Origin of the sequence: Lihuaxuella thermophila (genome assembly GCF_900110165.1) — a bacterium.
Classification (GTDB): domain Bacteria; phylum Bacillota; class Bacilli; order Thermoactinomycetales; family Thermoactinomycetaceae; genus Lihuaxuella; species Lihuaxuella thermophila.
This window is the reverse complement of record NZ_FOCQ01000007.1, coordinates 173015-230685: the sequence shown is the minus strand read 5'-3', so window position 1 is coordinate 230685 and position 57671 is coordinate 173015. Positions and strand designations below refer to the sequence as shown.

At 48.4% G+C, this 57671-nt stretch carries 56 protein-coding genes (2 of these 56 running past the window's edge); 47 read left to right on the top strand and 9 right to left on the bottom strand.

Annotation, left to right across the window (positions count from 1 at the left end; all coding sequences use genetic code 11):
• Positions 1–129 carry the end of a beta-N-acetylhexosaminidase gene (nagZ, locus tag BMW55_RS09995; RefSeq protein WP_089968177.1) on the top strand. 1584 nt of this gene lie to the left of the window's left edge, so the window shows 129 of its 1713 coding nt (coding positions 1585–1713); its start codon lies beyond the left edge, outside the window; its stop codon occupies positions 127–129.
• Positions 130–296: 167 nt separating this feature from the next.
• Here the strand turns inward: nagZ and BMW55_RS09990 are convergent, their stop codons facing one another.
• On the bottom strand, positions 297–4652 hold the full coding sequence (locus BMW55_RS09990) for a S8 family peptidase (RefSeq protein ID WP_089968174.1): 4356 nt from the start codon (positions 4650–4652) through the stop codon (positions 297–299).
• A gap of 405 nt (positions 4653–5057) precedes the next feature.
• Between BMW55_RS09990 and BMW55_RS09985 the strand changes: the two genes are divergently transcribed.
• The 5 genes from BMW55_RS09985 (at position 5058) to BMW55_RS09965 (ending at position 13782) form a co-directional block, all read left to right on the top strand.
• Positions 5058–5873, top strand: coding sequence for a lipoate--protein ligase family protein (locus BMW55_RS09985; RefSeq protein WP_170839856.1), 816 nt, complete (start codon positions 5058–5060; stop codon positions 5871–5873).
• Between the two features lie 54 nt (positions 5874–5927).
• On the top strand, positions 5928–8171 hold the full coding sequence (locus BMW55_RS09980) for a DEAD/DEAH box helicase (protein ID WP_089968171.1): 2244 nt from the start codon (positions 5928–5930) through the stop codon (positions 8169–8171).
• Between the two features lie 339 nt (positions 8172–8510).
• Complete coding sequence (locus BMW55_RS09975) at positions 8511–10313, top strand: serine/threonine-protein kinase (protein ID WP_089968169.1); 1803 nt, start codon at positions 8511–8513, stop codon at positions 10311–10313.
• Between the two features lie 167 nt (positions 10314–10480).
• A complete protein-coding gene (locus tag BMW55_RS09970) occupies positions 10481–12316 on the top strand; it encodes a serine/threonine-protein kinase (protein WP_089968166.1) in 1836 nt (611 codons plus the stop codon).
• A 206-nt stretch (positions 12317–12522) separates the two neighbouring features.
• Complete coding sequence (locus BMW55_RS09965; protein WP_089968163.1) at positions 12523–13782, top strand: ribonuclease H-like domain-containing protein; 1260 nt, start codon at positions 12523–12525, stop codon at positions 13780–13782.
• Here BMW55_RS09965 and dat read toward each other — a convergent pair.
• Positions 13752–14615, bottom strand: a complete 864-nt coding sequence (gene dat / locus BMW55_RS09960) for a D-amino-acid transaminase (RefSeq protein ID WP_089968160.1) — start codon at positions 14613–14615, stop codon at positions 13752–13754. The genes BMW55_RS09965 and dat overlap by 31 nt on opposite strands.
• Positions 14616–14907: 292 nt before the next feature.
• Between dat and BMW55_RS09955 the strand changes: the two genes are divergently transcribed.
• The 7 genes from BMW55_RS09955 to BMW55_RS09925 all read left to right on the top strand — a co-directional run bounded on the left by BMW55_RS09955 (position 14908) and on the right by BMW55_RS09925 (position 23228).
• Positions 14908–18180 carry a vitamin B12-dependent ribonucleotide reductase gene (locus BMW55_RS09955; RefSeq protein ID WP_244527524.1) on the top strand — a complete coding sequence of 1091 codons (3273 nt, stop codon included), beginning with the start codon at positions 14908–14910 and terminating at the stop codon, positions 18178–18180.
• Positions 18181–18335: 155 nt separating this feature from the next.
• Complete coding sequence (locus tag BMW55_RS09950) at positions 18336–19064, top strand: metallophosphoesterase (protein ID WP_089968154.1); 729 nt, start codon at positions 18336–18338, stop codon at positions 19062–19064.
• Between the two features lie 200 nt (positions 19065–19264).
• Positions 19265–19723, top strand: coding sequence for a hypothetical protein (locus BMW55_RS09945; RefSeq protein WP_089968151.1), 459 nt, complete (start codon positions 19265–19267; stop codon positions 19721–19723).
• 1003 nt (positions 19724–20726) lie between these two features.
• Complete coding sequence (locus BMW55_RS09940) at positions 20727–21287, top strand: NADPH-dependent FMN reductase (RefSeq protein WP_089968148.1); 561 nt, start codon at positions 20727–20729, stop codon at positions 21285–21287.
• An 85-nt stretch (positions 21288–21372) separates the two neighbouring features.
• A complete protein-coding gene (gene mntR, locus BMW55_RS09935) occupies positions 21373–21813 on the top strand; it encodes a transcriptional regulator MntR (RefSeq protein ID WP_089968145.1) in 441 nt (146 codons plus the stop codon).
• Between the two features lie 79 nt (positions 21814–21892).
• Positions 21893–22849, top strand: a complete 957-nt coding sequence (locus tag BMW55_RS09930; RefSeq protein WP_089968143.1) for a patatin-like phospholipase family protein — start codon at positions 21893–21895, stop codon at positions 22847–22849.
• Positions 22850–22856: 7 nt separating this feature from the next.
• Positions 22857–23228, top strand: coding sequence for a protease complex subunit PrcB family protein (locus BMW55_RS09925; RefSeq protein WP_089968140.1), 372 nt, complete (start codon positions 22857–22859; stop codon positions 23226–23228).
• 42 nt (positions 23229–23270) lie between these two features.
• Here BMW55_RS09925 and BMW55_RS09920 read toward each other — a convergent pair whose 3' ends face one another.
• Together BMW55_RS09920 and BMW55_RS09915 are read right to left on the bottom strand one after the other, a co-directional pair.
• A complete protein-coding gene (locus BMW55_RS09920; protein ID WP_089968138.1) occupies positions 23271–23555 on the bottom strand; it encodes a hypothetical protein in 285 nt (94 codons plus the stop codon).
• 36 nt (positions 23556–23591) lie between these two features.
• A complete protein-coding gene (locus BMW55_RS09915) occupies positions 23592–24524 on the bottom strand; it encodes a DUF1385 domain-containing protein (RefSeq protein ID WP_089968267.1) in 933 nt (310 codons plus the stop codon).
• Between the two features lie 266 nt (positions 24525–24790).
• Here BMW55_RS09915 and aroQ point away from each other — a divergent pair, with 266 nt between their 5' ends.
• The 21 genes from aroQ to BMW55_RS09805 all read left to right on the top strand — a co-directional run bounded on the left by aroQ (position 24791) and on the right by BMW55_RS09805 (position 43295).
• Positions 24791–25249, top strand: coding sequence for a type II 3-dehydroquinate dehydratase (aroQ, locus tag BMW55_RS09910; RefSeq protein WP_089968135.1), 459 nt, complete (start codon positions 24791–24793; stop codon positions 25247–25249).
• 1 nt (position 25250) lies between these two features.
• Entirely contained in the window at positions 25251–26324 is a 1074-nt protein-coding gene (locus BMW55_RS09905) for a M24 family metallopeptidase (RefSeq protein ID WP_089968132.1), read from the top strand.
• An 18-nt stretch (positions 26325–26342) separates the two neighbouring features.
• Positions 26343–26900, top strand: a complete 558-nt coding sequence (efp, locus tag BMW55_RS09900; RefSeq protein WP_089968129.1) for an elongation factor P — start codon at positions 26343–26345, stop codon at positions 26898–26900.
• A gap of 143 nt (positions 26901–27043) precedes the next feature.
• A complete protein-coding gene (locus BMW55_RS09895) occupies positions 27044–28207 on the top strand; it encodes a conserved virulence factor C family protein (protein WP_089968128.1) in 1164 nt (387 codons plus the stop codon).
• Positions 28208–28351: 144 nt separating this feature from the next.
• On the top strand, positions 28352–29884 hold the full coding sequence (locus BMW55_RS09890) for a spore germination protein (RefSeq protein ID WP_089968125.1): 1533 nt from the start codon (positions 28352–28354) through the stop codon (positions 29882–29884).
• Between the two features lie 39 nt (positions 29885–29923).
• On the top strand, positions 29924–31123 hold the full coding sequence (locus tag BMW55_RS09885; protein ID WP_089968122.1) for a Ger(x)C family spore germination protein: 1200 nt from the start codon (positions 29924–29926) through the stop codon (positions 31121–31123).
• A 6-nt stretch (positions 31124–31129) separates the two neighbouring features.
• A complete protein-coding gene (locus BMW55_RS09880; protein WP_089968120.1) occupies positions 31130–31360 on the top strand; it encodes a hypothetical protein in 231 nt (76 codons plus the stop codon).
• A 17-nt stretch (positions 31361–31377) separates the two neighbouring features.
• A complete protein-coding gene (locus tag BMW55_RS09875; RefSeq protein WP_089968117.1) occupies positions 31378–31836 on the top strand; it encodes a GerAB/ArcD/ProY family transporter in 459 nt (152 codons plus the stop codon).
• Positions 31833–32462, top strand: a complete 630-nt coding sequence (locus BMW55_RS09870) for a GerAB/ArcD/ProY family transporter (RefSeq protein WP_244527523.1) — start codon at positions 31833–31835, stop codon at positions 32460–32462. Before BMW55_RS09875 ends, BMW55_RS09870 begins: the two co-directional genes overlap by 4 nt.
• A 243-nt stretch (positions 32463–32705) precedes the next feature.
• A complete protein-coding gene (locus tag BMW55_RS09865) occupies positions 32706–33407 on the top strand; it encodes a FadR/GntR family transcriptional regulator (protein ID WP_170839854.1) in 702 nt (233 codons plus the stop codon).
• Positions 33408–33570: 163 nt separating this feature from the next.
• Positions 33571–35196, top strand: coding sequence for a lactate permease LctP family transporter (locus BMW55_RS09860; RefSeq protein ID WP_089968106.1), 1626 nt, complete (start codon positions 33571–33573; stop codon positions 35194–35196).
• Between the two features lie 110 nt (positions 35197–35306).
• Positions 35307–36041 (top strand): (Fe-S)-binding protein, encoded by a 735-nt coding sequence (locus tag BMW55_RS09855; RefSeq protein ID WP_089968103.1) that lies wholly within the window; start codon positions 35307–35309, stop codon positions 36039–36041.
• Positions 36038–37540 (top strand): LutB/LldF family L-lactate oxidation iron-sulfur protein, encoded by a 1503-nt coding sequence (locus BMW55_RS09850; RefSeq protein WP_089968100.1) that lies wholly within the window; start codon positions 36038–36040, stop codon positions 37538–37540. Before BMW55_RS09855 ends, BMW55_RS09850 begins: the two co-directional genes overlap by 4 nt.
• Positions 37530–38252 (top strand): LutC/YkgG family protein, encoded by a 723-nt coding sequence (locus BMW55_RS09845; RefSeq protein ID WP_089968097.1) that lies wholly within the window; start codon positions 37530–37532, stop codon positions 38250–38252. The genes BMW55_RS09850 and BMW55_RS09845 overlap by 11 nt, the downstream gene beginning before the upstream one ends.
• A 569-nt stretch (positions 38253–38821) precedes the next feature.
• Positions 38822–39532 (top strand): DUF421 domain-containing protein, encoded by a 711-nt coding sequence (locus BMW55_RS09835; RefSeq protein ID WP_089968090.1) that lies wholly within the window; start codon positions 38822–38824, stop codon positions 39530–39532.
• A 107-nt stretch (positions 39533–39639) separates the two neighbouring features.
• Positions 39640–39846: a DUF1657 domain-containing protein gene (locus tag BMW55_RS09830; RefSeq protein ID WP_170839853.1), complete on the top strand. Its 207-nt coding sequence runs from the start codon at positions 39640–39642 to the stop codon at positions 39844–39846.
• Positions 39847–39864: 18 nt separating this feature from the next.
• The gene (locus BMW55_RS09825) at positions 39865–40719 is read left to right on the top strand and encodes a DUF421 domain-containing protein (protein WP_089968084.1); all 855 of its coding nucleotides are present in this window, start codon (positions 39865–39867) and stop codon (positions 40717–40719) included.
• Positions 40720–40735: 16 nt separating this feature from the next.
• Positions 40736–41218 carry a stage V sporulation protein AC gene (spoVAC, locus tag BMW55_RS09820; RefSeq protein ID WP_089968081.1) on the top strand — a complete coding sequence of 161 codons (483 nt, stop codon included), beginning with the start codon at positions 40736–40738 and terminating at the stop codon, positions 41216–41218.
• Positions 41219–42235, top strand: coding sequence for a stage V sporulation protein AD (gene spoVAD / locus BMW55_RS09815; protein WP_089968078.1), 1017 nt, complete (start codon positions 41219–41221; stop codon positions 42233–42235).
• A complete protein-coding gene (spoVAE, locus tag BMW55_RS09810; protein WP_089968076.1) occupies positions 42235–42585 on the top strand; it encodes a stage V sporulation protein AE in 351 nt (116 codons plus the stop codon). Before spoVAD ends, spoVAE begins: the two co-directional genes overlap by 1 nt.
• A 35-nt stretch (positions 42586–42620) precedes the next feature.
• The gene (locus BMW55_RS09805; protein ID WP_089968073.1) at positions 42621–43295 is read left to right on the top strand and encodes a DUF421 domain-containing protein; all 675 of its coding nucleotides are present in this window, start codon (positions 42621–42623) and stop codon (positions 43293–43295) included.
• 5 nt (positions 43296–43300) lie between these two features.
• On the opposite strand, the gene BMW55_RS09800 is transcribed toward BMW55_RS09805, so the two are convergent.
• Positions 43301–43528, bottom strand: a complete 228-nt coding sequence (locus BMW55_RS09800; protein ID WP_089968070.1) for a hypothetical protein — start codon at positions 43526–43528, stop codon at positions 43301–43303.
• Positions 43529–43904: 376 nt separating this feature from the next.
• Between BMW55_RS09800 and BMW55_RS09795 the strand changes: the two genes are divergently transcribed.
• The 4 genes from BMW55_RS09795 (at position 43905) to BMW55_RS09780 (ending at position 48352) form a co-directional block, all read left to right on the top strand.
• A complete protein-coding gene (locus BMW55_RS09795) occupies positions 43905–45296 on the top strand; it encodes an ABC transporter substrate-binding protein (RefSeq protein WP_139179479.1) in 1392 nt (463 codons plus the stop codon).
• 77 nt (positions 45297–45373) lie between these two features.
• Positions 45374–46270, top strand: coding sequence for a carbohydrate ABC transporter permease (locus BMW55_RS09790; RefSeq protein WP_089968064.1), 897 nt, complete (start codon positions 45374–45376; stop codon positions 46268–46270).
• A 28-nt stretch (positions 46271–46298) separates the two neighbouring features.
• Positions 46299–47150: a carbohydrate ABC transporter permease gene (locus tag BMW55_RS09785; RefSeq protein WP_244527522.1), complete on the top strand. Its 852-nt coding sequence runs from the start codon at positions 46299–46301 to the stop codon at positions 47148–47150.
• A 188-nt stretch (positions 47151–47338) separates the two neighbouring features.
• Positions 47339–48352 (top strand): substrate-binding domain-containing protein, encoded by a 1014-nt coding sequence (locus BMW55_RS09780; RefSeq protein WP_089968061.1) that lies wholly within the window; start codon positions 47339–47341, stop codon positions 48350–48352.
• Between the two features lie 196 nt (positions 48353–48548).
• Here BMW55_RS09780 and BMW55_RS09775 read toward each other — a convergent pair whose 3' ends face one another.
• Positions 48549–48755: a DUF1657 domain-containing protein gene (locus BMW55_RS09775; protein WP_089968059.1), complete on the bottom strand. Its 207-nt coding sequence runs from the start codon at positions 48753–48755 to the stop codon at positions 48549–48551.
• A gap of 247 nt (positions 48756–49002) precedes the next feature.
• Between BMW55_RS09775 and BMW55_RS09770 the strand changes: the two genes are divergently transcribed.
• From BMW55_RS09770 to BMW55_RS09760, 3 genes are all read left to right on the top strand, one after another.
• The gene (locus BMW55_RS09770; RefSeq protein WP_089968055.1) at positions 49003–50091 is read left to right on the top strand and encodes a class II aldolase/adducin family protein; all 1089 of its coding nucleotides are present in this window, start codon (positions 49003–49005) and stop codon (positions 50089–50091) included.
• Between the two features lie 13 nt (positions 50092–50104).
• Positions 50105–50929 carry an SDR family NAD(P)-dependent oxidoreductase gene (locus tag BMW55_RS09765; protein ID WP_089968052.1) on the top strand — a complete coding sequence of 275 codons (825 nt, stop codon included), beginning with the start codon at positions 50105–50107 and terminating at the stop codon, positions 50927–50929.
• Positions 50930–51043: 114 nt separating this feature from the next.
• Positions 51044–51913: a diacylglycerol/lipid kinase family protein gene (locus tag BMW55_RS09760; RefSeq protein ID WP_089968048.1), complete on the top strand. Its 870-nt coding sequence runs from the start codon at positions 51044–51046 to the stop codon at positions 51911–51913.
• 38 nt (positions 51914–51951) lie between these two features.
• Here BMW55_RS09760 and BMW55_RS09755 read toward each other — a convergent pair whose 3' ends face one another.
• The 3 genes from BMW55_RS09755 to BMW55_RS09745 all read right to left on the bottom strand — a co-directional run bounded on the left by BMW55_RS09755 (position 51952) and on the right by BMW55_RS09745 (position 54638).
• Positions 51952–52407: a DUF441 domain-containing protein gene (locus tag BMW55_RS09755; RefSeq protein ID WP_089968045.1), complete on the bottom strand. Its 456-nt coding sequence runs from the start codon at positions 52405–52407 to the stop codon at positions 51952–51954.
• Between the two features lie 89 nt (positions 52408–52496).
• Positions 52497–53294, bottom strand: a complete 798-nt coding sequence (comA, locus tag BMW55_RS09750; protein ID WP_089968042.1) for a phosphosulfolactate synthase — start codon at positions 53292–53294, stop codon at positions 52497–52499.
• A gap of 66 nt (positions 53295–53360) precedes the next feature.
• Positions 53361–54638: an MFS transporter gene (locus BMW55_RS09745; protein ID WP_089968041.1), complete on the bottom strand. Its 1278-nt coding sequence runs from the start codon at positions 54636–54638 to the stop codon at positions 53361–53363.
• A gap of 145 nt (positions 54639–54783) precedes the next feature.
• Here BMW55_RS09745 and BMW55_RS09740 point away from each other — a divergent pair, with 145 nt between their 5' ends.
• The 6 genes from BMW55_RS09740 to spoIIIAE all read left to right on the top strand — a co-directional run.
• On the top strand, positions 54784–55188 hold the full coding sequence (locus BMW55_RS09740; RefSeq protein WP_089968038.1) for a CD1247 N-terminal domain-containing protein: 405 nt from the start codon (positions 54784–54786) through the stop codon (positions 55186–55188).
• A 205-nt stretch (positions 55189–55393) separates the two neighbouring features.
• Positions 55394–56374 (top strand): stage III sporulation protein AA, encoded by a 981-nt coding sequence (gene spoIIIAA, locus BMW55_RS09735; protein WP_425283840.1) that lies wholly within the window; start codon positions 55394–55396, stop codon positions 56372–56374.
• Complete coding sequence (gene spoIIIAB / locus BMW55_RS09730; protein ID WP_089968032.1) at positions 56371–56889, top strand: stage III sporulation protein SpoIIIAB; 519 nt, start codon at positions 56371–56373, stop codon at positions 56887–56889. Before spoIIIAA ends, spoIIIAB begins: the two co-directional genes overlap by 4 nt.
• Positions 56890–56935: 46 nt before the next feature.
• Positions 56936–57142 carry a stage III sporulation protein AC gene (gene spoIIIAC, locus BMW55_RS09725; RefSeq protein WP_089968029.1) on the top strand — a complete coding sequence of 69 codons (207 nt, stop codon included), beginning with the start codon at positions 56936–56938 and terminating at the stop codon, positions 57140–57142.
• A 15-nt stretch (positions 57143–57157) separates the two neighbouring features.
• Positions 57158–57547, top strand: a complete 390-nt coding sequence (gene spoIIIAD / locus BMW55_RS09720) for a stage III sporulation protein AD (RefSeq protein ID WP_089968026.1) — start codon at positions 57158–57160, stop codon at positions 57545–57547.
• Positions 57548–57558: 11 nt separating this feature from the next.
• On the top strand, positions 57559–57671 hold the 5' portion of the coding sequence (gene spoIIIAE / locus BMW55_RS09715; RefSeq protein WP_170839852.1) for a stage III sporulation protein AE. Its footprint extends 1081 nt past the window's final position; the window shows 113 of its 1194 coding nt (coding positions 1–113); its start codon is at positions 57559–57561; its stop codon lies off the right edge, out of view.

Here is a 57671-nt window from a genome sequence, read left to right as displayed (position 1 = left end):
GCTTACGGTTTCCGGTCCGTCTCTCTTCAAGCAGCGGTCGATACCCTGTTTGGAACCAACCATCCAAGCGGAAAACTGCCGGTTACGATTCCAAACTTATATCCATACGGGCACGGGTTAAGTTACTAATCAATGGAAATCGCGTGACCGAAAAAGGCTGGTTCAAAGATGCCAGCCTTTTTTCGTACCCTGTGCCTGACATTCATGCGCCAGGCACATCAAGCTGAATGAAAGGTTTTACTAACCTGAACGAAAAAATGAGAGGGCGTTCCCCTCTCAATCTGGTGAATGGAGCATTATTGTGGTTTTGTATTGATAAACAGTTTTCCGGCCGCTGTTTGTCTGGATTCATTCCCGTAATCATCTTTCAAGATCACTTCGATTCGTGCACCGGCCGCTTTGATTTTCGTAGCAGTGTAATATCCGACATAGTGGCCGTTCCCTTGTTCCATGAGCGGGAACTCTGTCGCGTTGGCAGGTGCGTTTTTATTGAGATCCGTTAACGGCATGTGAATCACAAATGTGCCCCGGAGTCCCGGTTCGCTGTCCAGCTCGATTTTCACGCTTTGACCGGTTTTGAGTACCACATCTTGATCCGGTTTCAGGTGTTCGATCTTTGGAGCATTCCACTTTGCATAGACGGTGATCTGCTTGCTTGTCGCATTCCCCGCGCGGTCGGAGGCGGTGACCGTGATTTTGTTTTCTCCTTCATTCAGAAGCAGGCGAAGGGAGTAAGAGCCGTCATCAGCCAGTGTGGCCGGTTGGTCGTTTACTTTTACCGTAGCCAGATGGGTATCGGTGGCTTTGCCTGTCACGGTGACTGCTTCCCGGTTGGTTTTTAAACCGTCAGCCGGACCGGAGATGGTCAGTTCCGGTTTGGTCTGGTCCAGAACGACTTTGACCGGTTCAGAAGGATCTGTGGTTCCGTTACTGGAAGAGGAGATCGCTGTCAGTACGTTTTCACCGTTGCGGAGAGTTACCTCAGCAGAGAATGTGCCGTCATTTCTTGCAGGTACGGCCGTTACTTCCTCACCATGGTTCATGATATGAACCCGAGTGGTAGGGGCCGCCTTCCCTTCCACGGTGATGGCAGACTGATTGGTGTGGTTTCCATCCTTCGGTAATGTAATGACTGGCGGACCGGCTTCTAAGTCTACCCGTGCACGGATCATCAAGTTGCCATAATCATTTTCGGGAAACAGTGACCAGCTTCCGTCGACCAGTTGCCAGTTGCGTCCGGATTTTGGTCCGTTTCGGTCAATTCCCAATCCGGGTGAGTACGGGAAGGGATCGGTTTGCATACAGACCATGTAGAAATCCTGTTCGACAAGGATTCCTTTTGCCGACAGATCCACAACCGTCCATTCCCCGTTGCGCAGAGCGGTGGCATCAACCGGGCCGGCTAATTTCCGACCGGGCGCCCCGTCTGGACCACTGGCATCATAGATGGCAACCTGAAAGCGGGTTCCCCCCGGATCGGGAAAATCAGTTCCCCAGAAGCGGAACAGACCCGCGGTGACCATCGCTTTCTCTTTTCCCTCGGGGAGGGACATCTTGACGGCAAACCCGTTTCCAGGTTGATAGAAAGCGAGAGCATCTTCGGCGGTACCGTCATCATAACCCGTCTCGCCCGGATAACCGATGAATGGTCTGAGCTCGACGTTCTGTTCTGTATTTCCATTCCCGGCAATGGTGATCGGCATCTCCTGGCTGTAATAGCGAGGCCCTGATACATGCAGGGTGTAGGATCCTTCGTAAGCCGTCAGGGTGTAACGCCCGTTTTCGTCGGTTTGAACAGGTTGAACAACGGCATCTTCCATTAAGAGCAGGGTAGCACCCGCCACCGGTTGGCCTGTTTGTTTGTTCGTGACCACACCGCTCACCGTTCCTTGCGGGATCGGGTTCAGTGTGAAGTTGGCTTCCGCGGTGCCATCGCGCGGAATAGTTACCCGCTGGTCTGCCGAACGGAATCCGTAAGATTCTGCCCGCAGTGTATACTCACCGGCGGCGTGGGAGAAGGAATAGCTTCCGTCTGCAGGGTTCGTCGGGACAGAGCGGCCCGTTTCCACTACGCTCACACGAGCATCCAGTGGGAGGGACAGAGGCTGGGCGGACGGGCTGCCGGCGGCAGCGGAAGGAGACTGGATGTTTGTAACTTTGAATGGTTTGATGTTGTCGGGGTTTACCTTCTTCTTATCTGTTGCAGGTTTTGAGCCGGGTTTTTCCATATCGGGACCGGAAGCGGCGGACGGGTTCAACGGGGTGTTGCTTAAGCTGACGTCATCGAGATACCAGCCGGCCAGGGTTACACTGGGATCGGTCGTGACATTAAAAGCTACATAGATCCGTTGCCCGGCATACGGAGACAAGTCGATTTGACCGTCGATCCAGTCCCCCGATGACCCGTTGAATCTGGCCAACTGGGTCCAGTTTTCCTGATCTGAGGAGACCAATACATGACCATAATCAAAAGACTCCTCCAAAGCGTACCAGTGTTTAAACTGCAGATACGCATTGCCCTGCGGCAGATCGATCGGAGGCATCAACAGGGTCATGTTGGCTTGGTCGTCGTAGTTGCCTTCCAAGTTGGTGGCGTAAACTTTTTCCCCGGAAAAGGCGTGTCCGGGTCCGGAGGTGGGGATCCCCCATTCCCAGCTGTTTTTCATTCCGTAAGAATACCATCCGGCAGGCAGGGATTCAAAATCTTGCGTGTAACCGACCGTAATTCCGGAACGGACGTTGATTTGATAGTCGTCGGAAGTAACGCTGTTTTGCCCGTAATCGGTCACGCGCCAGCGATAGATGATTTGAGGCTCCCGGACGGCCTCGCCGGGAATCACCCCCTGGTAAGTCCCGTTTTTATGGTTGCCCGCCGTCCGCGCCGCTTTGACCGTTTGCCATTGAGCATTCGCATCGGCCCGGTACTGAAGCTCCACTCCGGATATGCTCACGTTATCCTGAACGCTCACGGAGAGAGGCAAATTCATCTTGTCATAGGCTTCATTTGGCGGAGTATGCTGGAAGGTGGGATTTTCCGTATCCCGGCCTTCCCGGACCACTTGCCCTTGAACGCGCCCGAGGCCGGTGACAATAGAGGAAACAGCGTCAAATGCGTTAACAAGGCCGTGACCGTACCCGTTGTTGGGCGATTCGGGGAAAGCGGAGTCCGTAAGCGGTGTAGCGGTTTCCAGCAAAATTTGTTCTATCCGGTCAACTGTGAGCGAGGAATCGACCTGTTTTAAAAGGGCGACAACACCCGATACATGGGGTCCGGCCATCGAGGTGCCGTTCCATCCGCCCTCATAGCCTCTGCCGGGGACGGATGATCGGACATTTGCTCCGGGTGCGGATACTTCCGGTTTGGTCTCGTTGTACGGTGAGGGTCCTCGTGATGAGAAGCCGGCCAGTTGATTGTTGATATCGGTTGCTCCGGTGGCAAATGACTCCGGATAGTTGGCTGGATTGGCGACCGTTCCCGGGTCCGGACCATCATTTCCGGCCGAAAATTCAGGGAAAATCTCGGCAGCCCGCCAGTTTTGCACCATCTGACGATACCATTCATCGAGACCGGGTCCGCCTCCCCAGGAGTTATTGACGACATCGGGAGCTTTTTCCGGATGCGGGTTGCCCTGCCCGTCTTTGGGTGCCAGAATCCATTCTCCGGCTTCCAGCAGGTCGACATCCGTTCCGCCTTCACCGGAAAACGCTTTCACTGCGATCCATTTGGCTCCCGGAGCAACCCCAATCCGGTTGGCGCCGTTCTCCTCCGATCCGACCATTGTCCCCATGGTGTGGGTGCCGTGTGCCAAGTCGTCGTAAGGGGCGGATCTGCCATTCACGGCATCAAACCAGCTGAACGTATGATCGGGCTGGTCCGGACGGGCCGGATTGTAACCTCGATACTTGGCTTTGAGCGCGGGATGATCCCACTCTACACCGGTATCAATATTGGCAACGACAACCCCGGAACCGTCGAAGCCCATATTCCATACTTGAGGTGCACCGATCCGTTCGACGTTCCACTCGATGGAAGCGGGATTTGCATCGGATTCCGATTGTTGGACGGACCCAGATTTACTTGTCCTGGCTGTCAACTTTTTCGGATCGACTCCTATTAACTTTCGGGTTTCATTGGGTAAAATCTTGTCCACTTCGGGATCGGCGGCGAGCTTTTCCATCACTTCCTTGGTAGCCGTCACCGCGATGGCGTTGACAATATAGAAGGATTGGTAATCTTTCACAAATCCTTTCTTTTTTTGCTTGCTCAGGTAATCTTTTAAGGAATGCTGTGTTTCATGGGCAGTGGCTCGCAAAGAGGAGACGACAGAGGAGCGCTTCATCAATGTGGCTTTGGCAGCGGTTTGTTTTTGAGTTTTTGCTTTTTTGGCTGCTTCAGCCGCGACCTTCTTCGTATCTGCCTGCTTCTTCAATTTCACTAAAAATGTTACCTCTTTCTTTTTTTTGAACTGTTGGATCAGTTTTTCGCTTATTTTGGCTTTTGTAATTTTTTTCCCTGACTCAGAGTTTCCAAGATAGGAGAGATACGGGGAAGACGATTGTGCATATGAAAGAGAAGGTAAAATAGTGGAAGCAAGCAAAAGTGAACACAATAACCAGCTCAATGCGAAGATTTTGCGCTTTTTTCTGTTCAATAAAAACGACTCCTCTCGGAATGGATGGCCGAAGCTATTTCAAAACAGGGTCCGTCAAAAGTGTGAAATCAGCTCCCCGACAGTTGTCCTAGCGGTTCCGGCCAAGGGATTTTGAAATAGCTGGCAGCGTCATACAACCGTTTGAGCGCTTTTTCATTAATTGGTCAATTTTTCCTGTGCTCCCGGATACCCCCTTATTTGGAAATGGGAATAAACCAACATATCTATATTTTAAAATTTGCAGACTAAAAATTCAACAATTTATTTATTTTATAAATAGTTATGAAAAATCCCGGATCATCTGGCCGATCCTTTTGATTTGCTAACGAGATTTAGAGTCTACTTGTTCTTTTTTCTTCACAAAAGATAAAATAAATACAAAAAGAGATTTGGGAGGATGTTGGTTTGCGGAATTGGAGATTTTTACCTTATCAGATATATTCATCCGCATATAACATGGCTTTGGATGAAGCGATCATGACCGCACATCGGGAAGGGAAAGTGCCTCCCACGCTCCGTTTTTACGGCTGGAACCCGGCAACTCTGTCGATCGGATATTTTCAAAGAGCGGAAAAAGAAGTGGATCTTGAACGTCTGAAAGAAGCGGGGCTCGGTTTTGTACGCCGCATGACGGGAGGCAGAGCGGTTTTGCATGATCAAGAGCTTACATACAGCGTGATTGTTTCTGAAGACCATCCGTTGATGCCCTCTTCCGTGAGTGAGTCGTACCGGGTGATCAGCCAGGGATTGCTGGAAGGCTTTCGCCAGCTCGGAATGAGAGCGGACCTGTCATCCCCGGACCAGGCACAAAGAGAGCATTCATCTGCTGCTTGTTTTGATTCTCCCTCTGATTATGAGCTGGTCATCGAGAGGAAAAAGGTAGCCGGAAGCGCCCAGACACGGCAGCGGGGAGTGATCCTGCAACACGGGTCCATCCTGCTCAATCTGGATACCGATTTATTGTTTCGTGTGCTTCGTTTTCCATCAGAGCGCGTGAAAGAAAGACTAAAGAAAAATTTTGCGGAAAAAGCCGTGGCCATTAACCTGGTCAGGGAGAAACCGGTTTCCATGGAGCAGGTGATCGAAGCTTTTTATACCGGTTTTGCAAAGGGGATGGGATTAAACCTGATTCCGGGTGAACTGACCAGATATGAACAGGAATTGGCGGAAGAGTTGGTGCGAACCCGTTACGGCAACGATGAGTGGAATTTCAGAAGGTAAATGGTATATTGCTGGGCGGTCTCACAGGATAAAGAAGAGAGGGGGGAGACTCGGATGAATATCCGCATGCTGATTGATCAACTCCAGAGGGAGGAAGATCTTTTAAAAAACGTGACCCGCTGGGAAGTGATTCCCCCGCGGGAAGCACAGTACGCTCCTTTTCCGGAAAATCTCCATCCGGACTTGGTCTCGGCATTGAAAAAACAAGGCTTTGAGCGTCTTTACACCCATCAAGCCACCGCAGTGGAACATGCCTTAGGGGGCAAAAACGTGGTCGTTGTGACACCGACGGCATCAGGAAAAACACTGTGTTACAACTTGCCCGTATTGCACACCATCCTGGAAGAGAACAGTGCCCGGGCGCTTTATATTTTTCCGACCAAGGCCTTAGCCTATGACCAGATGGCCGAATTGAACCGGTGGATCGAACTGATGGGAAGAGATATCAAAGGGTATACATATGATGGGGATACGCCTGCCTCGGCACGTCAAGCCATCCGCCGGGCCGGCCATATTGTGGTGACCAATCCTGATATGCTCCATCAGGCGGTCCTGCCTCATCATACCAAATGGGTGAAACTATTTGAAAACTTGCGATACATTGTGATTGACGAGCTGCATGCCTACCGCGGGGTCTTTGGCAGCCATTTCGCCAACGTATTGCGCCGTTTGCGCCGAATTTGCCGCCATTATGGATCAGAACCGCAATTTATCTGTTCTTCAGCAACGATTGCCAATCCCCGTTCTTTTGCCGAAACCCTGACAGGAACCCGGATGACTCTTGTGGATAATAATGGAGCTCCCAGCGGGGAAAAGCACTTTCTTTTTTATAATCCGCCGGTGGTGAACAAAGCTTTGGGCATCCGGCGCAGCAGTGTTCTGGAGGCCCGTCGTCTGGCTGAAACGCTTTTGAAGAATGATATTCAGACCATTGTCTTTGCAAGAAGCAGGGTGCGGGTGGAAGTGCTGCTCACCTATTTGCAAAATATTTTGCCGGGAAAAGTGCGTGGATACCGGGGAGGATATCTTCCGAATCAGCGAAGAGCGATTGAAAAGGGACTCCGGTCCGGGGAAATCCGCGGTGTGGTCAGCACCAACGCGTTGGAGCTGGGAATTGATATCGGGCAGTTGGAAGCCTGTATTATCTGCGGGTATCCCGGAAGCATCTCCAGCACCTGGCAACAGGCGGGAAGGGCAGGCCGCAGGCACGGGGCATCCCTCCAGATTTTAGTCGCTTCCTCCAACCCGCTGGATCAGTATGTGATTCAACACCCGGAGTATTTTTTGGAGCAATCTCCCGAACATGCGTTGGTGCAGCCGGATAATCTGATCATCCTGGTCAATCATATCAAGTGTGCAGCTTATGAATTGCCCTTTGAAGCGGGGGAACAGTTTGGAGTGGCGACGACGGAGGAAATTCTCGATTTTCTGGCAGAGGAAAAAATACTGCACCGGTCGGGAAACCGCTGGTATTGGATGAATCAGTCATTTCCGGCCAAAGAGGTCAGTCTCAGAACCGCCGATCAGGAAAATGTGGTCATCATCGATATCTCAGAGACAGCCAGTCACAAGGTCATCGGGGAAGTGGACCGTTTCAGCGCCCCCATGCTACTGCATGAAGAAGCGATCTATCTCCACGAAGGGGTTCAGTATCAAGTGGAGAAGCTGGATCTTGAAGAGAAAAAAGCATATGTGCGCGAGGTAGATGTCGATTATTACACCGACGCCAATCTCGCCGTGCAACTGCGGGTGCTGGGAGTGGACCGGGAGGAAACGTCTGAGACCCACACGCGAAGTTTGGGAGAGGTGACGGTGAATGCGCTGGTTACGCTGTTTAAAAAAATTAAATTGTATACCCACGAAAATATCGGGTCGGGTCCCGTGCATCTTCCCGAGCAGGAAATGCATACATCGGCTTATTGGTTGACCCTCAATCACCCGGAAATCAGCCGTTTTAGACAAAATGATCTGCAGACAGGGCTGGTCGGGCTCAGCAATGTGCTTGCCTATCTGGCACCGGTCTACCTGATGTGCGACCCGAAAGATTTGGGAGTTTCCGCACAGGTGAAGGCTGTGCATTCAAAGTTGCCCACCATTTATCTGTATGATAAAGTGCCGGGCGGAGTGGGACTCAGCGACAAACTGTTTGAACTGAGCGAACAACTGTTAAACATCGCCAAAGCGCATATCCAGGCATGTCCCTGCCAAGGGGGCTGTCCGTCTTGTGTCGGTCCGGTCAATGAAACAGGTGAAGGTGCAAAAGATCTTACGCTGAAATTGCTGTCTTATATCAAGTGAATACCGGGCGAAACGAAAAATGAAACTGAGATTCATCGCCGATCCAAAGATGGATCAAGCTTTGAGAAACCGGTAGACGGAATGGTCATGTTCAGGGCCCCGGAATTGGGCAGGATCGAGGCCGCGTGTGAGGTCCACTGCAAAAAAAATCCCATACCCGTTACCCGTCCTTGCCGTCCAACTGCGGCAAGGCTTTTTTCTTTCCTGTCCGCAGGAAATCGAAACTTCACTGATAGAGTTGATTGATTTTTATAAATTAAATGTTTAGTATAAATACATATCTGTCTTGGAAGTTGATTGCAAAACGGAATGATTATTTTCTGAAAGGAGGAATGTCCAGTGAAAGATAGGAAAAAATTTTATGAACACTTTCAAGTGGAAGATGTGCTTGCTTTTTCTTTGGGTTCGCTGCTCTTGGCCCGTTCACCGGCCGGAGAACAGGTGCTTCTTCACGAAATTAACAAAATGAGGTCCCTTCCGTCGGATTATAAGGATATTCTCACGAAACTGAATCACCCTCATCTGGTTCCGAGCCGGGAAATTTATGATGACGGAGAATATGTGGTGATCGTTTATCCGGTCCTGTTCGGAGATCCTCTAACCCTGCTGGTCACACCCGAAAAGCCGTTAGATTCCGCAAAAGCCTTAAATCTCTACCGGCAGTTACTGCAATCGGTCAAAGAGTTGAGCGAACTTCCCGTGCCCATCGTGACGACCCTGGATCCGAGAAATATAGTCATGGCGGGCGACCACCCTTATTTGCTTTTTTTTGATATTGGCGAGCGGGGACCACAGCGGGAGGATGACGAAGCATGGAGAGGGTTGCTCTATTATTTGGTTACAGGAATTCGCTCCAAATATAAGCCATATCCCTCTCTCTCCGAAATAAAATTGGACCCGGACCTGCCCGATTCGATCCAATTGCTGATCCAAGAGAGTTTAAATCCCCGCCGCACCCTCACAGACATTATTCAGCTTGCGCAAAATACCGCTTTACCTCTTCACCGGAAGAAAAAAGACTCATTCAAATTGCATTCGGTCACCATTCCCGCGGCCGTTAGCGCAGCCATCTTATCGATTCTTTTCATGGGGTATTTTGTTATGTACACGGATGCGCTGAACATGGGAAATCATTCGGTCCGTACACCCGATCAGACTGCCGGGGAATCGGTGAGAGTGGTGGAGCAGATCCCGTCCATTCGGTTTAACGGGAGTGAAGTGACGAGTCATTTGGCCAAGCAGCCGGTGAGCGGGATTACGCACATTCAATTTCACATCATTCAAAATAAATTGGGACCTTTTTCGGCATCTTTTCTTTCAGAAGAAACTTCGCAACAATATGGAATTCGGTTGGACTCCATCGGGGAACTCAGTGTTGTCGGGGAACAGTATAAGCAGGAACAGAACTTTGCCCAACCAAGTGTCCGCAACAGTAAATCTTTTTGGCTGAACTCAAAGCACTCCTATCAAGTGGATCTGTATTACATACCGAATGAACGACTGCGAATCTCCGTCAAAGACTTGTATGAAAAAACGGAGTGGATGACTGTAGGGCCGTTGATGAAAGATGAAAACTACCGCTTCCGATTCAGGGGAAACGAGCGTACCACGGTGAGTCAAGTAAGCATTTCCCGTTTTCATGACAGCCAAACGGCTCTTGAAAAGTGGATGAACGGACACCAGTGGGACCTGGCTCACGGAGAAGTGCTGGCCGACCAAAAAGGAATCCGGGTGCAACCGAAATCGCAGCTGCAAATATCGAAATTCGGCTTTTTTTCTTTCCAGTTTTTCTATCCGGAGAAAATTCCAACCGATCCGGTTCAGCTGGATCTGGAAACCGCGGAAGGGAACCAATTAAAGTTTATCTGGAGAAAAAATCGCAACATCGAACTCAATCATATCGATGACCAATTGAAATTGACAACGAAAAAAATCTTATGGGATTGGGATCCGAAAATACCGGCAAAAGTAAACGTGCACAATCAGGACACCATGGTAAAAATTGAAATCGAGCAAAAAAATAAATCGGAGTCATTAATCTATTACTTTGACCGTCCCGTACTGATTAAAAAGGGAATTGTTCCCATAGAAGAAGAAATGGACATCAAGATCTTGCCGGTCGGAAATGGATTCGAGGGCTGAAAATATACCGGATTTTTTCACCGGTGGAAAAGAGCTTTCTAGGTATTTATATAAATTTTTTTCTTGATTTTTCTAGTGCTTATGATAGCATATAGATGCTGGCAGTACTGAGTCATACTTGATTTATATTGCTTACTATCATAACAAAAGGTTAGGGGAAACAATTGTTGATACGGGAACAACATGTGAAGCGTCGGTATTATGAAAGATTTCAAGTGGAAGATGTGATCAATTTTTTCTCCGGTCAGCTTCTGCAAGCGAAATCTTCGGACGGTGCGCAGGTTTTTCTGCAAAGCATCAAAATAAACCGTCGCCCTCTGCCTGCAGGTTACCAGGAAGCACTTAAAAAGCTGCAGCATCCGCACCTGGCTCCAATCCTTGATATCTTGGAGGAGGAAGACCAGCTCATTCTGGTGCATCCTCCTTTTTCGGGAGATCCTCTCCCGCTGTTGGTCAACAGGGAACGGGCGATGGAGCCGGAGTATGCCATTCAAATCGCTGACATGCTGTTCAAAACCTTGACCGACTTGGATCGCCTGCCGCTAAAGATGGGAGCCGCTTTAGATCCGAAAAATATTCTGTTAAACGGAGACAATCCTGTTCTGTTGTTCTATTACATCAAGGATGAACAGACCTCGGCATTGGATGATAAATGGCGGGAGCTGTTGTATTATCTCTTGACGGGACAGGCTCCTTCAGACAGTCTCAAACAGTGTGAAAAACAATTGGAAGCCAAACAGGTTCCGCCCAAATTTAAAAAGTTGGCACTCCAGTGTTTGGATTCAAAGGTATCCTTTGACGAAGTACGCCGGGCAATCGCAGATATGTCAGCGGCAAACAGGCAGGCGCACGCCGGTTTTCGCAGCGATGCCAAACAGCGGAAGCGGAGAAGGATTTACACAACTGTGTCGGTTTTTGCAGCTTTTCTGGTCCTTGTCGCCATTGCCGTTTCTCAGTGGAAACCGTTGGACAGCAGTGCATCCGGTGATCCGTTCGGCTTTTTCAGACCGCAAGAAGAGGAAAAAAAAGATAAGTTTTCGAGTGATGAACTGATTCAATCCGTTTCATTTTCCAATGAAAAAAGGTCTTATACATTACCTTATATCTTGCAAGGAGCCTCTACCGTTCGCGGCGAGATTATGCTTGAAAAGTTGAATGGATTTATCGGGTTGTTGGAGACGAAGGACAAGCAATCCGCATACGGGCTTGAAATCGACAATCAGGGCAGACTGACCCTTTTTCAAAAGGCTGGCAACAGGAAATTCGAATTCGGCAATTCCGGAACGGTTTACCGGATCAAACCGGGAAAGAAGTACACGTTTGAGCTTCATTATTTCCCCGGTGAGCCTCTTCGCATTTCCATCAATGAACAGGGACAGGTAGAGAAATGGATGGCTGTGGGAACTTCACCCATCCACTCGGAGTTATTTTTCCGCTTTTACGGGCGGGAAGGAGCTACATTGTTTTATCCCCAATTAAATGCGATTTCAGACCGGAAAGCGGTTGAAGATGCCTGGATGAACGGACAACCTTGGCAACTCGATTTCGGTCAAGGGATTCTTACCGTTGATGACCAACAGAAGAACCGTTTGAAAGTGACTCCACGGACGCAGGTTCGCGTTGCATTGACGGCTTCTGCCAGCCTCACGTTGATCCCGCCTGCGGACGGAGATCGTTTACATATGGATCTGCAGGCGATTGACGGAAGCCGTTACCGGCTGGTGTGGAAGAAAAGCAACAGACTGTTCCTATATCGATTTAAGGACAGTTTGGAGAAAGTCAAGGAACAGGAAATCGACTGGAGCCTGAAAGACAATGAGCCGGTTCAGGTATCTGTCACTTCTGTCTTTAATGAGTTGCAGATCAAACTGACCCACGGTTCTAAAACAGCGGAAATCAAGTATGTGAGTGACGAACCCATTTCGCTTCGTGACGTCACTTTGCGCAATCCTAAAGGTTTTGAGCTTTTACAGGAGAACCAACAAGAGAAAGGCCGGAATTAATCCCGGCTTTTTTTGTTTGGAATGGTTGGCAGGCATTTCATCCTTTTCGTGATCACGATTGAACTCGGCGGAGGAACTTGGTTTCCGGTTGAGCGATTCCGTTTCGGGAAGAATTCTAATGCAGGTTTTCCATCCAGAGTAGTGGCTATCAAGCCGTGTTCGTTTTCAGTTAGAATAGAAACAGGAACCAAGCGGAGTTGAGGGATATGCGGACACTGAGAGAGAGATTGCGTGATTATCATCAGGGAAAACCGTCTCCATCTGCTGCAGAGCCACCCGATGTTTCCCGGTGTGGTGAGATGCCGGGCTTCGTCTGGATGGAAAACGATTGGGGAAAATATCTGCTGGGTAGAAAGGTATATTCGCTCGAAACGGGAGAAGGGCTTTATCGGTTGGGAGATTTGTATGAGGAAAATGTAAAGGGACTGGAATTGATCACCCGTCAGAGAATTGAATCTGTCGGCGTGGAAGATTTGCTCTTTTTTGATACCGAAACGACGGGCTTGGGAACAGGTGCGGGGACAACGATTTTTTTATATGGATTGGGCTATTTTCGTGAAGGTTCTTTTATCCTTGAACAATTTTTTCTGCCGGAATTATCGCAGGAGCCGGCATTACTGGCCGATTTTGCCAAGAAACTGGAAGGGTTTAAAGTGATCGTCTCCTACAATGGGAAAGGGTATGACTGGAGCCTAGTCAATACCAGATTTTCCCTTAACCGTTTGCCGCTTCCGGATCATCTGATTCACGGGGATTTGCTTCACTCCGCACGAAAGTTATGGAAAAGGCGTTTAGCATCCTGCCGCTTGCAGGAAGTGGAGGCCCACTGTCTTCTCATCCGGCGGGAAGGTGACATCCAGGGATCTTTGGCTCCGGAGTTCTATTTTGAGTTCCTTCGCTCCCGCCAGTATCAGCTGCTGGAGGGGGTTTTTCGGCATAACCGGTTAGATATACTCTCATTGGTTCACCTCCTGACCCACCTTCTGCGATGTCTGGGGGGACATGCGGACCATATCCATGCCTCCGAGAAGCTCGCACTGGGAAAATGGTTTTTGGAAGCCGGTGATGTGGAACAGGGGATCGAATGGCTGGAGAAGGCCCTGGAGGACCGAAATCTTGCCCGTTCATTGCGGGGAGAAGCGTACCGCTTGTTGGCAGAAAGATGGAAGCGGACAAAAGAGTGGGAGAAAGCCGTTAATTGCTGGAAAAGATGGACAGGAGAATCCGGTTGGGACATCACACCATTTGTCGAGTTGGCCAAGTATTATGAACATCATGCCGGAAATGGAGAGCGGGCTCTGGATTTCACGCGGCAAGCGATGGATGTATTGCTGAATAAAAAAATGATCCGACGTTCCGCTCTCATCGGGAAACAGATGGAGGAATTGAAGCACCGGGAGTCGCGCCTGTTGGAAAAACAACGGAAAAAAGCTCCTTATTTGGAGCTTTTTGATAGTCTGGATTGAAGAAGTGCAATCTGTTTTTCGAAGGCCTGTTGCAGTTGCCGGGTAATCGGGCCGGGTGTGCCGCTCTTCACGGGTTTCCCGTCAATCTGGATGATGGGGCAGATTTCCATTGTAGTGCTGGTCAGGAAACATTCATCAGCCGTAAACAGCTCTTCTTTGCTGAAGGGTTGTTTTTTTACAGGAATTTGCAGTTCATCCGCTATTTGTAATGTGATCTGCCGCGTAATTCCGTGTAAAATGAGATGGTTGGCGGGGTGTGTCCACAAGACCCCATCCTTGACGATGAATATATTTGTCGAACTCCCTTCCGTGATGATTCCGTCCCGTACCAAAATGGCTTCTTTCGAGCCGTGGTCAACGGCTTTCTGTTTGGCGAGAACGGCGCCGAGCAGATTCAGGCTTTTAATGTCGCAGCGAAGCCAGCGTATATCTTCGGTTGTGATCGCTGAGACACCTTCGCTCAACTCTTTAACCGGCCTGGGGGAAGGTTGGGTATAGGCGAGGGTAAGCGGTCGGGCATTGGAAGGGAAAGCGTGGTTCCTTGGAGCAGTCCCGCGGCTGATTTGTATATATAGATTTCCCTCCTGCAAACCGGAGCGCTGAAGAAGTTGCAAGAGCCGTTGTTCCAGCTGTTCAAGCGGATATGGCAGGTTCATGCGAATTTCCGTTGCGCTCCTTTGCAGACGGGCCAGATGTTCCTTCATATAAAAGGGCTGTCCATAGTAAACGCGGATGACTTCGTATACGCCGTCACCGAACTGGTAGGCACGGTCTTCCGGATCAATCCTGGCTTGTTCCCGTTCAATGATTTGATCATCGTACAGTACGACCATCGGGTTCATTCCTCTCACACCATTTTTACCTCTAGTGTGAACGATCCAATAAAAAAGTACAACCTTTTTTCCGCAACATTTACATCTGGGCAGTTCTTTGCAAAAAATCGGCAGGCTGAGAAAAAACGACCTTTTTTGTGAAAGAATGATATTTTGTATGAAGGACGCGTTCAGCTTGTCGGATTCTAGTGTTTGCTCGTTTTATCAATATATAGTATCTTATCTATGTAAATATCACAATATATAGTGTATAATGGACAAAAGTGGAGAACCGGATGAAAGGAAGTTATCGATGAAGATACATAGGTTTTTTACCAGAGCAGGAGAAGATCCGTATCAATCGGTCGAATACACCTTGCGTGATTGCAAGATTACCAACCCGGACGGGTCCGTCGTGTTTGAGATGAAAGGGGCTGAGATTCCGAAAGAATGGTCGCAAGTAGCCTCGGATATCATGATCTCCAAGTATTTCCGCAAAGCGGGTGTTCCCCGGACAGACAAGGACGGAAAACCGATTCTGGATGAAAACGGCCAACCGGTTACGGGACCGGAAACCAGCGTAAAACAGGTGATCCACCGTTTGGCGGGCTGCTGGAGAGATTGGGGAGAGAAATACGGTTATTTTGACAGCGAAGAAGATGCGCAAGCTTTTTATGATGAGCTTGTCTATATGCTCCTTCACCAGATGGCCGCACCGAATTCCCCGCAATGGTTTAACACCGGGCTCTACTATGCTTACGGAATAAAAGGGAAGCCGCAGGGCCATTATTATGTGGACCCGGAAACGGAAGAATTGAAAAAAGCCGACAGTGCTTATGGACGTCCGCAGCCGCACGCATGTTTTATCCAGTCGGTCGAAGATGACCTGGTGGGTGTCAATGGGATCATGGATCTGTGGGTGCGGGAAGCGCGTTTATTTAAATACGGCAGCGGAACGGGAACCAACTTTTCCAACATTCGCGGAAAAGGAGAGCCTCTGTCGGGAGGAGGAACTTCTTCCGGGCTTCTTTCTTTCCTGAAAATCGGGGACCGGGCTGCCGGGGCGATCAAATCGGGAGGAACCACCCGCCGGGCCGCGAAGATGGTATGTCTGGATATGGACCATCCGGATGTCGAAGAGTTTATCAACTGGAAAGCCAACGAAGAGAAGAAAGTCAAAGCTCTGATCGCGGCCGGTTATGATCCATCTTTTAACGGTGAAGCATATGAAACGGTTTCCGGCCAGAACTCCAATAACTCGGTTCGTGTCCCGCATGAATTCTTCCGGAAGCTGAAGGAGGACGGGATCTGGGAACTGACTTTCCGGACCACCGGTGAAGTTTGCAAGCGAATTCCAGCCAGAGAGCTGTGGCGGCAAGTGGGTGAAGCGGCTTGGCAATGTGCCGATCCGGGTGTCCAGTACGATGGAACCATCAACGAATGGCATACCTGCCCTGCAGGAATGGACGGAAAGCTGGGGGCCCGCCACAACCGGATCAACGCTTCCAATCCTTGTTCGGAATACATGTTTTTGGATAATACGGCTTGTAATCTTGCCTCTCTCAATCTGGTGAAATTTTTTGATGCCGACACGTGTAAGTTTAATATTCCTGCTTTCCGTCATGCGTGCCGTCTGTGGACGATCGTCCTTGAGATATCTGTCCTCATGGCACAATATCCGTCCAAGGAGATCGCCCGGTTATCCTATGAGTACCGTACCTTGGGCTTGGGTTATGCCAATATCGGCACCCTGTTGATGCTTTCCGGCATTCCGTATGATTCGGAGCGAGCCCTTGCCATCACGGGAGCGATTACGGCCATCATGACGGGGACGGCATACGCCACCTCGGCTGAAATGGCCAAAGAGCTTGGACCGTTTAAGGCGTTTCCGGTGAACCGTGACCACATGTTGCGCGTGATCAGGAACCATCGCCGGGCGGCTTACCATGCACCGGAATCCGAATATGAGGGCTTGGAGATTAAACCGATGGGCATCAATCCGGACTTGTGTCCTCCGGACCTTTTGGAAGCGGCCCGTTCCAGCTGGGATGAAGCGCTGTCGATGGGAGAGAAATACGGTTACCGAAACGCCCAGACGACTCTCTTGGCACCGACCGGAACGATCGGCTTGCTGATGGATTGCGACACGACGGGAGTAGAGCCCGACTTTGCACTGGTGAAATTCAAAAAATTGGCGGGAGGCGGCTACTTTAAGATCGCCAACCGGTCGATCCGTCCGGCTTTGAAAAATCTCGGATATGCCGGAGAACAAATTGAAGATATTTTGCGCTATGTGACGGGGACCCTGTCTCTTGAAGGCTCGCCGCACATCAACCGGGAAACCCTGAAGGAAAAAGGATTTACGGATGCGGATCTGGACCGGATTGAAAAAGTGCTGCCCACCGTCTTTGAATTATCGTTTGCCTTTAATCGTTGGACGCTGGGAGAAGAGTGCCTGGAAAGGCTGGGCTTTACCAAGGAACAATACGAAGCACCCGACTTTGACCTCCTTCGCGCCCTTGGCTTCACCCGCAAACAAATTGATGAGGCGAATGATGTGATCTGCGGCATGATGACCATCGAAGGAGCTCCTCACTTAAAAGAAGAGCATTACCCGGTCTTCGACACAGCCAACCCCTGCGGAAAACACGGCACGCGATTCATCCATTACATGGGGCATCTCCGCATGATGGCTGCCGCCCAACCGTTTTTGAGCGGAGCCATTTCAAAAACGATTAATATGCCCCACGAATCAACGGTGGAAGATATTCTCAACGCGTATGAAGAAGGTTGGAGATTGGGATTGAAAGCGGTCGCCCTGTACCGGGACGGATCGAAGAGCTCGCAGCCTCTCAATGCCAGAGGGGATCAGAAAGAGGAAGAAGAGAAGACCGAGCATGAGAGTGTAGCAGCTGTCGCAGAAGAAACTACACCTGACGCCGGGCTCAAAGAAGTAATTGCTACCGGACATGTTCCGAGTGTACGTCGCCGCCTTCCCCGCAAACGGGATGGTTTCACACAAGAAGCACGGATTGCCGGACAGAAAATCTTTGTCCGTACCGGCGAATATGAAGACGGTTCGCTCGGGGAGATCTTTATCGACATGCATAAAGCGGGAAGTACGATGCGGGGAATGCTTGACGCCTTTGCCGTGGCAGTATCGCTGGGCTTGCAGTACGGGGTTCCCTTGCAAAAATATGTGGATTCTTTAACCTTTACCCGCTTTGAGCCCGCCGGGATCGTTGACCATCCGAACATCAAAATGGCCACATCGGTGATTGACTATGTTTTCCGTCTTTTGGGGATGGAATATCTGGAGAGAACGGACTTTGTGCAAGTTCCGCCCAAAAAAGAAGAGTTGAGATGTTATGTGAACCGGATGAACAGAAAGGATTCCCAGCCACCAGAATCGGCCGGTGAAAAAACAGCAAACCCGAAACCGGCGTATGATGGCTCCGTTGACAACTTGGAAGCCATCCGTACCAGCAGCGGAGCCCCGCTGTGCATTGAATGCGGAGGCATGACCAAACGAAACGGTTCTTGCTATGTCTGCCTTGATTGCGGATCGACCACAGGATGCTCCTGATCCCACCTAAACCCCGGCACTCATTCTTGCCGGGGTTTCCTTTTGAATCCTCATCCTTTGTCTTGTAGAATAGTTTCTGTAACTGAATGTGTATCGGCAAGGAAAAGGGAATGGTACGCCGGAATCAAGAAGGACATGTAAGGACGTGAAACCAGTTGGCTATCTACGCATTGAGCGATTTGCATTTATCTTTTAACAAACCTGTCAGTTTGTTTGACATCGATCCGGAAAACGATATCGAGAAGCCGATGGATGTGTTTGGCTGGGACCGTCATTATGAGCGGATTCGCGATCAATGGCTGGCGAGGGTCTCACCTGAGGATACGGTATTAATTCCGGGGGATATCAGTTGGGCGATGAAGTTGGATACAGCCCGTTACGATTTTGAATGGATTAACCAGTTGCCGGGCAAAAAGGTAATGTCCCCGGGTAACCATTGCTATTATGCGCAAAGCAAGAAAAAAGTCCGGGAAGCGTTGCCCGAAGGGATGGAGTGGATCGACGCTGATTACACAACCGTCGAAGGGCTTGTGGTAGCCGGAACGCGTGGCTGGACCTTGCCGGGAGATCGTTTTTACAACGAAGAAGAAGACCGCAAGATTTACGAACGCCAGGTCGGCCGTCTGCGCATCGCTCTGGAACTGGCAGCACGGGAACAGCCGGATCGCGAGAAAATGGTGATGTTGCATTTCCCTCCTCTGACCCGCAGCGCCATTGAATCGGGGTTTATGGATGTGATGAAAGAATTCGGCGTCACTCTGTGCATCTACGGTCATATGCACGGAAAAGCGGCGGAAGAAGCGATTCAGGGGACGGTAGACGGGATTGAATTGAAACTGGTCGCCTGTGATGCGCTCAACTTTTGTCCGGTGAAGATACGATAAATGATAACCACCATTACGGGTGGTTGTTTTTTTGTTCCAATCTTGACCGGTCCGGTCAAGCAACATGCTCTGCGGCAGCTGGATAAACGAACTGGCAGTGCATGAAGATGGGATGGACTCTCTATATGGATCATAGACCATACCTTTCAAGGTTGAGCCGAATATCTTATAGGAGATTGTATGGAAAAGAGGGGACATCCATGGCATGTTCCAATAGAAATCTGTTGTTGAATAGTAGATTTCTTCAAGGGCTTCCTCCGTGGACGGGCGGTAATATCAAAATTGTAAGAAACCCGGTGAGCAGGAATGACCTTGCGGTTTTAATGAGAGCGGGGAATCCGAATGCTAACAGTGTGTTGAAACAAACCGTTTACGGACCGTTTGAACGGGGATGTGCCTATTACTTGTATTTTCGGGTATTAAATTTGACTCCGGCCCGCTTGTTTGCAACCGTTTCTTACCAAGATATAAACGGAAACATCATCCGGTCGACCCCTTTATTTATCTTGTTAGGGAAAGAGAGCAGGCTCAAATGGGAGCCTTATTTTACCATTGTTCCCCCGCCGCCTGACAATGTTCACCGGGCTTCCGTTGTGCTTCTGTTGACATCCGGTACGGTCCTTGCTGACAATATTGTATTGGCTTCCCATCAGGTATAGCCACCCTTCTTTTTCAAAGGGGGAGGAGTCCAGTCTTCATTTCAACGGGAGCTGCTGTAGCTTCGAACCTGTTGTAAGGTCTTGATCGGCTCCGGCGTGACCGACTCTGCCCCCTTTTTTGTGTTGTGTTCACACTAGTTGCGCTCCTTTTTCTTTAAAACACATCTGCCTTCATTCCGGGTTTGTGTTCAGCAGTCATGACCGTATGATGTAAAGTGTGCTGTATTAAGCAAGGGTGTTTCTGTGATTATACTTCCGGGGCGGTCGGCCGAGTTGGTCTCCATGCTCTTGAGGCCCGCAAGGAAGCATATGCAATCCGCTCCCGCCCCTCACTTCGGAAGCGGATCAAACCCGCTGTCGCTTAGGACACGTGATCCGCTTCTTTCCTTCGTTCGAGCCTTCCGCTGGGAACGGTCCTCAAGGCACTTCGTCCAATCACGGTCTCCCTGCACGATTTTGCCTTACGTCTCCAAGTTGTATCAACTAGTCAGAATGTTTTCTGTGCAAAATAGACACGAATGAGCGGAGGAATTTGTTCTCCGGCGGAGCGACTCTGCCACTGCATCGGAGCGGAGTCGGAAAACCATTTCCGGAGCGGGCACTCATCCAGGGTTGTAACAAGCTGTCGTGGACTGTATTTTTTCAATCTCCATAAGCAGAACCAGCGGAGAAATCTTTTTGGCGACGAGTGACTCTGCCACCGCATCGGAACGGAGTCGCCAAAAAGATTTCGGAGCGGGATTTAAACAGGTCCACCTTCATTCCCGGTTTGTAATTCAGCAGTCATGATCGTTTACTTTCGAAAGATGAATTTGCTGTATCCTTGGACAGGCCATCAGTTTTGTTGGCTTTTTCCTGTAAATCCTGTATACTGTTTAGTGCAAAAACACAACCCAAGAAGTTGGTGGCTCAAAGAGTCGTGGCTGCTTAATCAAACTTGCACTTTGACACAAAAGAACGTTACAAGCAATACATAAAAGCATGTTAGACAGGGGTGTCGATCATGAAGGTTCTTGCTATTGCCGGGAGTCTCAATGAACAGTCAACCACGCATTTGGCCGTGGGGATCGTTGCCAATGCGGCAAGGGAAGCCGGCGCGGAAGTGGAGATTTTCGATTTGCGCAAGTATCCCCTGCCCATTTACGACGGCCGGTCAGACGAATCCACATATCCGGAAACGGTAAAGATGTTTAAAGAAAAAATGATGGAAGCGGATGGGTTTATCCTCGGCTCTCCTGAATATCACGGGAGCATTTCGGGTGTTCTGAAGAATGCCCTGGATTTTATTGGCGCACGTGAATTGGAAGGAAAAGTGGTCGCGCTGGTGGGAACGGCAGGTGGAGCGATGGGGGCAACCAATACCCTCAACACCATGAATATCATCTGCCGCACGTTACACGCCTGGCCGCTGCCTTCCGTCGTTTCCGTTCCACAATCATACATGGCCTTTAAACCGGACGGGACATTGAAGGATGAAAAACTGCAAAAGCGCCTGGAAGATCTGGGACGAAATCTGGTGAAGTCCATCGGCCTTTTCCGTTCAGAAATTCATTCTAAATCATGACCATGGAGGATCTTTTGTGAATCGGTTTGTGTTTTGTGATAGAATAAAATTAATTTTGAAATATTGTTAGTTGGGGGGGCCTTTCATGCCGACGCCAAGTATGGAAGATTATTTGGAAAACATCTACAAATTGATCGAACAAAAGGGATATGCCAGAGTATCTGATATCGCAGAGGCATTGGAAGTGCACCCCTCCTCTGTCACGAAGATGGTTCAGAAACTGGATCAGAGCAAGTATTTGGTTTATGAAAAATATCGTGGTTTAGTCCTGACTCCCAAAGGGAAAAAGATTGGAAAGAGACTGGTAGATCGGCATCATCTGTTAGAACAGTTTTTGCGTCTCATCGGGGTAAGCGAAGAACTGATCTATAAGGATGTGGAAGGTATTGAGCATCATCTGAGTTGGGACTCCATTACTTGTATCGAAAATCTGGTGGGATACCTTGAAGAACATCCCGATTTGGTTAAGCATTTACAATCAATGAAAGAAGAGGATGAAGGCATCGGAGAGATCTATTCACCTTAACCCATGGACTCGTTTCCAGGGTTTTTTTTTCGTCATCAACATACACATTTGATTAATATAAATGTTGGGAGGAGTGGCCATGTGGGCGGATGCCGTGTTTGAAGGTGGAGGGGTGAAAGGGATTGGCTTGGTTGGCGCTCTTTGTGTCGCGGAAGAAAAAGGGTTTAAATGGAGAAAGTTAGCGGGTACTTCAGCAGGTTCGATTGTTGCCTCTCTGCTCGCAGCGGGGTATACGGCGAAAGAATTGTACCAGATCATGATTGAGCAGGATTTTGTGGACTTTATTCTTCCTTCTTGGTATGATCAATTGCCGTATTTGGGTCCGACCATCCGTCTGTGGATCAAAAAAGGGATGTTTTCAGGGCTCCCTTTGGAGCGGTGGATCGAGAAATTGCTATTGGCTAAAGGAATTCGTACCTTTGGCGATTTAAAGGGGGACAGGGAACTTCATATCATCGCTTCCGATATTTCCAGGGGCCGATTGCTGGTTTTGCCTCACGACCTGGAACAATACGGCTATAATCCCAAGGAGTTGTCAGTAGCTCGAATTGTCCGCATGAGCTGCAGCATACCATTCTTCTTTGAGCCGGTTAAAATTATACACAAACCGACAGGCTCGGTCTGTTATGTTGTGGACGGAGCGGTGTTGAGTAATTTTCCGGTCTGGCTCTTTGACCAAGACAACCCGAGATGGCCTACCTTGGGTTTTCGGTTAACCGAGAATCAAGCCGAACACGTTCATAAGATTTACGGGCCGTTGAGTATGTTTCGCTCCATTCTGTTTACGATGATGGATGCCCACGATAACCGGCATATTCAGGAACAGGATCAGGTACGGACGATCATGGTGCCCACACTGGATGTTAAAATGACTGATTTTTCTATCTCGAGGGAAAAGAAGGAACAATTGTTTCAATCAGGAGTCAAAGCGGCCGAACAATTCTTTAAAACCTGGAATTTCGATCATTATCTGGCTGTCAGGGGTGTGAAAAGACAGGTTACTTATCAGATCCGGCCGTCTACGGAAAAGAGGTGAGTCAAAGATGGCCTATCAGAAGACCTTTGGATCCTGGTTTAAACCCATTCCCTTAAAAGAACAAAAAAAGCTTCCGGCACCCGTATTGGAATGGATTCAGGAACAGAAGAGATTTCGTGGCGTATTTGAATTTCGCCTTCAGAAACATACGTATGTTCTCATCGCTTTGGGGCAGAGGCCAAATCCGGGTTACCGGCTGGAAATGGTAAAAGTGGAGTCGGGCCCGGAAGGCACGGATGTGCTGATCGAGGAGAAGCTTCCTCTTCGGGGGAGAATGTATCCCCAGGTGGTGGTTTATCCTTATATTGTCGCCCAGGTACAAGGAAAAATACGTGTTTGGCTGGTTCGGCCGGATCAATCGTTGGTACGGTTTCCATAAAGAAAGGCCAGTTTTTGAACTGGCCTTTCTTTATGGAAACGATTATAAGGTTTCTTTTTTCTTGTTGCCATCGATGACGCGAAAAGGTCTCCGCTTCTTTTTGGACGTTTTGCTTTTGCTCTTGTTGTTTCTCGGAAAAGCGGGACGAGAGACGGAACCCATCCGAAGCAGCCAGCGCGGTGGAAACTTGTATAAGTAATAGACGATCCCGATGATCAACAAGGGAATGATAATGGATAAAGGTGATCGAAACAGCTCGACGAAGAAGCCGATGGCGACAAGGGAAATCAGAAGATAGTGCCATCCTTTTGAGGTTGAACTGTGCATCAACCCATCACCCTCTCATAACCCTAAGCGGATTCTTTAAAGACTCGAATGTGCAAAGGTCGCTTGCCGGGAGGCCATTTCCCCTTCGACGCGGGCATCCAGTTCCAGCATGCGTTTAAAGGCAGCGATGGCTACTTCCACTTGTTCATCCGTAGGTTCTCGGGTCGTCAGTTTTTGCAGCCACAGGCCGGGGTAGCCGAGATAAGTGAGAACGGGGATGTCGCGCACCGCATTGGTCGCCCGAAGCAACTCATAGGAAAGTCCGAGCACGACGGGAATGAGCAGCAATCGCGTGAGGATGCGATCCCATACATTGTCGTAGCTGAAGAAAGAGTAGACGATCACTCCGACAATGATCGACAGAATAATGAAACTGCTCCCGCACCGATAATGCAGGGTGGATTGTTTCTGCACATTCTTTACTGTTAATTCTTGCCCTAACTCATAGGTGCTAATCACTTTGTGTTCGGCTCCATGATATTGAAAAACTCGTTTGATCAGAGGAGCCTGGGAGATCATCCACAGATAGGTGAGTAACAGAGCCGTCTTGATTGCGCCTTCGATTAAATTTTGCAGGATCAGATTTTCTACGTAACGATCAAATAACACACTTGCCAGAAAAGCGGGGAGAGCGGTAAAGATGATTTTGCCGAAGAGCAAAGACAACACACCGACCACAGCAACCCCAAAGATCATGACGAGTTTGGACTCTTTTTGTTCTGCTTCCGCTTGAGAGGAGGAAACTTCATTTTCATCTTCGTCTTCTTCCAATTCAAATTTTTCCGAGGCGAACTGCAGATGTTTTGCGCCTGACGCACTGGCTTCAATCAGAGATACGATCCCGCGGATCATCGGGATTTTTTTTAGGAAATCCAATGAAGGGGATTGTTTTTTGAATACTTCGTATGTTTCGATTCGACCATCTTTCCGGCGGATTGCCGTAACTTGTGAATAGCGGCCGCCGAACATGACGCCTTCGATGACAGCTTGGCCGCCATAGAGGATTGGTTTGTCAGCCACTGACGATATGCACCACCTTCGAAAGGTTGTCAATCTCACGTCTACTAAGGTGTCTTTATTCTAACATAAAGTAGGGGTGTTCGGTATGGTGTAGAGTTGAAACCATGGACAAATGAAGATAAACATGGGAGAATATAATAATGCCCGGATGATTGTCCAACCGAGTTCCCCGCTTTTGTGATACAATGACGGGAGGAATGTGGGGAGGTGGCCCGATGGTTAAAGTACTGGTTCTCCATGGTCCCAACCTGAATCGACTGGGAAAGAGAGAAACCGGTGTGTACGGGAAAGTGACACTGGATGAAATCAACGAACGATTGGTACACAAAGGAAAAGAATGGGGGCTCCACGTCAGTTTCGCCCAAAGCAACATGGAAGGTGAACTGATCGATTACATTCACAAAGCCGATGGCGAGTTTGATTACATAATTTTTAATCCGGGTGCCTATACCCATTATAGTTATGCTTTGCGGGACGCCATTGCGTCAGTTGATGTGCCCGTTTTCGAAGTGCATTTATCCAATATTCACGCTCGAGAACCATTCCGTCACACATCTGTAACCGCACCTGTATGTCACGGCCAGATCGCCGGTTTCGGGCCGCTTAGTTACGAATTGGCGCTTGCCGCGATACATGGATTGACAGAAGGTGAGGCGGATCATAATAAGGGGTGAAATGATGGAACAGCGAATCGCGCGTCTCAGAAAGCAGATGCATGATAGAGGCATCCGGGCCATGCTGGTCAGTCATCCGGTAAACCGGCGCTATATTACCGGATTTACCGGTTCTGCGGGCCTCGCTTTAATCACGGCCGAGGAGGCTGTGCTGGTCACCGATTTCCGCTATCTCACGCAAGTGAAAGAACAGGCTCCCCATCTCTCGGTGTCCGAGCATAAAGGGCAGATTTTTGGAGCGGTCGCCGAAGCGTGCCGGAAACTGGGTATCCAATCTCTGGCTTTTGAGCAGGACCATTTGACTTATGCCCAGCATAAACAACTGGAAGAGGCATTGGACGGGATTCCTACCCAGCCGGTGAGCGGTCTGGTGGAACAGCTGCGCATGATCAAGGACGAAGAGGAGCTGGCGATCATCCGTCAAGCAGCGAGGATTGCCGATCAAACCTTTGAACAGATCGTCAAAGAGATCCAACCGGGAATGCGGGAAACGGAGATCGCGATGCGCCTCGAATTCATCATTCGTGAAATGGGAGCGTCTTCTTCTTCGTTCGACATCATCGTGGCATCCGGGAAGCGTTCTGCTTTGCCTCACGGAACAGCCAGTGACAAAAGGCTGGAAAAAGGGGATCTCGTTACCCTGGACTTCGGTGCTTATTACAAAGGTTATGCTTCGGATATCACCCGCACGATCGTGTTGGGGAAACCAAGCGAGAAGCAAAAAGAAATTTATGATATTGTATTAGAGGCGGGCAAGCTCGCGATCAGCGCCATTCGACCGGGCATCACGGGCAGGGAAGCCGATGCGGCCGCGCGGGATTATATTGCCCGGCACGGTTACGGAGGCTATTTTGGTCACGGAACCGGTCACGGACTCGGCTTGGAAGTGCATGAAGCCCCACGCCTCTCTCCCCAAGGGGATACCCCTCTGGCTCCCGGTATGGTGGTTACGGTTGAACCCGGCATCTATCTTCCTGATTTTGGTGGGGTGCGGATTGAGGATGATGTGCTTGTCACCGAAGCCGGGGGCGAAGTTCTCACCCACTGCACCAAAGAACTTATCATTATCGACTGATGATCTGGAGGAAAAAAGATGATTAGTGTAAACGATTTTCGCACTGGTTTAACCATTGAACTAGATGGTGATGTATGGCAAGTAATGGAATTCCAGCATGTAAAACCCGGAAAAGGTGCGGCTTTTGTTCGTTCCAAACTGCGCAATATGCGGAACGGAAACATTCAAGAGCGCACGTTCCGAGCGGGGGAAAAAGTGCCGAGAGCGATGGTGGAAACCCGTCAGATGCAATATCTCTATGAAAGCGGCGGCGAGTACACGTTCATGGACAATGAAACCTATGATCAAATCACGCTTCCTGCTGAACGCTTAAAATACGAGCTCAACTTCCTGCAAGAGAATATGAACGTCCAACTGATTATTTTTAAAGGCGAGACAATCGGAGTTCAGCTGCCGAACACGGTGGAACTGGAAGTGGTGGAAACCGATCCCGGAATCCGCGGCGATACCGCTACAGGCGGAAGCAAACCGGCAAAACTGTCCACCGGCTTCGTTGTGCAAGTTCCGCTGTTCATCAACGTTGGGGATCGCATCGTTGTCGATACACGCTCCGGCGAATACGTGTCCCGCGCTTAACGCCATTCCCGAAAAACCTCTGCAGCTTCAAGGCTTCAGAGGTTTTTCTGTAGCTGAGCACGGCCCGCTGGAGGGTTCCCCCGTCGGTTGGTACAGGCTGTTCAATTCTTGTTGCATCATGATCCCGAAAGGAGTGTCCGGTGATGAAAATTGTATCCATTGAACCGACCCCCAGTCCCAACGTCATGAAATTGAATCTGGATGAATCATTGCCGCCGGGAAAGAGTTATAACTTTTCGCTGGCCAGCAAGGAGCAAGCTCCCGGTTATATCCAAAAATTGCTGATGATCGAGGGCGTGATAGGCGTTTTCCAAGTTCTCGATTTCATTTCATTGGAACGACATCCCAAAGCGGATTGGCAAACGGTTTTATCCAAAGCGCGCGAAGCATTGGGCGAAGCCGACGGTAAAAGTCAAATGGCTCCGGTTGCCGGAGAAGCCGAACGAACAGCAGCAGAATCTTTTGGTGAAGTAACTGTCTACATTCAGAAACTGAAAGGTATACCTATTCAAGTCAAATGTGTGAAAGACGGGGAGGAAGTGCGGGTCGGTTTGCCGGAACGTTTTAAGGAAGCCGTGATGAAGGCCCAATCGGCCACTACCAACCTTGTGTTTGAGCGAAAATGGGAAGAGCAGAGCCCGCGTTACGGAAACCTTCAGGAGGTGGGTGAACAAGTAGCCGAAGAGATTGCCGCCGCGTATGACGAGGTGCGTCTAAAATCCCTGGTCGAGGCGGCTTTTGCGCCGGAAAATGAGCGGCAGACCAAACGGGAAGGCATCTCCGTCCAAGACGTGTTATCAGCCTTGGATCATCCGGAGTGGGAAAAACGATATGCCGCCTTAGAACAAATGGAGCCAACGCTTGAAGCCATCCCTGTCCTGGATAAAGCGCTCGGTGATGAAAAAACGGCGATTCGGCGCCTGGCCGTTGTCTATCTCGGGTTGATCGGAGAAAAAGAGGTCCTTCCATATCTTTATCGTGCGCTTAAAGATCCCTCAGCGATTGTGCGCAGAACTGCAGGAGACTCCTTATCAGACATGGGAGATCCGGATGCGACTCCTGCCATGTGCGAAGCTTTGAGAGACAAAAACAAACTCGTCCGCTGGCGCGCAGCCCGGTTTTTATACGAGGTGGGTGACGAAACGGCGATTCCGGCCTTAAAAGAAGCTGTCAACGATCCGGAGTTTGAAGTGCGAATGCAGGCTCAAATTGCTTTGGAGCGCATCGAACGCGGGGAAGAGGCGAGCGGAACCGTATGGCAGCAAATGACCAGAAGCATTTCCGGGGAGAAAAAGGGAAACGATTAAACGGGCTCTCGCTCATCGATGTGTATGCGTCCAGTTCTTGTACTGGGCGTTTTTTATTTTTATATCAACCTCTGTGGCTTCACTGGAGTTTGGATGGGAATTGCCTCATTTGGAAAAAATATGTGACGGGATAGAGGTGAAGTGATGAGAGGTTTTTTTCATAAGGACAACCAGCAAAGAAAAGAAAATGCCAACGGCCTGGATACCAGCCTCAGCAAAAATATCGAACGGATCCAAGAAATCTTTTACCACAGCAGTGATTTGATCATACGGGAAATCCAAATCGGCAAAACCGAACCGATCAAAGCCGGAATCATTTATATTGAAGGTCTGGCCGATCTCCCGTCCATCCATGATTACATCATGGAATCATTGATGTTGGACATGGATGAGACCAATAGAAAGCAGCAGAATTATTTTGACTTCATCAAACAACAAGTTCTTACGATCGGGGATATTGCGTATATTTCCGACTTCGATTCCCTGATTAAAGCCATTTTGAATGGCGGCGCCGTCATACTCCTCGATCAGCAAGCTCAAGGCATTCATGCCAAAGCGAAGGGATGGAAAGACCGCGATATATCGGAGCCCCACTCCCAAACTTTGGTTCGTGGCCCAAGGGAAGGATTTACAGAAACATTTTCAACGAATACTTCATTGATTCGCCGAAAAATCAAGCTGCCGGATTTATGCCTGGAAACATACACCATCGGACGTATGACGCAAACGGAAGTCGGAATTATGTACATCAAAGGGACTGCCGGTGAACATATCGTTCAGGAAGTGCGAAAACGCATTCGGAGCATCGATATGGACGGCGTCTTGGAGAGCGCCTATATCGAGGAAATGATCCAGGATCACTCCCTCACGCCTTTTCCAACCATTTACAATACCGAACGTCCCGATGTCGTGGCCGCTGCTTTGTTGGAAGGGCGTGTGGCCATTCTGACCCAGGGTACTCCGTTCGTTTTGGTAGTCCCAGCACTATTTAACCAATTCTATCAATCACCTGAAGATTATTATCACCGTGCGGATATCAGTACGTTGATCCGTTTGCTCCGATTACTGGCATTATTTATCGCATTTTTGGGTCCCTCCTTATATGTGGCTATCACCACGTTTCATCAAGAGATGTTGCCGACACCACTCCCGGTCGGATTGGCGGCCCAGAGAGAGGGGATCCCCTTTCCTGCTTTTGTTGAAGCACTGCTCATGGAAACCACTTTTGAGATTTTGCGTGAGGCGGGAATTCGGATGCCTCGTGCGGTAGGCCAGGCCATCTCCATCGTGGGAACTGTTGTCATCGGTGATGCCGCCGTCAACGCGGGACTTGCTTCTCCGGCCATGGTGATCGTGGTTTCCATCACCGCGATTTCCAGCTTTATTATTCCGTCCTATGATATGTCCATCTCCATTCGGATTTTACGGTTTCTTATCATGGCTTTGGCGTCTTCCTTTGGTTTGTTCGGGATATTTGTGGGCATTTTTGCGCTCGTCCTGCATTTGTGCAGTCTCAGTTCTTTCGGCGTTCCGTATACGGCGCCATTCGCTCCGTTCATCGTTTCCGACCAAAGGGATGCGTTATTTCGTTTTCCCCAATTGGGCCTGATGTTTCGACCCCATCTCATCAGAAGAACGAAAAAGAAACATTCCACCTTTTTCAACCCGACTTCGTAATCAAATGGACCATCGTTTTTTGGGGGAAGGGATTTGCAAATGAAAAAGGTTCTGATCCCGATCCGGGTCTGCATGATCCTGATCCTGCTCACCGGATGTTGGAACCGGCGGGAATTGAATGACCTGGCCATTAACTCCGCCCTGGGGATTGATAAAAGCGGGGACCAATATTTGTTAAGTGCCCAGGTCATCAACCCGGGACAAATCTCTCCCGGAAGAGGGGGCGGGGGAGGAAATTATGCCCCGGTCACCACATATCGGACAAAAGAAATGACCATATTTAACGCCCTTCGAAAAATGTCCAGGCAAACCCCGCGCAAGCTCTACCAGGGACACATGCGGATGCTGATCATCGGGGAAGATGTGGCCAGAGAAGGAATTGCCGAGGTGGTCGATTTCATCGAGCGGGACCATGAGTTTCGCAGCAATTTTTTTATTGTGGTGGCTAAAGGAACACGGGCGGAAAAAATATTGAGCACCCTGACGCATATTGAAAAAAATCCTGCGGAAAAAATGTTTCGTTCTTTAGAAATGTCGGCCAAAGCATGGGCTCCCACGGTAGAGGTTCGTTTGGATCAATTGGTCTCCGAATTGATCAGTCCGGGAAAAAATCCCGTATTAACGGCCATTCAACTGAATGGCGATATTGAAGAAGGCATGACCGTAGATAAGTTGGAAAGCGTTCCCCCGCCCAGTATATTGCAATATGGCGGCAGTGCCGTGTTCAAAAAGGATGTTCTGGTTGGATGGTTCAATGAAAACGAGAGCAAAGGATATAACTACGCAATGGGCAATGTAAGAAGCACCACCGGCTTTGTGAGAGATCCAAGGGGAGGAAAAATTCTGGGAGAGGTGATACGAACCAAAGCAAGGATCGAAACCCGGGTTCAGAACGGAAACCCAAAAGGGAGCGTATTCGTCGAGGTTACCGCGAACATTGGGGAAGCGATGGGCAACATCGATATTACCGATCCCAAGACGATCGATTGGTTCGAAAATGAATCCGAAGAAAAAATCGGCTCCCTTATTCAAAGCTCCATCGCAAAAGCAAAAAAATGGAAAACGGATGTTTTCGGTTTTGGAGAAGCACTGCAACGCTCCAATCCAGACTATTGGGCCGGTGTGGAAAAAGATTGGGATCAGACATTTGCCAAACTGCCGGTAGAGGTTCAGGTCGATTTTCGTATCAAGCAAATTGGAACGGCCAATCAGCCTATTCTCAAAAGATTAAAGGAGTAAGTTAATATGGCAGTCGCTGTCATTCTCCTCCTTGCAGCCTTAGTGGCCGGGTTGGAAATACGGCCTTTGATCAGGAAAAGAATGAAAAAAGAGTGTTGGTCGTTTGCCGTGTTGTCGGCGATCGCCACAACGCTTGCCATTTTCATGGTGTCGGAAGTGAATATGCCCAATCCGCTCAATGGAATCTCCGTTTTATATCAACCGCTGCATGATTGGCTGTCTGCGCTTCTCAGATAACCCGGGGGGATCTCGCTATGCTGGAAAAGGGAAAAATCAGCATTCGGCAATTTTCGATATTGGCCTGTTTATGTACCATCGGCAGTTCTGCGTTGCTGATCCCGGCGATCCTTGTTTCTGAAGCAAAGCAAGATGCCTGGTTGGCCGGTATACTCGGCTTAGGGATCGGCCTGTTGCTGACCAGGTTATACAGTGCTTTGGGAGCACGCTTTCCTCATATGACGTTTGTTCAATACAGCGAAAAGCTCCTTGGCAAATGGATCGGCAAAACGTTTTCCCTGTTGTTTGTTTTCGCTGTTCCCTTTATCTTAACAGCTTTTATGCTTCGGGACATCGCCGATTTTATCACGACGCAAATTATGCCGGAAACCCCGATTATCGCCATTGAACTTCTTACCTTGAGCATCTTTGTCCTGGCTGCGCGCATTGGAATTCAACCGATCGCACGTGCATCGGAAATTTTTTTCCCTGGGTGATCTTGCTTTTTTTAACACTTGTATTCCTGACTTCTTTTGACATCGAGTTTGCAAGGATCCAGCCTGTGCTGGGTAAAGGCGTGAAGCCTGTCTTGAGAGCCGTCATGGATTTTGTAGGTTTTCCTTTTCTCGAACTCGTTTATTTATTGATGATATTCCCTTTTGTCAATCGGACAGACAAGGCTGGAAAAGCGTTTTTGACCGGTACAGCGGTTGGCGGAGGAATTTTAATTGTCATCATACTCCTGTCCATATTGGTTTTAGGAGTCAGTTACACGGAGCTTCAACAATATCCTCTTTATGCGCTGGGACAGAAGATTACGATAGCGGGTTACATAGAACGCATGGAATTGATTGTGGCCGGATTCTGGATCATCACGATCTTTTTCAAGGGAGTGATTTGCAACTATACCATGACGTTGGGGTTGGCACAAGTATTGGATTTGCGCGATTATCGGCCTATAACCATACCGCTTGGCATATGCGCCCTTCTGTTTTCCCTCATGATCCCGAATATCGTTTCTTTCATGAAGTTCACCAATGAGATCTGGTTTTTTCACATCCTCCCATTTGGAGGGCTTTTTCCATTGCTCCTGTTCGGGCTCGCAGCTATCAAAAACAGTTAACCAAGCAACTGGGTCATTTGTTTCCACCGGATACAGATTCCCGATCCATAAGCATCGTTGTACCAAAATGGTCAAGCCTGTTGTAAGGGCTTTCATCCATCCGTTGAGATCCAACGGATTTCCTTTATTTGGATGAGGGAAATACAATAAAATATCATTGCCAATAATGCGAAAATAAAATAATATAAAGACACCAAAACAAATTCATCTGATAATCTTAAGAATGTGATGAGAGGATATCCCATGAAATTAACCCAGCAGTTTAAAGTCAAAAAAACGTATGAGGAAGTCGCTGACTATCTTAAAGAACAAATCTTGTCCGGCGTATACCAACCCGGTGAGCGGCTGCCATCCCTGCGTGAGTTGGGAGAAAGGTTGGGTGTGGGACAATCGACCATTCGCGAAGCCATCAGTTCTCTCAAAACAATGGGTTTGGTGACGATCCAGCAGGGGGGAGGAACATTTGTTACACCCTATAAGCCGGAAGAATTGCTATCTGCTTTTGAAACCATTCAACCGGTAACGAAACAAGATATCATCAGCTTGCTGGAAGTTCGAAAGATCATTGAAATCGGCATAGTCCGTTTGGCGGCAGAAAGATCTACAGAAGAAGATACCGCTAACATGGAAGAAGCCTTAAATGAGATGGAACGGGCACTCGTCAATGGTGAATTGGGGGACAAAGCCGACTGGAAGTTTCATTATTCTTTGGCAACCGCCTCTCACAATCCCATCCTCGAGTCCATCATGCAGTCCATCTCAGAAACGATGGAAAAAACACTGAAAGCAAGCCGACAAAAATTATATGAAACAGAAGGAAACCCCGAGCGGTTACTTTCTGAACATAAGGATATATATCAAGCGATTGTAAATAAAGATGCGAAACGCGCAGAGGAAGCCATGCTTTATCACCTGCTAGGCGTAGAGAAAGAAATGCTGAAATAATTTTTTTCGAATAACTCATCTGATAACCTGATGATTTGAAGGCGTTGTTTTGAACCAACTCATCATATGACCTGATGTTTTATTTCACTCTACGATTCGCGTTTAACCGGAAACGGTAAACGATATACATTCATCCCTATTTCAATGAAGAGAGGTGTTCTTGATGCAAACCTGGACACAAGTGTATGATCCCCTGGGAACTTTAGGACTGTCAGCGTTGGTCGCATTGATCCCGATCGTCTTCTTTTTCCTTGCTCTGGCCGTTTTCCGCATGCGTGGTTATACGGCCGGAACCGTTACTGTCCTGCTGTCTCTGTGTTTAGCTGTTTTCGTCTACCACATGCCTGTATCCATGGCAATTGCAGCGACCGCTTATGGATTTGCTTATGGCATATGGCCGATTGCCTGGATTATTGTAAGCGCTGTCATTTTGTATAAAGTTACCGTTAAAACCGGTCAGTTTGATATCATCCGTTCTTCTCTTCTGTCCATTACAGAAGACCAGCGTTTACAGATGCTCCTTGTGGCATTTTCCTTTGGAGCATTTCTGGAAGGCGCGGCCGGATTTGGTGCACCCGTAGCGATCACAGCCGCTCTTCTGGTCGGGCTTGGATTTCATCCGCTCTATGCCGCCGGATTGTGCCTGATTGCCAATACAGCACCTGTAGCGTTTGGGGCCATGGGAATTCCCATTACCGTTGCTGGCCAAGTAACAGGTTTGGATGCGTTTGAAATCGGACAAATTGCGGGACGGCAACTTCCCCTGTTATCTATCATTGTTCCTTTCTGGCTGGTTTTCATGATGGACGGGATCCGTGGCATTCGGGAAACATGGCCTGCCATCCTGATCACCGGCGGTTCATTCGCGATTACCCAATTTTTCACTTCGAACTATATTGGTCCCGAACTGCCGGATATCACTTCTGCCCTGGTCAGTATGCTTTCCCTGTCCCTTTTTCTGAAAGTTTGGAAGCCCAAACACACTTCTCACTCCCCTTATGCAAAAATAAAGACAAATACAGAGACAAGCTATTCAAAAGGTCAAATATTTAAGGCATGGTCTCCGTTCCTCATTTTAACGGTCTTGGTCACACTGTGGAGTCAAAAGTCTGTGAAAGAAACATTAAGCTTCGTTACGATCAAATTCAAAGTTCCGGGACTTGATCAGCTAATCCTGAAAACTCAACCCATTGTCGAAAAAGTGACACCTTACACTGCAGAATTTAAATTGGATCTGATCGGAACCGCGGGTACTGCGATCTTTATTTCGGCCATTCTCTCTGCGATGGTGCTGCGATTAAAGCCAAAATCATTTTTCGCTGTATTCCGGGAAACGTTCGTTGAGCTGCGTTGGCCGATCGTGACCATCGGAATGGTGCTCGGCTTTGCCTTTATCGCGAACTATTCCGGCCAATCGGCAACCTTGGGACTGGTATTAGCCGGAACAGGTGCATGGTTTCCGTTTTTCTCTCCCTTTCTGGGCTGGCTGGGTGTCTTTTTAACCGGCTCAGACACCTCAAGCAATGCACTGTTTAGTAACTTACAGCAAATTACCGGGAGGCAGATTGGTGTGAACGAAGCATTGCTGGTGGCGGTCAACTCCACAGGAGGTGTGACCGGAAAAATGATTTCTCCACAATCGATCGCAGTCGCCTGTGCTTCGGTAGGTCTGGTCGGAAAAGAATCGGATTTATTCCGCTTCACAGTAAAGCATAGTATTTTATTTGCGATTATTATCGGAATCCTCACATATCTACAGGCCTATCTCGTTCCTTGGATGCTGCCGTAAAGAGTGGATCATCCGGAGAGAGCGGCAAAGCAACGGTACTCAACCCTTGATCCCGTTCTCTCCCTCGCTTCTTGTTTACAGAAATAAAGAAAGGAGAGGAGAAAAATCAGATGAGAGTTTCTCTGTTTATTACTTGTTTGTGTGATGCGATCTATCCACAGGTGGGAGAGGCGATGGCCCGCTTGTTAAACAGATACGGAATCCGCCTCGATTTTCCTGAATCCCAGACATGTTGCGGACAGCCGCCATTTAATACGGGCTACTGGGATGCAGCGAAAGAATCAGCGAAGACCATGATCCGGGCATTTGCAGAAAGCGACTTTGTCATTGCGCCTTCCGGATCTTGCGTCGGGATGATTCATCATCATTATCCCACCCTCTTTAAAGATGATCCGGAGTGGCTGAAAAAAGCCCGTCATCTCATTGAAAAAACGTATGAATTCAGCCAATTTCTCGTCCATGTACTCGATATTCAAGACGTAGGCGCTACGTTCCCTCATAAGGTGACCTATCATCCTTCCTGCCATGGAAGCCGCCTTTTAGGGGTCAAAGAAGAGCCTTACACACTTTTATCCCATGTAAGAGGATGCGAATTGATCCCCCTTCCCTTTGCCGAGGATTGCTGTGGCTTCGGCGGGACATTTTCGGTCAAACTTCCCGATGTTTCGGGAGCAATGGTCTGTGAAAAAGTCCGGCATATCACGGAAACAAAAGCAGAGGTGCTGGTTGGTTTGGATATGGCCTGCTTGATGAACATCGCGTGCAGGCTTCAGCATGAAGGCAAGACGATCCGGGTCATGCATCTTGCCGAGCTGCTCTACGAAGGAGTGAAACAGAACGCATGAGTGAGTTTCAAACAAGTCACACCCTCAAAGATCGGATACAGATTGCACTGAACGACGATTTTCTGCGAAATGCCGTCAAGTTTACCACTGAAAGGTTGCGTAAAAATAAACAAGCGGCTACGGAAGAACTGGGAAATTGGGAAGAATGGAGAGCTCGTGGTCAGGAAATTCGATCACATACCATTGCCAATCTCGACTACTACCTTTCTCTGTTTGTAAAGAACGCCCGTGCTGCGGGTTGTTATGTTCATTTTGCCGCCACCGCACAAGAAGCTGTCGACATCACGCTGAAAATTATGGAAGCAAAACAAGCGAAGTCGGTAGTCAAATCCAAATCCATGGTATCAGAAGAGGTGCACATCAACCATTTTTTACAGAAAAATGGCATTGAGGTCGTTGAAACGGATTTGGGTGAATATATCATTCAATTGGCTGGCGAAACCCCCTCTCACATCATTATTCCGGCCATCCACAAAAATAAAGAGCAGGTGGCGGAGTTGCTTTCCAGAGAGGCCGGAAAGCCTCTGCCCGCCGATACAGCGGTTTTGGCCGGATTTGCCCGCTCCAAACTGCGCGAAAAGTTTCTTCAAGCCGATATTGGAATCACCGGTTGCAACTTTGGCATAGCGGAAACAGGTTCGATCGTTCTGTTTTCGAATGAAGGGAACGCACGAATGGTAAGTACCCTCCCTAAAACACATATCACGATGATGGGAATGGAACGGATTATTCCCTCTTTGGAAGATCTTGAAGTGATGGCACAACTCCTGCCACGGGCGGCAACAGGTCAAAAGTTAACCGTCTATATGTCGGTAATCAGCGGACCTAAACGTCTCGATGATCTAGACGGACCGGAGGAATTGCATATCATCATTCTGGATAACGGCCGTTCCAATCAACTCGGTGACCCCGAATTTCAGGAAGTGCTTCATTGTATTCGCTGCGGGGCATGTTTGAATGCTTGTCCGGTTTACCGTCACATCGGCGGCCACGCTTATGGAGGGGTCTACAGCGGCCCCATTGGTGCGGTATTAACCCCTTTGCTGCAGGAAGACAAAAAAACATGGGGCGAGTTAGCCAACGCTTCCAGTCTGTGCGGAGCTTGTTATGAAGCATGTCCGGTAAAAATCCCGTTACACGATATGCTGGTATACATTCGCCGCCGCAATGTGGAAGAAGGTCTTCCCCCTAAGTCCGAAAAGTGGGGAATGAACGCTTTTAAAAAGATCGCGTCTCATCATAAGCGGTTTCGTCTGGCCATGAAAGCCGCCCGATGGAGCCAGAAATTCCTGGCCGGGACAGACGGGATTACAGCCAGGATCGGGCCGCTGAAAGGATGGAATATGTATCGGATTGCACCGAAGATAGCCAACCGTTCCTTTCGTGACTCTTGGGATCATTTGAATCAGGAGTTACAACAAGAAAAAGCTGACATCTCGTCCGTTCAATCGCGATTAAAAGAGATGTTGGCTAAACGGGGGGAGAAGGATGAGTCTTAAAGAGAATCGGGAAATCATTGCAGAGTTAGACCGGGAATCGAAACAGAAGGAAGCCGTTTTTATAGCACGTATTGCCCAGCGGTTAGGCCATTCCCGGGTGCAAACCGCGCCTCACAGAAATGTACGGGGAGTTCCTGAGTTTTGGAAAGATTACCATCTGGAAAAACCGGAACGGATATCATTGTTTATGAAAAATTGGGAGTCTCTTGGGGGAACAGCCAGGCGATTCTCAACCTCGGATGATTTGACATCGTATATTCAACAAGTGGCATTTAAACTGCAAGCAAAAAGAATGATCCGCTGGGGACATCCCTTTTTGGACCATATCGGGATTGATGAGAAGCTGAAAGATATGGAAAACATTGTTTGGGAGATCCGGAATAAATCCGGCCTACTCATCGGAGCCGCAGGTGCGGATCTTGGCATTGTCGTCGCAGACTATGCCATCGCGCACACCGGAACGATTGTGGTGGTCTCAAGTGCGACAAAAGGCCGCTCCGTCAGCCTGCTACCCACCGCTTTAATGGTTATCGTACGTACAAAAGATATTAAAACCAAAATGGGAGAAGTTTTATCCGAGATTCAACAAGGGAGAGAAATGCCGGCCGGAATTCATTTTATTACCGGACCGAGTCGTTCCGCCGATATCGAAAATGATTTGACCATTGGTGTTCACGGTCCGGGCATTGTTTACGCGTTGATCATAGATTAACACTCCCCTACGTAAACGCAGGGGCTTCTTGGGCCATCTCCCCGCAACCGGGAACAGACCGTGAGCCCCGCGGCGATGAATCCCAACCCTTCTTGCACCATGTTTGTAGCATTGATGTCCCGATCATGATGAACGCCATATCCCGGGCATGCCATTCCCGTCGTTTCAGCTCTTCTGCTTCTCAGTTTTCGGATCCACAACAAGCACAACACTGACCGGATGGAAGGCATATCCCACTTTTACAAGGGTTCTTCCGTACTATTTTGCTTAATTGGAGCCTTGCGGGAACATGTTGCCTGTTAACCAAAATTCAGTCCTTCGGGTTGACCCGCAATCCCGCCAACGCAATTCCTGAATGCCTCGGGGTAAAAATGCAAGAAAAAGGACATTTGAGAGACTTCGCAGTTTTTAAACCACTGGTGAAAACCACTGGTTTTTTTTTCGGTGAAGACAATGAAAAGAAATGAATCCATGACCTGCCCAAACAAAAGATGAGAGGATGTTTCTCTCATGTCAAATCCATTTGCGGTGAATACTAAAAAAAGATTCCAACGAACGGAGGGAGTTGCTTGCAACAATACATATTGATCTTTTTTCAAACGCTGCTCGCTTTTGGAACCATCTTCGTGCTGACCAAGATTCTCGGAAAACAGCAAATCGCAGAGATGACGTTATTTGAGTACGTGAACGGAATAACCTTTGGGAATATTGCCGGCGCGCTTGCGATCGACCTCGAAGGAAAAATCGGCTACTACTGGTTCGGCCTGGTTTTGTTTGGTTTATTGACATTGTCAATCTCCTATCTGTCATTAAAAAGCCGACGGGCCAGAAAAATTTTTACCGGAGATCCCGTTATTGTCATGAAGGACGGACAAATACTGGAAGGGAATCTGAAAAAAACCAGATTTACGATGAGTGAAATCATGCAGCTGCTTCGTCAAAAAAATGTATTTGACCTGTCCCAGGTTCAATTTGCCATTCTGGAAAATGACGGTTCCCTGTCCGTCATGTTGAAACCTGAATTTCAGCCGTTTACTCCAGGGAACATGTCAAACTCGGGGTCAAAGGTACAGCAAGTGCCGATGGAGCTGGTGGTCGACGGACAAGTGATTTACGAAAATCTGCGCAAAATCGGGCAATCCGGCAAATGGCTGCTGGAACAAATCCAAAAACAGAAGCCTGTCCGTTCCATACGAGATGTGTTTTACGCTGCAATCGAAAGTGATGGGAAGCTATATATCGATCTGCGTGAGGATCGTTCCATACAGATTGGTTCCTAAGAATAATCTCTGATCCATACAACGCTGATCCATTGAGTCTATGCATAAAAGTCTATGTATAAAAATGTGTCTACAATCGCAAAATGAGCTTTGTAAGGAGGAAAAATATGACTACCCATTCGAAAGTAAGGCAAACGCTGGCCTGTTTGGAAGGCGCCAAAGCAACGATGGATGTGTATGGTGAAATTTCGCAAGATGAGCAGGCACGTAAAATTTTTCACCGAAACTCACAAAAACTGGACTTGGTTTTGGATCGTTTGAAGAAGCGGGTTCGGGATCTTGAGTTTGAGGAGCCGCAGTTTAAAGGATTTTAAGGGAAGGAGAGGAAAAGTGTGCCGGAATGGCTGCAGATTATCATTCGATCGGTGGTATTAATTGCTTTTTTAATCGTGTTGACAAGGGTTGTAGGCAGAAAAATCGCCGCCCGGATGACATTCTTTGACATTATCTTCGCCATGGTCCTCTCGGTCCTCGCCGCCGCGGTCACCCTGAACCTCATCCATGCGGCGTACGGCTTCATCGCGCTAATTACTTGGGCATTAGCGGGTATTGGCATCAGCTTTCTGTCTATGAAGAGCAAGATGATCCATGAGCTGCTTCACGGAAAAGAGGCTGTTGTGATCAAGCATGGCAAAATCATGGAAGATCAATTAATGAAAATGCGTTTTACTCCTGAAGATTTGCTGCAACAGCTGAGAAGCAAACAAATCTTTAATGTGGCCGATGTGGAGTTTGCCGTGATGGAATCCACAGGCGAGATCAACGCACTTCTGAAATCCAACCAGCAGCCGATCACTCCCAAACATTTGGGTGTGGAAACCGCTCCCCAAACCGGTGCGCAAACCGTGATTATGGACGGAAATATCATGGATGAGGCTTTGAGCACCATGGGACTCAATCGCGGCTGGCTTCGCACCGAATTGGATAAAATCGGGGTTTCCCCGGAAAATGTGTTTCTGGCTCAAGTGGATGCGATGGGGGATTTGTATGTGGACTTGTTTGATGATGCGATTCAGCCCCCTCAACCCACGGCACGCCAGTTGCTATTGACTACGTTGGAACAGGCGAAAGCGGATCTGAAAACTTTTTCTCTGGAGACAGACAATCAAAAAGCGAAGCAGATGTACGATCAATGCGTTAAAGAGCTTGAATCGATCGTCTACGACGTACGGCCGTTGTTGAAATAAACCCGGAGGTGTTTTTATGTCCGATAAAAAAAAGAAAAAGCTAACCCCTGTACAGCAGGAGTACCAGGATTTTGCAAAACAGCGCGAACCGGAGCGCCCGGTCTTGAAGAATTGTTTGATGGCTTTTTTATTCGGGGGCAGCATTTGTTTGGTCGGGCAGTTGATCAGCACATTTTACATGCATTTCTTCGGTTTTAATGAAAAATCTGCCGGTGACCCCACGGTCGCCACGCTTATTTTCATTTCGGTTTTGCTGACTGGGCTGGGTGTCTATGACCATATTGCCCAGGTAGCAGGTGCCGGCACGATCATTCCCGTGACCGGATTCGCCAATGCCATGGCATCGGCGGCGATTGAGCACCGGTCGGAAGGCTATGTGCTCGGGGTTGGAGGCAATATGTTTAAATTGGCAGGCTCGGTGATTGTCTTCGGCACGGTTGCCGCTTTTGTGATTGGAACCATTAAGGTGATCATTATGCAGGTTTTAGGGGGATTTTAGGTGATTCAAGGACGGACGTGGATTTTTTCCAACAAGCCATCGATCGCTGCTTCTGCGGCTGTGGGAGGCCCCTTTGAAGCACAAGGCCCTCTGGCGGACGATTTTGACCTGTTGCACGGAGATCTATGGCTGGGGCAAGACAGCTATGAAAAAGCGGAGAAAAAACTGCTGGAACAAGCTTGCGAACGGGCGATTGACAAAGCGGGGATGAAAAAAGAGGATATCCAGTTTTTCCTGTCCGGAGATCTGATGAACCAGATCATCACCAGCAGCTTTACGGCACGAACGCTATCGGTTCCTTACCTCGGCTTATTTGGGGCATGTTCCAGTTCCATGGAAGGTTTGGCATTGGGAGCTCTGCTTGTCGACAGCGGCAACGCCGACCGGGTTCTGGTGGGCACATCGAGCCACAATGGTGCTGCGGAAAAACAGTTTCGCTATCCGACCGAGTACGGGTCGCAAAAACCTCCCACCGCTCAGTGGACCGTGACCGGAGCCGGGGCAGCCGTGATTACTTCGCAAGAGGGCGATCTCAGAGTCACAGCGGCCACCGTCGGCCGGGTTGTCGACATGGGACTTTCGGATCCATTCAATATGGGGGCGGCGATGGCTCCGGCTGCGGTGGATACGATTGAGGCTCATTTTCGTGACTTACGGTTATCCGTTTCTGAGTATGATCTCATTTTGACGGGTGATTTGGGAAGGGTTGGACACCGGATCGCGGTTGATCTGCTTGACAAACATGGTCTTAAACTCCCGCAAGACCGGTTTGGGGATTGCGGTCTGATGATCTACCGGGAAGATCAGCCGGTTCAAGCGGGAGCCAGCGGATGCGCTTGTTCAGCTTGTGTCACGTACGGACATGTGTTTAACCGGATGAAGAGAGGCGAACTCCGCAAGGTGTTAATTGTGGCCACAGGTGCGTTGCTGTCACCGATCAGCTATCAGCAAAATGAAAGCATTCCGTGTGTTGCCCATGCAGTGGCGATTGAGTCAGTGGGAGGAGTGGGTTCATAATGATCTTTTTTTGGGCATTTGTCGTAGGAGGGCTGATTTGTGTCATCGGCCAGATAATGATGGACGTGTTTAAACTAACCCCCGCACATACCACCAGTACGCTGGTCGTGGTTGGTGCTGTCTTGGACGGATTTGGATTGTATGAACCGCTGATTAAGTTTGCGGGTGCAGGGGCCACCGTTCCCATTACCAGTTTTGGGAACGCTCTGGTGCACGGGGCCATGGTTGAAGCGAATAAATCCGGTTTAGTCGGCGTGATCACAGGGATCTTTGAGGTAACCAGTGCGGGAATATCTTCTGCGATTGTGTTTGCCTTTCTGGCATCGCTGATCTTTAAGCCAAAGGGATAAAACGACCGACAACCGGAACTGCCGGGTGAGTGAATGTGTTATACATTTTAAAAGTGGCAACTCTGTTTATCTTTGCACTCATCGCTCTGCGCTTGATGGGGAAGTCGACATTGGCACAGGTTACGCCTCATGACTTAATGGCGATTGTAATGATCGCAGCACTCGCCACCCAACCGATTTTGGTGGACAGTTTTTCGAAAACCCTGCTGGCCATTGGTCTGGTGGTCGGGATTCATATTCTCTTCGCCAAACTGACCTTGTATCAATGGACCAATCGCTTCATCCTGGGTGAACCCACCATCCTGGTCAAACACGGAAAAATCATTAAGGAAAATCTGCGCCGGTCCCGGTTCTCTCTATCCGAATTACTGGCTGTGATCCGCTCCAGAGGTTACTCCGATATTCGGATGGTCCAATATGCGATTCTCGAACCTACCGGAACGGTTAGCGTTCTTCCCTGGGATGACCTGTATCCGGTCACTCCGAGAGACTTAAAATTAAACATCCCTCATCGGGGGTTAGCTCTTTCTCTTGTTGTGGACGGTCAAATTCAGACCCGAAATTTAAGACTGATCGGCCGGGACGAGAAGTGGCTGAGACAAGAGCTGCAGAAAAAGGGATACCGGGACGTTCAGCATGTCATGTATGCGGCAACAACAGACCGGGAACCCGGTCTCTATGTGGATGACGGAACAGGCACATGTACATGAGATTCTTAAATCGGAGTATCTTCAAAATAAGGAAATCTCTCATCCTGTTCCCAGGACTCCACTATACTGAGAGCTTGTTGATAGGGCATTCCCCGTCCCATAAGAAATGAAATGGCACCGATCTGGTACAAAACGTGGCGTAACGATTGCCCTGCTCCAAATTCGATGATTCCGTGGTAAACGGCCGGAGATATGGCTGACAGTACGGGAAAGCCATGATGATGATCGTGCATGACCCCATTCCTCCCTTCTGCTGGATATGGTCAATATATGGGCGAAAAACGGATTTGGTTACAAAGGGGGAGCCAATCTCCTTACCGTTGAGTGCCAGTTGAAGTTCGCGTGACATTGAAATGAACAGGATGAGGACGTGTAACTCCGTGGGATTACACGTTTTTTTATTCCGTGTTTTTGCTCAATTTTTAGTCAGGGGTCAGCCTTATTCAATAACATTACAAATGGAGATTACAAACTTTACTATGAACAGGCTTGAAACATGACATCTGGATGCCGGAGAGCGTTGGTGTACCTGACTAATTTATCTTTTTCACCTAAAATTATAAGCTGAAAATCTATTGTAAATACATTTACCAGTTCGAAGCATTCCAATTGACTGACAACGAAAATCATGCCATAATTAAAACACATAGTAACGTTACTATTCCGGGTAGTAATTTTCACGATCCATTTGGTAGCGCTGTCATTTTTCTGAAAATTGGGAAGGGAGAAAGGGCAATGAAGGGAAGGTTTATGAAAAAGATTGTAACCGGATTACTGGCATCCAGCTTGCTTGTTGGCATGGCGGGATGTTCGGGTGACCCGGGCGGATCGAGTGCCAGCGGAAAAGTGGAGTTAAAAATAGGTACATGGGCTGGCGCACAGGAGCTGAAAGAGTTTCAAGGAATCGTAGATCAACTGAATCAACAATCAAAAAATTATCATTTAACCATTCAGAGTATTCCAGCCGACTACTACAAAAAAATTCAGACCATGGCAGCCGCGAAACAAGCACCTGATTTGTTCTGGTTATCACAAGAGTACATACCCATGTATGCAGAATTAGGCGTCATCGCTCCGCTTGACGAATATATAAAAGGAAATTCCAAATTGAATCTCGACGACTACTTTGAAGGCCCGTTACAAGTGGGAAAAGTCAACGGAAAGCTTTACGGTCTGCCTTGGATTAACCAGCCTGTCATGCTTTACTACAATAAAACACTCTTTGAGAAAACCGGTGTTGAACTTCCAAAGCCGGACTGGACATGGGAAGACTTTGAAAAAGCGGCGATCGCTTTAACAAAAGATGTGAATCAGGACGGGAAAACGGATCAATTTGGAACAGTGATCGATGGCTGGCCACCGGTTGCCTTATGGGTTTGGACCCATGGCGGAGAAATTATTGATAAAGACGGAAAAGTCCGCATGGACGAGCCGCAAGCCATTGAAGGGATCAAAATGTTTCATAAGTTGATTAATCAGGACAAAGTGACGCCGAATAAAACTCAGGCACAAAATACGGGCGGTCCGGAAATGTTTAAAACCGGAAAGGTAGCCATGTTCTTTGGCGGTGCCGGGGATGACTTTGAAAAGCAAGTAGGAAATGCTTTTGAAGTCGGTATGACAAAAGTGCCTCATGCAACAACAGAAGCTACATTCAGCTGGATTGCCGCTACCGTGATGTCGAACACGACAAAAAACAAACCAGTGGCAGCCGAAGCATTAATTGACTTGACCAATGCCATTCGCAAATGGAAAATACTCCCTCCCACCAAATCAGGTCTGGGACATGTAGCGGACATCCGCCCGGAAAAAGCATATGCGGTTGAAATAATGACAGAGAGCTCAAAAGTATCACGCGGCTTCAATAACCAAAGCAAGCAAAATGAGCTGGATACTGCCATTTGGCAAGAGCTGTACGAGCCCATTCTGTTAGGCAAGAAATCTCCCGAACAGGCAGCAAAAGATGCGGCGAACGCACTTCGAAAAATATTAGGTCAATAATTGCCGAAACCAGAGGCTGTCTACGAGAAAGCAGTACTCCACATGACAGCCTCTTTGCTATTAGAGAGGTTGATGATATGAAAAAATTAAAAAAATACGAAGGATTTCTGTTCATTTCCCCATGGATCCTTGGGTTTTTCATCTTTACTGTTTTTCCAATCTCGTTTGCCTTCTACATCGGATTTACGGACTGGAACTCCTTCACCGAACCGAAATTCATTGGTTTTGACAACTATATTCATCTATTTAAAGATGACAATTTCTTAAACTCGCTGAAAGTGACTGTTGTTTACGCGATATTTGCCATTCCTTTAGGAATCATCTCTTCCCTGACCATTGCAGTCATCGTCAACATGAAAGTGAAGGGAATTTATTTCTTTCGGACGGCCTTATACCTTCCTGCCGTCGTATCAGGCGTATCCATCGCCCTTTTATGGAGATGGATTCTCGACCCTGATTACGGTTTGATCAATTTAATTTTATCGTATATCGGTATTTCCGGGCCAAACTGGCTCGGCGACCCGTCTTGGGTCTTGCCTTCCTATGTCATGATGGCCATTTGGGGGGCCGGTGGCGGGATGTTGACCTATCTTGCCGGACTCCAGGAGATCTCGCGCAGTTTGTATGAGTCGGCTGAAATCGATGGTGCCAACGGGTGGGTCAAATTTCGGCATATTACTCTTCCCATGTTGACTCCCGTTATCTTTTATAATCTCGTGATGGGGATCATCGGAGCATTCCGGAAGTTTAACGATGCATATATCATCGGCGGTGCCGGAAATCAAGGACAATTTTATATGGTCTATTTATATGAAAACGCCTTTACCTATTACAAAATGGGATATGCTACCGCGATGGCATGGGTTTTGTTTCTCATCATCTTACTGCTAACCTTGCTCGTTTTTAAAACTTCACCTTTATGGGTGTTCTATTCCGGCGAAGTTGAGGGAACAAAAAACAAGCCAAACAGATGAAAATCAACTGCTAAGTAGGTGAGTGATCTTGGCAATTACTTTAACCCGTACCCGTCGTAAAAAAATTCATGCCATTTTTGTTTATTTGTTTCTGATTGTCTCCTCTGCGGCAACCGTATTACCATTGCTTTGGATGATCTCCACCTCACTGAAGTCCGGAGACATCATCTTTCAAATTCCTCCGAAATGGATTCCCAATGATTTTCACTGGGAAAACTACTACCGTGCTGTTACGGATATCCCCTTTTTTCTGTACCTTAAAAATACAGTACTCATCACGTTTTTTCGCGTCTTTGCGGAAGTATTTATGTCCGCATTCGTGGCCTACGGATTTGCCCGATTCCATTTTCCAGGCAAAAACATATGGTTTTTGATTCTTTTATCGACGATTATGTTGCCTGGAGAAGTTACGATGATTCCCGTATTTCTCATGTTTAGCGAGCTCGGATGGATTAACACGTTCAAACCCTTGATCGTTCCTGCCTTTTTCGGCGGACAAGCCGTGTTTGTATTTCTGCTGAGACAATACTTTTTAACGATCCCAAGGGAATTGGAAGAAGCCGCCTTAATGGATGGGGCATCAAGGTTTCAAATTTTTTATAAAATCTTTCTCCCTTTATCGAAACCTGCTTTAATCACAATCGGAATCTTTTCTTTCCAAGGTTCGTGGAACGACTTACTGGGGCCATTAATGTATTTAAATGATTCGAACAAATTCACCTTGCAATTAGGACTGGCGATGTTTAACGGAATGACGAAAGTCGAGTGGGGACCTTTAATGGCCGCTTCCATTTTAGTATTGTTACCTACGCTGATCATTTTCTTCGCGATGCAAAAATACTTTGTTGAAGGAATTTCTGTTACCGGTATTAAAGGCTGATGCAGGATTTTTCTCATTTATTTACATGGATAGGCTTGTTTTTGTCAACTTTCCGGTTGGTTATTACGTTCACCATGAATCTGTAGTAGGATAATATTTATATCCTTCCTCCATTGCCCGATGACCAGAACCAGGTTTCCGCAGCATCATGGAAGGCATGTCAGCTTTTCAATTAGTAGGTGTTGAATATGAAAAAAAAAGTAACGATGCAAGATATTGCCGATCGGTTAAATATATCGAAAAACTCGGTATCGCAAGCTTTAAGGGGAAAAGAAGGCGTGAGCGAAGAAACCCGGGAGTTGATTAAACGTGTGGCCGAAGAAATGGGTTATCAATATCCGGGCTCCCGAAAGCAAGAGAAACAAGGAAGAACGGGGAACATTGGATTAATCGCTTCTGATTTTGTGTTCTACTATAAAAATTTTTTTGGAGAAATTTATTTGAGCATTGAAAAAGAAGTGGTAAAACGGGGAATGAACTTGCACATTCAATCGATCAATCACGATCAGAAAGAGAACCTCATTTTACCTTCATTCATTGAAAATAAGATGGTGGACGGAATTTTGATCCTTTCCCACATCAGTACCGAATATATTAATAAAGTCATCTCCACCGGCATTCCGACTGTGCTTGTCGACCACCATCATCCCAACATCGAAGCGGATGCCGTCCTGACAAATAATCGTTTTGGGGCTTATCTGGCCGTACAACATCTCATTGAATTAAATCATCGTAACATCGCCTTTGTCGGCAATGTGAAATATTCACCCAGCTATGAAGAACGTTATGAAGGATATTTGCTGGCATTGCAGGAGTACGGCATCGAACCCAATGAAGCTTTTATATTTAAAAATGCGGAGGAAAAAGAAGAGGTGATTCTTCAGTATATAAAGCGATTGGAGCGGCAACCGACTGCTTGGTTCTGCGTCAATGACGGGTTAGGGTTTTTGGTCAACTCGTGCTTAAGACAACAAGGAATCCGAGTACCGGACCAAGCGTCCATCTGCAGCTATGATAATGGGCAATTATCGAAAATCTCGACCCCGAAAACAACGACCGTTGATATTGATTTACAACTTTATGGAAGAAGAGCTGTTGAACTGCTTTTCTGGAGAATGGAGAACAAAAACGAACCTTTCCAGGAAATTCTGCTTTCTTCGAAAGTGATTATTAGGGAATCGACCACATTTGCTCCCAAGTAATCATAAATGAACACGGGAACACCTATACCGTCAAGGGGCTGATCTTAAACATTTGAGATTCAGCTCCTTTATTCGTTTTTATTCCTGAAACATACCAACCCCTGGCTTTTCTTATGAAAAGAGCCAGGGGTTTCTCATCAAGCCTCTCGCACCGAATGGTACGGGACTTTTGAAAGGAGCAAAAATGAATTCCTGATTATTGTTGTTTAAACTGCGGTTCTTCAGCCATGATTTGTTGCTCTCTGCTTTTTAATTGTTGAATGATGGAGTCCATATTTTGCGCCAGTTGGTTGAACATTTGTTTCGCTTGTTGGTTATTGGTGTCCAGAGCAAAAGCTCTCAGGTTAGCGGCTACGCTTTCTGCACTGGCAACGGTTTGTTGGATTTTTGTTCCGACGGTCATGCCGTTCAACTCCTTTAAAGTAAATAGGGTATTGACACGAGTTATTCTGTACAGGGTTGAAATAAATATTCTTGATGCGGGAGGGTCCGGACGAGAAAGTTCATTCCATTTGGATGGAAGCCGGACAGGACTGCTTTTGATGCGATCCGTTTGCAAGTATGCTCAGGGGGGTGGTTGGAAAAGATTAATAAAATCTCCTTGATTGGAAAAAATAAACTTGTCGATATCGAGAAAGGGTGAATGGTTGATGGTTATGTTTTCAATGGTTGGTGATCGGCGAAGAACCCTGACACTGGAGCGCTTTGCTTCGGGGATTCAAAAAGTAATGGAAGCCAACGGTTACACGCTGGATTCAGAAACCAATCCTGAACTGCAACTCGTGTTTAATTTTGTTGATCCGGATCATCCGGAGCATTACCGCCGTAAAGGAAAAGGAACATTTGTCGTAACGGTAACCGAAAATGACAAAAAAGCGGAAAGCATTTTACATACAGGATACCCCATCCTTGTGCGGTCCCTGGGAAATATGATGATTTATTTGGACCGTTCCGGAGAGCAGCCCAAGACCTATTTCATCACCCTGGAACAAGGATGTTACACAGTACCCATGAATGAATCGGATGAACGTTATTTCTCCTACGTATTTGAAAGATTACGGCCGCTGGCCACTTCCAAATTGGTGATCGACAATCGGTTCATTCCGGATCTTCCCGAAGAATTATGGGAAGGAGACGAAGTGACGGAAAGTATGTACCGCGCCGGCAAAAAGCTGGATGAGATGAATTTGCTCCCCACTCCGTTTCCGATTGACCAATTATTACCTCCTCAAGATCTTCGCCATATTCAAAGGCTCTACGGAATTGGCGGGCTGAGTTACGGCAATTTGAGCGCACGCAAGCATGGAAACCAGTTTTGGATGAGCGCCAGCGGGGTAAATAAGGCCCGTTTGAAAGAGATCGGCCGGGACATTTTAATGATTAAAGGATTTGATGACAAAAGCCCTGCCATGGAGATCAGCGTTCCGCCGCATGTGCAGCCCAAACGGGCTTCCGTTGATGCGATTGAACACTGGATGATCTACAATGAACATCCCGAAGTGGGTGCCATCGTCCATATTCACGCCTGGATGGAAGGGATTCCTTCAACGGAAATCAATTACCCGTGCGGCACGATCCAATTGGCTGAAGCGGTAGCGGAACAGATCAGAAGAGCGGATGATCCCGCGCGGGCGGTTGTGGGGCTGAAAAACCATGGTCTGACCATTACCGGCCGGGACTTGGATGATATATTTGAACGGATTGAGGGACGGATTATACCGCAAGTCCCCATGTCCTGACGAGGGATGACACATGAATCGGCGAATTGTTCTCCTTACAGGTGCTTCCAGCGGGATCGGGCGGGAACTTGCCCGCCAATTGGTGCAGAGAGGAGATTTTCCCCTCCTCGCTGCCCGTAACCGAGAGGCTCTGGAGGCATTGAAAAACGAACTGAAACAGGCTGACATTTTTCCCTGTGATGTCACGAGCTTGGAACAAGTCAGCAGCATGGTCGATCAGATCATCGACCGCTACGGCCGGATCGACGTGCTCGTCAACAATGCGGGATACGGGCGTTTTGGGGGATCCCTCGACATCCCCATTGAAGATTACATCGGCATGATTGACACCAACTATTTGGGAGCCGTCCGCTTGACCTGTACTGTTTTGCCCCACATGCTCAAGCAAGGAGGGGGGCGCATTATCAATATCGCTTCCGTAGCCGGACTCACAGGCATCCCCAACCTTGCTCCCTATGCGGCTTCCAAATTTGCGCTGGTCGGCTTTTCAGAGTCGCTCTCTCTCGAGTATTCTCCCCGGGTTCAGGTTTCCGTTTTGTGTCCGGGACCGGTGCAAACCCCGTTTTTCAAAGGGGAAGATCCTTCCCGATTGTTCCCGGGTCCGATCGCCCGCCAATTGATTGACGTGGAAACCGTGGCCAGACATGCCATCCAATTGATGGATCGCCCGAAGCGGATCAAGGTGATCCCCCGCGGAATGAGCTTATCGATGAAGCTGCGCGATTGGGTGCCGGGAATGTATCTGTGGGTGGCGAAGAAAATGTATCGGAAGATCGATCGGAATACCTCTGCCGCCAAAAATATGGAAGGCCTTCCTGTCGGACGTGAAAATGGATAAAACCGCTCACGGGAGGAGTTTATCATTTTCATATATCTGCCCACATATGAATAGCGAAAACCGCTCCACGTGATCCTAAAGATCAGGGTTTGAGCAGGCGAAGGAGAATGGGTTGTGAGAGTGTTTATCGTAAATTCGGTTTCCGGTAACGGGCGTGGACGAAAAATTTGGCTCCAGGTGCAACGCTTGTTGGAAGAGCGGAATATTCCTTATCAGGTGGAGTTTACCAAAGGGCCGGGTCACGCTGCTGAAATCGCCGAATCCGCTGCCCGGTCAAATGTACAGGCGGTGGTGGCGATCGGGGGAGACGGAACCGTCAATGAAGTGGGAAACGGGTTGGCAGGCACAGAGATCCCCATGGGATATATCCCGGCCGGATCAGGAAACGATTTCGCTTTGGCACAAAACATCCCCTCTGATCCGGAACAAGCTTTACAGCGGGTATTGGATCATCAGGTGCGCCGCGTGGATACCGCGGAAATCGGCGAACGGATGATGATCGGATTCGCCGGGGTCGGGTTTGACGCGAAAGTGGCCGATACGGTCAACCATTCCCCTTTCAAACGATGGGCAGGCCGCTCCATCTATTTTTTTGGAGCAGTTCAAGTTCTCACCCGGTTTCGCCCGGCTTCGGTCTCTCTGCTCATAGACGGTAAACGCTGTGAATATCAAGGATTGTGGTTGATTGCCGTGACGAACAATCCTTATTACGGAGGCGGGATGAAGATTTGTCCCGACGCGAAAAACGATGACGGATGGCTCGATATTTGCTGTGTTCATAATCTGAAACATGCCCAATTTTTAAAAATGTTTCCGTCCGTCTACAAAGGGAAGCATGTGAACCATCCTTCTGTGACCCTGCTCCGCGGAAAGGAGATTACCATCGATTCCGAAGCTCCCCTGGTTGTCCATGCCGATGGGGAAGTCATTGGCAGGACTCCTTTATCCATCCGGGTTCGTCCGCAATCTTTATGCGTGTTATAACAAAAAACAGGGTCGTCTTTGAAAGATGACCCTGTTTTTCAGTTCCACCACGTATGAAACAGTTTGAGCAAAAAAGCCGTGATGCCTGCTGCCATCAGTGGCCCGACGGGAATACCCCTTAAGAAAAGAATGCCAAAAATGGATCCGATTACTAATCCCACAATGAGTTGGGGGTCCACTTTCAGCAGGTCAAGCCCTTTTCCGTTCATGTATGTAGCCAATGCTCCGCCGATTAAAGCCAGGACCCCGGGAACAGAAGTAAAAATGGACAATACATCTTTGTAGTTAATTTTACCTGAAGCGAACGGCACTAAAACAGAAATGGTTAAAAAAAGAAGGCCAAATTCCAATCCCCGCCGTTCCACAGACGGAAAAAAACGCTCCAGGTGAATCAGTTTCAGGATGAGCAACAGGCTGGCTGCTGTAGCGATTAATGGTGATCGCCCGATAATTCCGATTACGATGAGGATGACGAGCAACAGATCAGGATTCATGAAATGTGCATCCCCTGTCCGAAGAGTGTTTGTACCACTCTATGAAGGGAAGAGGGAAAATAGTAGATATTTTTGCAAGTGCCTCACTTTCAACGGTTCCAAAAACAAAAAGTATCGGAACGCAGTCCGCGTCGTAACGATTCGACGGAAAGAATTTCGTGAACAGGGATATTGCCTAAATTGGCATTGCAGCCAACTAATTGCAGAATTTGAATCTGTTGGTGTTTTTGTGGCGTCTCCCAGATGATTCGGTCCGGATCCACTTCTTTTAACACATCCATCACATATCGGCTGTTCACTTCTCCGCGGTCATCGTAGATTCCTATGTTTTGTCCGTTTTCCCTTCCTTCCACAATGATGTAAATGGCCCCGGCTTTGACATCGTGTTCATAAGTGGATAGGAGCTCGGGAATGGTGGCAACCGATCCTGCGGTCTTTTTTCCGACCTCTGTAATGACCCGAAACCCCCATTCGATGGCCTCACGAATCGCTTTCTCCCTGTCCTGGCGTGATAAATCAATGGTCCCGTCAGAGATTTCCACCCATTCAAACTGAAGTTCTTTCAGAGTTCGAAAATAGGAATGGAGACAATTTTGTGCTACTGCAATTTCAAAAAAGGTTCCTCCCGGATATAGGTTCACTTGATGTTGTTTACAAAGGATGATCTTTTCCCGCAACACCGCACCGGGAGTCAGTACGGCCGTTCCAAAACCCAGTTTGATAAAGTCGATGTATGCTCCGGCAAGTTCAAGGGTATCACGGAAAGCGATCAAGCCCGTTCCTTTATCCATCACCATGGTGCATCCACGAGTACGAGGCTTTTCCATCCGTTCTTTGGAAGGATCGATCAACTTTCTGTTCCAAATCATGGTTGAAGTGGATTCCATTCAATTCGCCCCTCTCCCGCTAGACATCTTACAGAGATATTTATATGCGGGAAAGAGCCGCTGGGTTCATGCCGGATGCAATCTTCTTTTTCGAATCAAGAGGCGTGTTCTTCCGTCTTTTCCGCGCAAGCGTTGCGGACGTTGGATAAAGATCATGGCCAAAACAAAAGCAATTGCTAATAAGACGCCCGTACCGAGAAAAAGGAGAAAAGGCCGGTTGGCAAGCGCTCCGAATACGGGGGGGCCGAGAGCGACTCCGAAAAAGCGAACACTTCCGTACAGGGAGGTGATGATCCCCCGTTCCTGCATCCCAACTGCGGATGTGATCAGTGTATTGAGACAGGGAAGGATCAATCCGCTTCCAATTCCCATGAAAAAAGAGACGGTGATGAGCAGAATGGCATTATCGATCCAGGGAACGACTCCAATGGCCAGGGCGGAAGTGATCAGCCCGGTCATGATCAATTTTTTCATCTGGTTCGTTTTTTCTTTGACATGGGCTCCTGTAAAATAAGCGGTCAAACAAAGGGCAAGAAGAGGAATAGCCAGGATAAAGCCTTTGATGACCCCATCTATTTTGTATGTCTTTTCCAGGAAATCGGACAGGTGAAACAATACCCCAAACATGGTGAACATCGTGATCGCTCCGGCAAAAAAAGCGACCGTCAGCCATTTGCCCTGCCGGGCAAAAATCTTCTTGATGTGCTCTTTATACTGGCTGAGCGGCGGCGGTTCTTGCTTGGCTGCCGGTTCTTTAATGAGAAGCCAGAGCGCAATCGCAGCGGGTATGCACAGGAGAGGGAAGGCGAAAAACATCGCATACCAGGTAATCAGGGCAATGAGTGATCCCAGGATGGGGCTCAGAACTTTCCCCATGGCGTTGGATGCCTCGATAATACCCAAAGCTTTGCTTCTTTGTTCTTTGGTGTATAAATCGCTGACCAAAACCATGGCGATGGGTGCCGTGCCGGCCGCGCCAATCCCTTGGATAATCCGCGCTGCGAGCAAAAACCCGTAGGATCCTCCTTTCCAAACGGAAGCGATTCCTGCCAAGAGTCCTCCCAGTCCGTACAAAAGCAGGCTGATCGCAATCACTTTTTTGCGACCGATGCGGTCAGATAAGATCCCGGCGATGGGGATCACGATGGCGGCGGGAATTGAGAAGAGGGTAATTAACAGACTGACTTGAAAAGACGTCACGCCCAATACAGAACTTGCCGTGGGCAGAACGGGAATCAGCATGGAGTTCCCCAGCACCATGATCAGTGGAATGGAAGTTAAGGTGATAAGAGCGGAAGTCTTCGGCTTTTCCTGTTCTGGTTTTGCTTGTGTGGTTGCTGCCATCTATTTCACCTCTTGGATCCTTGTGTCATACTTAGGATGCCCTGACAAGTCATTTCCTATCGAGCCAATTATTGCGAAGAATGAGAGGTGAACCGCGTGGCGACAATAACCTTACAAGATCGAATCAGAGAGGATGGCGAGTGGCATGTATGAGCGTCTGAGAAGAGAATTAGCTTATATTCAAGGATTGCTTGAAGGAACTCAGAAGCAGGACAGCATAGAGCAAAAAGCGTTGGGGCGGTTGGTCGATATCATCGATGAACTGATCGAAGCGACGCAGCAAATGGATAAGCGCCAACTGGAACTGGAAGAATATGTAGAGGCGATTGATGACGATCTGAATGACCTTGAACTGGTTGCTTATGAAGATGAAGAAGAGATGCTGGAACTCATTTGTCCCGAATGCGGTGAACACGTACTCGTCGATTCCGCTGACGTGGAAGATGAAACGATGGAACTTTTATGTCCCAAGTGTCATACGGTCTTGGACATAGAGGATGTGTCAGACCAGGAAGAAAACGACACAGTTGAAGATGGAGAAGGAATTTAAGAGCGGAGAGCAGCCGCTCTTTTTTCTGTTTAAGTGGTTGGCGCCGGAAGACTCATCCGTCAGGTCTCATGCACTCCGTCTGATTCGGCATTTGTTATTGTGCGATCTTGGACCATGGATGAGCGTCAGCTTGTCATATTAGGAACAAGTCCACATATGTATGGGAGTAAAAGAATTTATGTGCGACGGGAGGTGCTCCATGTCAATCAAGCCTGTTTACCAGATTCTCCCTCTCTCCATCCGGGAATTGATCCAGTCTCTGCCGCGTACCATTCTCGGCTGTTTGGAAGAGATTCGTGTGAGGCAGGATCGCCCGTTGGAAGTGATCACCTCGGAGCAATCCTGGTTTGTCAGCCGCAATTGCCTGCTCAGTCAGCAGCCCAAGGACAGTATGATTCCGACCAAGGATGATTGCATCAAAATGCTGAACTTGATCAGCAATCACTCTTTGTATGCCATGGAGGAAGAACTGCGCCGGGGGTATGTAACCGTGAAGGGAGGGCATCGGGTCGGCCTGGTGGGCAAGGTGGTGGTGGATCGAGGACAAGTCAAACATCTCCGGGATATTACGGGCTTCAACGTTCGCATTGCCCGCCAGGTAAAGGGGGTTGGCGAATCGCTCATTCCATATGTCCTGCGTGGGGATCAAGCGGAAAACGTTCTCATCGTCTCACCCCCTCAATGCGGCAAAACCACGTTGATTCGCGACTTGGCGCGCTTGGCGAGTACGGGTGGGGAAGGTTACCGTTCGCACAAAGTGGGAATCGTCGACGAGCGGTCAGAAATCGCAGGTTGTGTGGACGGCGTGCCGCAACATGATGTTGGGCCCCGGACCGATGTCTTGGATGGTTGTCCCAAAGCAGAGGGAATGATGATGATGATCCGTTCGATGTCTCCTGAGATTCTTGTCGTGGATGAAATCGGCAGACAAGAAGACAGCGATGCGGTACATGAGGCGATTTACGCAGGGGTACATCTGTTTGCGACCGCACACGGTCAATCGGTCGAAGAAGTTTGCCGGCGCCCCACACTTGCGGAACTGGTCAAAGAAGGCGTATTCTCCCGCATTATATTACTCAGCCGCCGTCATGGTCCGGGAACGGTGGAAGCTGTTTACGACCGGATGTTGAGACATCTGGAGCCCGCGAGGGAGCCGTTCGGACCCAAGGTGGCGGGACACCGATGATCAAATTGATCGGAGCCTGTTTGATCATCATCGCTTCCACCCTGATCGGATTTCAATTAGCGGGAAATGTGGCACAGCGGCCGCGGCAAATCAGACAACTCCGTTCTGCACTGGCCTGTCTCGAAACGGAGATCGGCTACGGAACCCGACCGCTCGTCCAGGCATGCCAGCAAATCGCATCCAGAGAGCTGGGTCCCGTTTCCCGGTTGTTTGCCGCATGCGCCCGCAATCTTTCGCAAATGGATGGAGCTTCTACATATGAATGTTTTCAAAGCGCTGTTGAACAAGAGTGGAAAATGACCGCGCTGACCAAAGCGGAGAAAATGATCTTGCTGGATCTCGGTCATACCCTGGGGATTTCCGACCGGGAAGACCAGCTCCATCATCTGGCGCTGGCCCAGTCCAATCTCGAAGTGGAAGAAGCGAAGGCACGGGAAGAGCAAGCCAAGTATGAAAAAATGTATAAAACGATAGGGGTTTTATCCGGCGCATTGATCGTCATTTTGATGTATTGATCTGAGAAACGGAGCGCTTTGTTGTAGGCGGGGGGAGGTACTGATTATGCCATATCATTTGGATTCCGTTTTCCAAATTGCCGGAATCGGCATCATTGTCGCCATGATTCATACGGTTTTGAAACAGATGGGCAAAGAGGATTTTGCACACTGGGTGACGCTGTTCGGATTTGGCGTGGTCCTGTTTATGGTCGCCATGTTGATTCAGGATTTGTTCCAAACCATTAAAAACGTCTTTCTTTTTCGCACCTGATGGGAGGCGGTCCGCTTGGAAATAATCCAGGTGGTAGGTCTCGGGCTTGTCACTACGTTTCTGATCCTGGTCATCAAAGAACAAAAGCCGGTTTTTGCATTTCTCCTGGCTACCTTTGTGGGGATCATCATTTTTATCTCTCTTGCCGCAAAACTTGCCGAAGTCATCGGGGTCCTGCAAAATCTGGCCACCCAAGCGCGAGTCAACAATTTGTTTTTGGAAACGATTCTAAAAATTATCGGGATTGCTTACATCGCCGAATTTGGAGCGCAAGTAACCCGTGATGCGGGACAAGGTTCTATCGCCTCCAAGATTGAACTGGCCGGCAAAGTGTTGATCATGGTGATGGCCATACCGATCATCACCGTCATTATCGAAACCATTGTCCAAATTCTGCCCGCGTGAGGATGACCGAGATGTTGAATACCCAACAGTTCATTCCGATCATCATTCTAATCATTTACTTGCACATGCCGCTCCCCGTCCACGCCGTTGAAGGGGAAAAAGAGCCTTCGGTCACGGATCAATT

Bases quoted from the DNA above. Each gene is read 5' to 3' on its own strand.
- spoIIIAC (WP_089968029.1), top strand. From the start codon at position 56,936: ATGCCATATCATTTGGATTCCGTTTTCCAAATTGCCGGAATCGGCATC.
- BMW55_RS09780 (WP_089968061.1), top strand. From the start codon at position 47,339: ATGAAAAAAAAAGTAACGATGCAAGATATTGCCGATCGGTTAAATATA.
- BMW55_RS09800 (WP_089968070.1), bottom strand. From the start codon at position 43,528: ATGCACGATCATCATCATGGCTTTCCCGTACTGTCAGCCATATCTCCG.
- BMW55_RS09860 (WP_089968106.1), top strand. From the start codon at position 33,571: ATGCAAACCTGGACACAAGTGTATGATCCCCTGGGAACTTTAGGACTG.
- dat (WP_089968160.1), bottom strand. From the start codon at position 14,615: ATGGTCGTACTGTACGATGATCAAATCATTGAACGGGAACAAGCCAGG.
- BMW55_RS09895 (WP_089968128.1), top strand. From the start codon at position 27,044: ATGAAAATTGTATCCATTGAACCGACCCCCAGTCCCAACGTCATGAAA.
- BMW55_RS09845 (WP_089968097.1), top strand. From the start codon at position 37,530: ATGAGTCTTAAAGAGAATCGGGAAATCATTGCAGAGTTAGACCGGGAA.
- BMW55_RS09755 (WP_089968045.1), bottom strand. From the start codon at position 52,407: ATGAATCCTGATCTGTTGCTCGTCATCCTCATCGTAATCGGAATTATC.
- BMW55_RS09740 (WP_089968038.1), top strand. From the start codon at position 54,784: ATGTATGAGCGTCTGAGAAGAGAATTAGCTTATATTCAAGGATTGCTT.
- spoVAE (WP_089968076.1), top strand. From the start codon at position 42,235: ATGATCTTTTTTTGGGCATTTGTCGTAGGAGGGCTGATTTGTGTCATC.
- BMW55_RS09790 (WP_089968064.1), top strand. From the start codon at position 45,374: ATGAAAAAATTAAAAAAATACGAAGGATTTCTGTTCATTTCCCCATGG.
- BMW55_RS09905 (WP_089968132.1), top strand. From the start codon at position 25,251: ATGATGGAACAGCGAATCGCGCGTCTCAGAAAGCAGATGCATGATAGA.
- BMW55_RS09855 (WP_089968103.1), top strand. From the start codon at position 35,307: ATGAGAGTTTCTCTGTTTATTACTTGTTTGTGTGATGCGATCTATCCA.
- BMW55_RS09915 (WP_089968267.1), bottom strand. From the start codon at position 24,524: ATGTTCGGCGGCCGCTATTCACAAGTTACGGCAATCCGCCGGAAAGAT.
- BMW55_RS09765 (WP_089968052.1), top strand. From the start codon at position 50,105: ATGAATCGGCGAATTGTTCTCCTTACAGGTGCTTCCAGCGGGATCGGG.
- BMW55_RS09920 (WP_089968138.1), bottom strand. From the start codon at position 23,555: ATGCACAGTTCAACCTCAAAAGGATGGCACTATCTTCTGATTTCCCTT.
- BMW55_RS09875 (WP_089968117.1), top strand. From the start codon at position 31,378: ATGCTGGAAAAGGGAAAAATCAGCATTCGGCAATTTTCGATATTGGCC.
- BMW55_RS09770 (WP_089968055.1), top strand. From the start codon at position 49,003: ATGGTTATGTTTTCAATGGTTGGTGATCGGCGAAGAACCCTGACACTG.
- BMW55_RS09880 (WP_089968120.1), top strand. From the start codon at position 31,130: ATGGCAGTCGCTGTCATTCTCCTCCTTGCAGCCTTAGTGGCCGGGTTG.
- BMW55_RS09745 (WP_089968041.1), bottom strand. From the start codon at position 54,638: ATGGCAGCAACCACACAAGCAAAACCAGAACAGGAAAAGCCGAAGACT.
- efp (WP_089968129.1), top strand. From the start codon at position 26,343: ATGATTAGTGTAAACGATTTTCGCACTGGTTTAACCATTGAACTAGAT.
- BMW55_RS09890 (WP_089968125.1), top strand. From the start codon at position 28,352: ATGAGAGGTTTTTTTCATAAGGACAACCAGCAAAGAAAAGAAAATGCC.
- BMW55_RS09865 (WP_170839854.1), top strand. From the start codon at position 32,706: ATGAAATTAACCCAGCAGTTTAAAGTCAAAAAAACGTATGAGGAAGTC.
- BMW55_RS09830 (WP_170839853.1), top strand. From the start codon at position 39,640: ATGACTACCCATTCGAAAGTAAGGCAAACGCTGGCCTGTTTGGAAGGC.
- BMW55_RS09925 (WP_089968140.1), top strand. From the start codon at position 22,857: ATGGCCTATCAGAAGACCTTTGGATCCTGGTTTAAACCCATTCCCTTA.
- BMW55_RS09955 (WP_244527524.1), top strand. From the start codon at position 14,908: ATGAAGATACATAGGTTTTTTACCAGAGCAGGAGAAGATCCGTATCAA.
- mntR (WP_089968145.1), top strand. From the start codon at position 21,373: ATGCCGACGCCAAGTATGGAAGATTATTTGGAAAACATCTACAAATTG.
- aroQ (WP_089968135.1), top strand. From the start codon at position 24,791: ATGGTTAAAGTACTGGTTCTCCATGGTCCCAACCTGAATCGACTGGGA.
- BMW55_RS09945 (WP_089968151.1), top strand. From the start codon at position 19,265: ATGGCATGTTCCAATAGAAATCTGTTGTTGAATAGTAGATTTCTTCAA.
- spoIIIAB (WP_089968032.1), top strand. From the start codon at position 56,371: ATGATCAAATTGATCGGAGCCTGTTTGATCATCATCGCTTCCACCCTG.
- BMW55_RS09930 (WP_089968143.1), top strand. From the start codon at position 21,893: ATGTGGGCGGATGCCGTGTTTGAAGGTGGAGGGGTGAAAGGGATTGGC.
- spoVAC (WP_089968081.1), top strand. From the start codon at position 40,736: ATGTCCGATAAAAAAAAGAAAAAGCTAACCCCTGTACAGCAGGAGTAC.
- BMW55_RS09850 (WP_089968100.1), top strand. From the start codon at position 36,038: ATGAGTGAGTTTCAAACAAGTCACACCCTCAAAGATCGGATACAGATT.
- comA (WP_089968042.1), bottom strand. From the start codon at position 53,294: ATGGAATCCACTTCAACCATGATTTGGAACAGAAAGTTGATCGATCCT.
- BMW55_RS09885 (WP_089968122.1), top strand. From the start codon at position 29,924: ATGAAAAAGGTTCTGATCCCGATCCGGGTCTGCATGATCCTGATCCTG.
- BMW55_RS09940 (WP_089968148.1), top strand. From the start codon at position 20,727: ATGAAGGTTCTTGCTATTGCCGGGAGTCTCAATGAACAGTCAACCACG.
- BMW55_RS09980 (WP_089968171.1), top strand. From the start codon at position 5,928: ATGAATATCCGCATGCTGATTGATCAACTCCAGAGGGAGGAAGATCTT.
- BMW55_RS09775 (WP_089968059.1), bottom strand. From the start codon at position 48,755: ATGACCGTCGGAACAAAAATCCAACAAACCGTTGCCAGTGCAGAAAGC.
- BMW55_RS09965 (WP_089968163.1), top strand. From the start codon at position 12,523: ATGCGGACACTGAGAGAGAGATTGCGTGATTATCATCAGGGAAAACCG.